This window comes from Phocaeicola coprocola (assembly GCF_041333015.1).
GTDB lineage: Bacteria > Bacteroidota > Bacteroidia > Bacteroidales > Bacteroidaceae > Phocaeicola > Phocaeicola coprocola.
In genome coordinates this window covers 461,370-519,040 of the sequence record NZ_JBGKGM010000004.1, presented here as the reverse complement: position 1 = coordinate 519,040, position 57,671 = coordinate 461,370, and the positions used below count along the sequence as shown (strand labels likewise).

The window sequence follows — 57,671 nt, the reverse complement described above, 5'->3', positions numbered from 1 at the left end:
TACCATGTCCCAGCGTGTTTCGCAGTCTTTTACATTATTTCCATCCAGACGTTTTGCATAGTTATGGTCGAAGGCTGCCTTCATAGGAACGATATTTTCCAGCTCATCTTTTACCGGATTAATATCTTTTTCTTTCAAGACTTCGCAATTTATAGCTGATTCGTAAGCGTTAGCAGGATATACATCCCATGCACCGAATACGATATCATTTAAATCTGCGATAGGTGCAATCTCATTGTAGTGAAGATATTTTTTGTTGGCTCCACGTCCGACACGTATTTTATCGTATTGAGTCATTGAACCGACAGGTTTTGCTAATCCTTTGCGGACCATCAATACACCAGTCATAAAAGTAGTTGCTACCGCACCCAAACCTACACACAGCACTCCTAGTTTGCCGTTTGCCGGTTGTACATTCATTTTTTCCATTTCTAATTTGTTTTTCTAGTTTGTCAAATAACAAAGTAATATTACATGCCGTAAAGTTATACTTTTGTTTTTAACCACAAGCATAAACTTATTTTTTTTATTTCTTGCTTGGAGAAATTGAACAATATTTCGTATAAAATGACAATAAAATCATTGTTCTAGACAGATAAAAAAAGAATTGGGACAACTTTCTTAAGTTCAAAAATGCTATCTTTGCACCCGTTTTTTATAATGAAATAGTTATTAATAATGAATGATATTTGTTGCATCGGGCATATAACATTAGATAAAATTATTACTCCTAAACAAACTATTTATATGCCGGGAGGTACTTCCTATTATTTTTCTCATGGTATTTCTCATTTGAATGATTGGAAAAATTATAAATTAGTAACTTCGCTCGCTCCTAGTGAGTATTCGTCTGTGGATGAATTGACGGGGAAAGGTCTTAATGTAGAAATAATACCTAGTAAGAAAACTGTTTATTTTGAAAATTCGTATGGGATAAATCAAAATAATCGTACTCAGCGTGTTTTAGCTAAAGCAGATCCCTTTACTGTTGAAAAAATACAACATATAGAGGCTAAAATCTTTCATCTTGGAAGTCTGCTGTCAGATGATTTCTCTTTGGATGTGATTAAATATTTATCTAAGAAAGGTATATTGTCTGTAGATGCGCAGGGATATTTACGTGAAGTGAGAGGTGAAAATGTATATCCCATTGATTGGTGTGAAAAGAAAGAAGCTTTGAAGTATGTTCATATTTTGAAAGTAAATGAGCATGAGGCAAAAGTTCTGACAGGGCTGGATGATTATCAGGCTGCAGCTCGGCAATTGGCAGAGTGGGGAGTAAAAGAAGTTTTGCTTACATTAGGTAGTGAAGGCTCTATTATTTATGCCGAAAATAGTTTCTATTATATTCCTGCCTATCCTCCAAAAGAGGTAGTTGATGCTACTGGATGTGGTGATACTTACATGTTAGGATATCTTTATATGCGTAATAAAGGTGTATCGTATGAGGAAGCTGGATGTTTTGCTGCTGCACTTTCTACTGTTAAGCTAGAAAAATCAGGACCATTTAGTGGTACAGAGGAAGATGCATGGAAAATTATAAAAGATAGTAACTTGAAGGTTATAAAAAAGTAAATCATAACATACGTAAGTTAACTTCATACATAAATGGCATGTACAAATGAATATTCCTTTTGTACATGCCATTTGATTTTTATCAGACCCTATTGGGCCTAAGGAGATAGTTCTTTATTATTCAATATATTTTGTGTAACGTTCTATGAAGCTACGGAATTTAGGTATACGCATTAATACATATTCAAAGCAACATATGCCTAATAATGCACATAGAATACCAAGTGTTACATCTATAATATAGTGATGTCCGGAATATACAGCCGTAAACCAAATACCTACCATGATGATTGCAAATATTGCTCGTAGCCAGTTGTAGCAGCGTGCCCGGAAAGAATAAAACAATGCAACAACCATGTAGGCTGAATGCAGGGACGGTACTGCTGCAAATACGTTTGCATTTCGTCCATATAATCCCTGAAAAATTGTTAGTCCCGTCATTGCATCAAATCTTCCTAATCCTGCAACGTCTCCAGGTGTATTTAAAATTGGCTCAAAGCCGTAATTCATAACATACCAGGGTGGAGCTGCCGGATGTATATAGTATCCTACAAATCCTATCAAATTGACAAAAAGGAATACAAGAGCAAATCGCAAATATATTTTGCGCTGTCGGCTAAAATACAGTCCTAATCCGAATAAAATAGGGACTGGAACCCAGCAGAGGTAAAAGATTCCTGCCATGAAATCCATGACTGCACAATGATGAATGTGGAAGAACTCATTGGGAGTAAGAACTCCTTGGGCAGTAATAATTCCAAAAAGATTTTTTTCAGCTTCATATAAACCTTTTACATCGATAGGGTTTACTTCATAGTTGGGAACAATACGCATCCAGTCATATGAAATCGCGAATATAGCGAAAGGAAGTAACGCTACAATCAGCTTTTTTGTTTCCTTGCTGATCAGAAATAACAATGCGATAAGGACTCCCATCCCTATATGCTCAGGACGTATACCGATGAAGGTTGCCGTTACACTGATCCATGCTACAAGAGAAATGACTAATATACTTATTTCTCTTGTAGAAGGTTTATCTGTCATTATCTTCATACGTGATCTATTATTTTTTCATAAGTTGTCTGCGGCTATACTCAATGCGTGCAAAAGCTGTGATATTAGCAAAAATGGCGATAAAGCCCATAGGAACAATTAAAATAAGCATTGGATCGAAAGATAAATCTGGATTTTGTGTAGCAACAATGCCGCATATCAGTAATCCTAGGCTTGTTAATACCACTCGTTCTGGACGTTGCATAAAGCCGATTTTACACTCTAAACCGAGGCCTTCAGCACGGGCACGTACATAGCTTACCATTAATGAGCCGACGAGGGCAGCAAATGTAATAATAGCTCCTAATAGGTAGTCATGTCCAATTAAGCAAAAGCAAATACCTCCCAGTGTTACTAATTCACTGTATCGGTCTAGTACAGAATCGTACATTGCTCCAAATGTTGAAGACATACCTCCGATACGAGCCACCTGACCGTCCATCATATCAAATAGTGATGACAGTAGAATAACTCCACCTGCCCATCCTATTAAACTATAATGATTCATATCTTGGTTTATACCTGCATAAACCAGAATACAAGCTCCTGCTAGGTTCCCGAGGAATCCGATTGTTGTAACCAGATTAGGAGTTATCCCGATCTTAATCATTCCATGAACCAAAGGATTAATGATTTTGTAAATTAATTGCTGAAGTGAATCACGCAATTTTTTAGCTTGTTTTTTTATTTCCATGTTGGTTTGTGATTTGTTTTATTTTATTTTTGAGTTTTTCATTGATATGTGCATCTTTAAAGACAAATGTCTTGTGTAGATTATAGTTCCATAATATCGCAACTATAATAGATACGCTGACCTTGGCGATAATGAAAGCTGTTGATTGATTTATTGAGATAAAACTATTTTGTAACGTAAGAAATTCAGTTAATAGATAAGTCCCCCATAAATTTAGTCCAATGCTTCCTATCCATACCAAAGTGTACTTTATGATGACAGGAATAGGGCTACAGTCTTCTGTCTGGAAAGTCCACTTATAATTAATAGCACAGTTAGTTAATCCTCCGCTGATAGAACCGATTAGTGTCGCATATACATAGTATACATTTGCACATTGATTCAATAAAATGCTTATCAGAAAGTCGACAAAAGTAGCAATCTGTGCAGAGAGCTGCGCTCTGATGAACATAAATAGCCCTCCCTTTTTGCAAATAGATATGAATAAATTTTTCACGCGCACACGAATCGATACAAAAGAATGACTATGCCTCCATATATTCCCGACAGGATATCATCCGCCATGATACCGTATCCGGAAGGTAATTTTTCAGCCTGTTTGATACCTAATGGTTTAAGTATATCGAAAAAACGAAACAAAATAAATGCTGCAAACATATATCCGATATAATTGTCTGCCGGTACAGCAAGTAGAGCAATCCATGTTCCAACCATTTCATCGATTACTACGCGCGATGGATCTTTGCCCCAATATTTTTCAGAAACCCCCGATGACCAGATGCCTAAAAAAGTAAATATGCAAACAAGTAAAAATGTACATTGTAATGTTTGGTAGTAATCATTAAATAAAGATGCATATCCCCACCAGATAAGTGTGGCAAGCAATGCCCCAGCTGTACCCGGTGCGATAGGACTGTACCCTGAGCCAAAGCCACTTGCTATCAGGTTATGGAATAATGGTATTTTAGACATGTTTATTAATCTTGAAAATTATACGAATCTTTTTTTGTTTGAGTGCACAAAATTACGCTTTTTCTCTGAATTGACTTTCCTAAAAATCTAAATTAATAATAGTTAATACTGCATAAAAGACGGTCTATTTATCGTTTTTGTTACTACTTGACTTGTCTAAAACAATAAAGAGCAGTAATTTCGCCTCTGTTTTTATGAATATCGAAAAAAGCGTATTGAAATTTTTTATGGTAAAACGATTACTCCTAATAATGACATTTTGCATTTGGGCTGTAGGTCTGTGTGCTCAAATTCACGGAGTTGTTATTGATTCCGATACAGGAGATCCAATTCCTTATTTGAATGTTTATTATGATGGGAAAGGTGTAGGTACAATCACAGATATCGATGGAAAATATTCGATAGATTATCATCCGGGGTGGACAAAGTTAACATTTTCGATGGTGGGATATGCTACACAAGTGATAACAGTTTCTTCTAAGACAACCGAACTGAATATAAGTATGAAGTCGGATTTGGTTCTCGATGAAGTTATTGTAAAGCCCAAGCGTGAAAAGTATTCACGTAAAAATAATCCGGCAGTAGAACTTATGAAGAAAGTAGTTGCTTCAAAAGAGAAAACAAATTTGGAGCAAAACGACTATTATCATTATAATAAGTATCAGAAGATTACTTTTGCGATGAATAATATTACCACAGATTCATTGCGAGAGTCGTGGCTGTTTAAGAAGTATCCTTTTTTTCGGGATCAGGTAGAAACTTGTGATGTAACGGGAAAAAATATCCTGCCGCTTTCTGTTGATGAAACTGTTTCGGAGAAAATCTTTAGAAAAAATCCACGTTCGGAGAAGACAATTATTCAGGGAATAAATTCAACCGGAGTCAATGAACTGTTTAGTACAGGTGATATGCTGACTACGGTTTTGAAGGATGTTTTTCAGGATATAGATATTTATGAAGATCGTTTCCGCTTTTTGCAGTATCCGTTCGATAGCCCTGTTTCGGACGCAGGTATTCGTTTTTATAAGTTCTATATAATGGATACGGTATATGTAGAGCGGGATAAATGCTTCCATTTATCTTTTGTCCCTAATAACTCTCAGGATTTTGGTTTTACTGGACATCTGTATATTTTGGCAGACTCAACTTATCGTGTAAAAGAATGTCAGTTGAACTTGCCTAAAAAAACGGATATTAATTTCGTTGATAATATGATCATCGACCAAAAATTTGGTGAACTTCCTACTGGTGAATGGGCTTTATTGGAAGATGACATGTTGTGCGAACTGTCATATCTAAAGAAAGTATTGGGCTCTTATCTTGTAAGGCGTACTACCCGCTATTTTGATTTTACTTTTGATCCTTTGCCTGATAAGCTTTTTAAGAAGAAAGGTGATGAGATAAAAGATGTCAATGCAATGATGCGTGATGACAAATATTGGAGTCAGTACAGGCAAGAAGATTTGACTCAGTCGGAAAACAGAATGAGCAGTTTTGTTGACGACTTGACCAAAATAAAAGGATTCAAGTATATCATGTTCGTATTGAAAGCTTTTATTGAAAACTTCGTGGAGACCAGTACGCCGGATAGTAAGGTAGATATAGGTCCCATCAATACCATGATTACTTCAAATTATATTGATGGACTTCGTTTGCGTGCTTCGGCCCAGACTACGGCAAACCTGAATCCGCATTTGTTTTTGAAAGGGTATTATGCATATGGTTTTAAAGACCAGAAATCCAAATATATGGGTGAGGTAGAGTATTCATTCGACAAGAAGGAATATTTGCCGCGTGAATTCCCTAAACATTCACTCACGTTTACTTATCAATATGATAATATGTTGCCTTCTGATAAGTTTATTAATACAGATAAGGATAATGTATTTACTTCATTGAAGGTTTGTACTGTCGATCAGTATAATTATGAGCGTAAGGCTACCATAAAATATGAACGTGAACGGGAGTTTGGCTTTAAAACGACTGCAATGATTCGCTATGCTAACTATGAGCCATGCGGAGAATTGTTCTATCGTACGATGGCCGGTGAAAGCTCATTGCAGACGTTTATTGCTGAACAGCAGTTGTCTGGACAAAAATGGGTACATTCTCCATTCAATACTCATGACATTACGGTAGCTGAAGCATCTGTTGCATTCCGCTATGCTCCTGGTGAAACATTTGTCAACACCAAACAGCGGCGTCTTCCTATCAATCTGGATGCTCCGGTGTTTACTTTGCAGCATACATTGGCTTTGAAAGGTGTATTGGGAGGCGATTATACGTATAATGTAACGGAAGCAAGTGTCTATAAACGTTTCTGGTTTAGTTCATGGGGAAATGTTGATGCCCGTTTGAAAGGAGGTATTCAGTGGAATAAAGTACCATTCCCGCTGTTGATTATGCCCGCTGCCAATCTTTCTTATATCATTCAGGATGAGACATTCAATTTGATTAACAATATGGAGTTCTTAAACGACCGTTATGCTTCATTGGATGTTTCATGGAATATGCAAGGTAAATTGTTCAATCGTATTCCATTGTTGAAAAAACTGAAATGGCGTGAGTTTATTGGCGTAAAATGTTTGTGGGGAACGTTGACCGATAAAAATAATCCGTTCCTGGAGCAAAACCGTAATGACGATATACTGATGAAGTTCCCGGGACATTATGATTATAATGGAGAATACCGCTATTCAAGCAATGTGATGGATCCCAAGAAGCCTTATGTGGAGATTACCGCTGGTATACATAATATCTTCAAGCTTTTGCATGTAGAGTATGTACGCCGTTTGAATTATAACAATCTTCCAACTGCAAACAAGTGGGGTATTCGCTTTATGATTCGTACCGTATTTTAAAATTTCTGCCAAAATTGCCTGATGTATTAAACTTTTTGTAATTTTGTCATATATTGAATGTAGAATATGGTAAAGTCAGAAATACAGAATATAAAGTTGCGATTTGGCATTATTGGTAATGCCGAAGGCTTAAATCGGGCTATTGACATTGCAATACAGGTTGCTCCTACAGATTTGTCTGTACTGGTAACAGGAGAAAGTGGTGTCGGTAAAGAAAGCTTTCCGCAAATTATTCACCAGTTCAGTCGCCGCAAACACGGTCCCTATATCGCAGTCAACTGTGGTGCAATACCTGAAGGAACTATTGATTCAGAGCTTTTCGGGCATGAGAAAGGGGCTTTTACCGGAGCTATCAGTGACCGTAACGGATATTTTGCTGAAGCCAATGGGGGAACGATTTTTTTGGATGAGGTGGGCGAACTACCATTATCCACACAAGCTCGTTTGTTGCGTGTCCTTGAGTCTGGCGAATATATTAAGGTAGGTTCTTCTAAAGTTCAGAAGACGGATGTGCGTATTGTTGCTGCTACAAACGTGAATTTTGCAGATGCAATAGCGGAAGGACGTTTCCGTGAAGACTTGTATTATCGTTTGAATACAGTTCCAATCAAAATACCTCCTTTGCGTGAGCGTCCGGATGATATTGCTTTGCTGTTCCGTAAGTTTGCTGCTGACTTTGCTGAAAAATATCGTATGCCTGCCATTCAGTTGACTGACGATGCCAGACATATGCTTGTATCATATTCCTGGCCTGGCAATATTCGTCAGTTGAAAAATATAACAGAACAGATTTCTATTATAGAAACCAACCGCGATATTACAGCAGACATTTTACAGGGGTATTTGCCTGCGCAACCGGTATCTCGTCTGCCGGCTTTATTGGGAGTGAAGAATACTTCCGGAGGAAAAGGCTTTGAAAGCGAGCGTGAAATTCTTTATCAGGTTTTGTTTGATATGCGTCGCGATGTAACCGAGCTGAAAAAACTGGTTCACGATATTATGTCCGAACGTGCCGGAACTCCGATAAATCATTCTACGGAAACTGCGACTGTACATTATTTACAGAATCCGGTAGGAATGGTACAAGACCCCCCAGTAGTGGTCGCTCCGGTTTCTGTGCCTGTTGTAAAGCCTTCTGTTTCGTCTGTAAATACTATATCTCCAGTAAAGGTTTCTTCGGATGAAGTAGCAGAAGTTCAAGATACAGAAGAATATGTAGAAGAAAATCTTTCTTTGGATGAAGTGGAGAAAGAAATGATTCGGAAAGCATTGGAACGCCATCACGGCAAACGCAAGAATGCGGCGAATGATTTAAAAATATCAGAGCGTACGCTCTATCGAAAAATAAAAGAATATGGGCTTGATTAAAAAATATTATAAGTTAGTTTCTGTTTTGTCTGTTGCTGTCTGTATAATGGCGGCATGTACTGTGTCATATAAGTTTAATGGTGCATCCATTAATTATGATAAGGTAAAAACAATTTCTTTCGAAAATTTCCCGAACCGTTCTGCAGCGTTTGTATGGGGACCTATGGAGTCGATGTTTAATACGGCTTTGCAGGATATATACATGCAGCAAACTCGCTTGAAACAGGTTAGACAAGGGGGAGATTTGGAATTGTCAGGTGAGATTACAAACTACGATGCTTATAATAAGGGTGTAGGTTCCGACGGTTATTCTACTATGGCTGAGTTGAGAATGACTGTTAATGTACGTTTCGTGAATAACACAAATCATGCTGAAGATTTTGAACAGCAATTTTCTGCGAGCCGTGAGTATAATGCAAGCCAGCAGTTGTCTTCTGTTCAGGAAGATCTGGTTAACCAGATGATCGATGAAATAGTGGAACAAATATTTAATGCAACAGTAGCGAACTGGTAATTCATTCAAATGATGCAGCAACGTTTATATGAGTGGATATTGCATCCGGAATATTTGAATAAGGATAGCTTGTTTGAGTTGAGAAATTTATTGGCTCGCTATCCTTATTTTCAGACAGTCCGGTTACTTTATCTGAAAAATCTCTTCTTGCTTCAGGATGCTGATTTCAAGGATGAATTAAGGAAAAGTGCATTGTATATAGCCGATTTAAGTGTTCTTTTCTATTACATCGAAGGAGAGCGTCTGGTAATAAAGAAACACCCCTCTGAAAAAAACGTATCAAGTGATTCCTCTACTGACCGGACTTTAGATTTGATAGACCGTTTCTTGTCGGATTTATCGGAGGAAACTTCTATGGAACTGCCATTGCCAGCAGAAGTTAATGTAGATTATACTTCCATTTTGATGCAGGAACCTGATGCAGAGCCTGCTTCTTCTGCCATGTTGAAAGGCCAGGATTTGATTGATAACTTTATTGAACAGTCAGCAGGTTCTGAAACCTTGGCTGTGGTGGAAGAGGATGACTTGATGCAAGAATCAGATACGACAGATGAAGTTCCGGAGGAAACAGATATACAAGAGCAAGAAGATGAGGTAGCGAGAGTAGAAGAAAGTTCGGATGAAAATTATTTTACTGAAACTTTGGCTAAGATCTATGTAAAACAGCAACGATATGACAAAGCTCTTGAAATAATTAAAAAATTAAATTTGAAATATCCAAAAAAAAATGCTTACTTTGCAGACCAAATAAGATTTTTGGAAAAATTGATTATTAACGCTAAATCAAAATAAAAGAAAATGTATTCATTGTATTTATTATTTGTAGGATTAATCGTACTTGCAGCTGTGTTGATGTGTTTTGTCGTGTTGATACAGAATTCTAAGGGAGGAGGTCTCTCTTCTAGTTTTGCTGCTTCAAACCAGATTATGGGAGTTCGCAAAACAACAGATTTTATTGAAAAACTTACTTGGGGATTGGCTATTTTTATGGTTGTAGTGAGTGTTGCTACAGCTTATGTTATTCCTACCACAAGCGAAGCTTCATCTGTTATTATGGATCAGGCAGTAAAAGAACAGAAAACTAACCCTCTGAATGCTCCTGCAGGATTTGCTGCTCCTCAGTCTGATGCAGCAACCGATCAGCCTGTTGCTGCTCCTGCAGCTAAAGATTCTGCTGCTAATTAATAAAAAAGATATATTGCAGAATGAGCGACCCTCGAAAAAGGGTCGCTTTTTTATTGTCTATAAAAACTAGCTATTCCTTGATTTGAGTTACTGCAAGGTTTATTTATTGGGTTGGAGCTAGCTAGATCAGGACTATTATTGTCTAAAGTTATTGAACGGGTGTATTTCGTGTTGGAAGAGTGATGACAAAAGAGTTATACTGATTGCTATTAATATGGTATAGTTGGGAGTAAATAAAAAAAGAGACTGCTTTGAATAAGCAGCCTCTTTCTACCTTAATTATTGGAAGGATTTATTATTTCTTGAAATATCTGTTGTACAGACCTTCGAAACCTTTACCATGACGAGCTTCGTCTTTTGCCATTTCGTGAACTGTATCGTGGATTGCATCCAAGTTCAGCTGTTTAGCACGAGTAGCGATACGTTTCTTGTCTTCGCAAGCACCGCATTCAGCGTTCATACGTTTTTCCAAGTTAGTTTTTGTATCCCATACGCAGTCACCCAGCAATTCTGCGAATTTTGCAGCGTGTTCTGCTTCTTCCCAAGCGTAACGCTTGAAAGCTTCAGCTACTTCAGGATAGCCTTCACGGTCTGCCTGACGGCTCATTGCCAAGTACATACCAACTTCTGTACATTCGCCCATGAAGTGGTTGTTCAAATCCTTAATCATTTCGTCGTCGCAACCTTTAGCTACACCGATAACGTGTTCGTCAACAAACTGCAAGCCACCTTCTGCTGTTTCTTCCATTTCTTTAAATTTAGAAGCTGGAGCTTTACACAAAGGGCATTTTTCAGGAGCTGTTTCACCTTCATAGATGTAACCACATACAGTACAGATAAATTTTTTCATAAGTCAAAAAGTTTTAGTTATTAGTAATATTTTATTTGCCATTTACAGGCATTAATTTTCATTTTTCTCGTTTAGACATTCAGGACAGATACCTTTATAATAATGATGTATTTCCTCTATTTGAAATCCATCTTTATGTAAGAGGTCTGCCTCTTCGCTTTCCGTTTTCATTGGAATGTCATATATTTTTCCGCAAGTTTTGCATTGGAAATGTGCATGCATAGAAGTATCTCCGTCAAAACATGCATTGCGTTCGTCAATAGTTAACATGCGTGCTGCACCATGCTCAATAAACAGCTTCAATGTATTGTATACAGTTGTTTTCGACAGGGTGGGTATATCTTTGCATAATGCTAAATAAATTTCATCTATACACGGGTGTGTATGATGCTTTAGCAAGTAGTCCATAATAGCAATGCGTTGTACGGATGGCTTGATGTTATAGCTAAGCAGATATTCGTAAACGTTCATGTTATTCTTTTTATTTTGTAATTGTTACAATTTTAATTCTTTGGCAAAGATATAAAGATTTTCTTAAAATCCAAAGCAAAGTTAGTTTTTTTATTTTTCTCATAGTGAACAATAAATAATTCCTATCTTTGCAGTAATGCACTATTTATATAACAATTTATATGAAATATGGTTTTGTAAAAGTGGCAGCTGCTATACCTTTAGTGAAGGTGGCCGATTGCCAGTTTAATGCTCAGCAGACAAGTAAACTGATTGTCGAAGCTGATTCGAAAGGCGTACAGGTTATTATTTTTCCGGAATTAAATCTAACTGGATATTCGTGTGGCGATTTGTTCGGGCAGACTTTATTGCTTGAGCAGGCAGAAATAGCTTTGATGCAGGTTATGAATGAAACTCGTCAGTTGGATATCATATCTATTGTGGGCATGCCTGTTGTTGTCAATTCTACCTTGATGAACTGTGCTGTGGTCTGCCAGCGTGGAAAAATATTGGGAATTGTTCCTAAAACATATTTGCCTAACTATAAAGAATTTTACGAGCAGCGTTGGTTTGCTCCATCAACGGCACATGCAGATGATGAGATGGTTCGTATATGTGGGCAGCATGTTCCTGTCAGTTCCGATTTGATATTTGAATCAACAGATTTATGTTTTGGCGTAGAAATTTGTGAAGATGTATGGGCTACCATCCCTCCAAGTTCTCATTTGGCATTGAAAGGAGCTGATGTAATATTCAATATGTCTGCTGATACCGAAAATATCAGTAAGCATCAGTATTTGCGTTCTTTGCTGGCACAGCAGTCTGCTCGTTGTCTGGCTGGATATGTTTTTGCTTCTTCTGGATTTGGAGAGTCTACTACTGATGTCGTTTTTGCAGGAAACGCTCTTATTTATGAGAACGGAACACTACTGGCTGCTTCCGAACGCTTCTCATTTGAGGAACAGTTGGTTGTCAGTGAAATTGATATCGAACGTTTGAGAGGAGAGCGAATGGTGAATACGACTTTTGCTGCTAGCGTACGGACATATAAAGACTATCCGGTAAAGCGTATTCCAATTGAAATGACTAAAGCGAATGAAGATTTTACATTGACACGTGCGGTGGAACCTCATCCTTTTGTTCCGGCAGGAGGTAAGTTGCTTGATGAACGCTGTGAGGAAATCTTTTCAATTCAGGTAGCGGGATTGGCTAAGCGTTTGGTACATACGGGATGTAAAACGGTAGTTGTCGGCATTTCCGGTGGATTGGATTCTACACTGGCTTTGCTGGTATGTGTAAAAACGTTCGATAAACTTGGATTGTCCCGAAAGGGTATTGTCGGCATTACGATGCCGGGATTTGGAACAACCGACCGTACTTATCATAATGCTTTGGATTTGATGAGTTCATTGCAGGTAACGACGAAAGAAATCAGTATACGCGATGCTTGCATCCAGCATTTTAAAGATATTGATCATGACATATCTGTTCATGATGTAACTTATGAAAATGGTCAGGCTCGTGAGCGTACTCAGATTCTGATGGACTATGCAAATAAGGTAGGAGGACTGGTAATTGGTACAGGCGATCTTTCCGAACTGGCACTGGGCTGGGCTACATACAATGGTGATCATATGTCTATGTATGGAGTAAATGCAAGTATACCGAAAACACTGGTTCGGTATTTGGTTACTTGGGTAGCAGAAACCGGAGTGGATGAAAAATCACGTGCAACGCTTCTCGATATTATCGATACCCCGATCAGTCCCGAACTGATTCCTGCAGATGAAAATGGAAATATCAAGCAGAAAACAGAAGATTTGGTCGGACCTTACGAATTGCATGATTTCTTCCTTTTCCATTTCTTGCGTTTCGGTTCTCGTCCGGCAAAGATTTTCTATTTGGCAGAGATTGCTTTCCGTGATGTGTACGATAAAGAAACAATAAAGAAGTGGCTTGTAAATTTCTGCCGTCGTTTCTTTAATCAACAGTTCAAACGCTCTTGTTTGCCTGACGGTCCTAAGGTGGGATCTGTTTCTTTAAGTCCTCGTGGTGATTGGCGTATGCCGAGCGATGCTAGTTCAGCATTGTGGTTACAGGAATGTGAACAGCTATAATGATATTGAAGAAAATGACATGCCGGAAGCAACTGTTTGGCTTTTGGCATGTCATTTTATTTTTTAGGCATCTTTCCCTGAAATCATCAGAAAAACATCAGCATCTTTTCTTGAAAACATCAGCATCTTTTTTTATTTTTTCAGCAATTTTTCATCCTTTCTTCTGCATCTTTTTAAACGTACATTCTCTGGTATGCAGATTAGTCTATAATCCAAATCTTTGAGTGTCTATTTCTTTCACTTCTTTTTTTTTGAATCCTTTGAACTTATAGCTGAAAGACAGGGTCAAACTGCGCTGGTTTCGTTTGACGCTCATGTCTGCAATTTGAACTCCGTTGCGTATGGTTGTATATGGATTCATCGAATTGAATATGTCATTTAGGCGCAGCTGTATGGAAGCTGCTTGATTAAGAAATGTATATCGGATAGCGGCATCTGTCTTTCCCATAGGCTTTATCGTATAACTTCCCTGTATTCCTTTGGTTTGTCCGAAGGCACTGAGTTCTATTTTTATATCCGGTTTTTGGGATAGTGTAAATGTGTTATTCCAAATACCTATTCCTGTCCATTGTTTTCGGTCGAAAGGAGCATCAAAATAATGGCTGGCTTTGTCGTGTTTCAGGATTGCGCTTAGCGATAGTCGGCTACTCCACCATTTCCCGATTTTAAAGGGGAGGATGGAAGAAAATGTAAGTTGATTCATATAGTCCCAGTTCTGATAATTATATATGGACTTCAGTTCGTTGGGAGGCAGGTACATCATTTGCGTAAAGTAATGAGGTCTGTGGCTGTAGCGCATCTGAAAAATATATTTGCGTTTTAATATATAGCTAAGATGGGCGGAATAATCGGTGTACGGCTTGAGGTAAGTGTTGCCTATTGTTACTTGGTAATTGTCGATATGGTTTATGGCTCCACTCATTACCCAATAGCTTGGATATGTCTTGTCGGAGTTGAATGAAAATTGTAACAAATGGAAAGGGGAAATAATGTATCCAAGTTGTAGGGTAGGGTATATGGCCCATTTTTTATAATTCATCATTGTGTAAAACTCCAGCGAAACGGATGCGCTTAAACTTAGTTTCTTGTTGAATTTATATTCGGAGCCTGCATATAAATTATAGGTGTATTCCTTTATTCGGGAGTCCAGATTCTGTTTGCTCATTGTTGGGGCATCGTATTGTTGCCGGTTACTGTTGGTTACATACGAAAAGGAAGTGCCATAGTCCAATTGCCATGCCTGATTGAGAATATGATGTTGGTCTGCGTATATTTTGCAACGGTTAATCACTTGCCTGGACGAGCTGAGAAATTTCTGCAAAGCTTCAACCGGTTGAAGTGTTTGAAAATGTTGATCCTCTATATTCCGGTAGTAAGTATAATCTGCGCCGGTTTTTAATCCGGAAGCTGAAGTCAGGTATAGTGAGAGATTGTGTACCTGGATTTGACTGTTGGAAATGTTTTCAGATGCAAACTGATTGCCGGAAGCTGTCAGGGTGTTTTGATCGTCAGGAGTAAGACTGGTTGTATAATCCAGACTTAGGCTGCTTTGAGAAGTAAATTTATAGGTGCTGCCAATTTTCAGCAGATGCGTGTTGCTTCGACCTTCTCCGGAGAAGTTTTGGCAGACATGGTGTTGGTTGCCATCGACTGTATGGAGAGTTTCCAGACTATTACCCTGACGGCTGTATTCATTAGTAAAATGATAGGTAAAATCTGCATCAAACTTTTTGGAGGTATAGGCTAGCGTAATACCACCTTCTCCGTCGCTTTGCTGCTTTTGGCTGTAGGATCCGTTGATTTCTCCTTGTAATTTGCCTTCATCTGTTTTATGCTTTGGGGTATGAATATTTATGGATGCACCACGAACATGGTATTGTGGGGGAGTGGTGTACATGATTTCGACTTTCTCCACTCGTGAGGCTGGCATGCTTTTCAGGAGTGTAAGAATTTGCTCGTAAGTCATGGAAGATACCTTGTCGTTTAATAAGATATTAACCGAACCACTTCCTGCGAGTGTCAGAGTTCCATTATATTCCATAATTCCGGGAAGGTTTTTGATAACTTCATAGGCATTGGTTACAAGCTTGGTGTTTGTCAGCTGGGTAATGTCATATATCAGTTTGCTTCCTTCCATTTTTAGCAGAGGTTTTTCTCCTTCGATTATTATTTCACGAAGCTGATTGTCTTTAGGATGCATGATGATGTGGTGTCGGATATTGTTTTCCTGAAAACATTTTCTTATTGTCTGGAATAGCAGGTGTTGTACGGTCAGACAGTAATTTTCCCGTTTTTGACGGAAATGGAAGTTTCCTTCCTTGTCGGTTATCGTTGCCTCGATAAATACAGAGTCGGCCGACTGGAGTATAACTGTTGCTCCGTCTATTCCTTGTTGTGAAGCATCTGTTACCTTACCTTCTATAACTTGTGCAGACAGGTGGGTACAAAGAGTTCCCGCACATATCACAATGCCTAATATGATCAGTCGTTTCATACGTTTGGGTTATTTGTTTGTTTTCCCTTGAAAAAATCTCTCTACGTTGAGTTCTTTTATATAGCTTTCGGCATCTTGAAGCATATTTGTATATTTCTTCGGCTTTCCGGCCTGCTCGACCGCTTTGATGAATTTTTCGTAATAGACGGCCTCTTGTTCAGGCTGTTGCAATTTGCCGTATAAGAAGGCCGTCTGGTATAGCATATGCAGCTTCTCTGGGTTTTCTTTTAAAATCTTGTCGTAGCAGGCAATGGCATCCTTGTATTGATGGAGTTGAATGTGGTTTGTTGCTGCTGTTTCATACAGAGAAATAACCAGTTGCTTGTCGGGCTGTAAGAGATCAAGTGCATCTTTTATGTCCTGCTGGCTTTCTTTTATCATGCCTATTTTACTTCCTATTACACCCAGTTGAGATAAAATGTAAGCATTTTTCCTCTCTGATAGATTATTGGCACGGACCAGACAATCGTATGCTTGGCTGAGGCTGTCTGTGTATGCATACGATAGTCCGAGATAATATTCCGTACTGGCCTGTCTGTCACCGGATTGTCTGATTTTCTGGTACAGTTTGATAGCATCTTGGTGCAATCCTGCCTGATTGTATGCGTATGCTTTCAGTCTGTTTATGTTTAAGTCGGTAGAGTCAATGGAGGTGTATCGGCATAGATATGTCAGCGCAGAATCAGGTTGCTCCATGCTTAAAAAATTTTGGGCAAGTGCGATAGTGTTATTCTGATTCTCTATATCTTGCATTGCAATTATTTTGCGGTATATAAGCGCAGAGTCTGGTTTTTCTAGTTTGTCGTAGCATTTGGCGATAGTATTCAGTTTGATTTCCGAAGAGTCTTCTTTTATAAATGTATTATATAGCTCAATACTTTGCTGGTAGTACCCCCTTTGGTAATAACAATTGGCCAGTGCATGTACGATCGTATCAGAAACATGTATGCTGAGTGCTTTTTTGTAGTTCGATAAAGATTTTTGCAGCTTCCCTTTTCGATGGTATTCTTCTCCTTGCATGTAATAGACTTTCCAGTTGGTTGAATCGCTTGGAAGTTGATAGATTGAAGTTCTTGCATAACAAAATACAGTCATCATCAGGCTGATAAAACAAATGATAGAATGCTTCATAGTGGTTATTTTTCAGGTTTAAACGAAACGGGTAGGGTGAACTCCATGTTGACTTTGGTGCCGTCTGTGAGTTCGGCAGGTGCCCATTGTGGAGATTCTTTCAGAAGACTTATTACTGCTTGTTCGAAAGCTTTCTCTTTTGGGGATTCAAGAATCTGAAATTTTTCCAGCTTGCCGGCTGTATTTACTGTAAACTTGATGACGACTTTTGCATCTTTATTTTCAAGTCCTTTGGGATATTTCAAATTTTGGGCTATCCATGAATAAAAGGCTGTAATGTCTTTATCTTTATCAAAACGAGGACGCTTGAGTATTGTCTTCTTAGGATGAATGGATACGGTTTGTAACATTTCAGTATTATCTGTTTTTTTTATTGTGCTTTTATAATATATCCATCCACTTATTCCAAGTATAGCTAATGATATGAGTGTATATAGATATATACGCTTACTATGCTGTTCGGGTTTACTCTTTCCTAAGAAATAAACTTCATTATCTTCTTTATTCATAATTATTTAATATTTTAAATGATTGATTTTTCAACTAATGATTTCAATACTTTCAGGGCTTCTTTCGAAACATGCAAAATGAACTTTGCAGAAGTTTTTGTATCAGCAAGTATAAGTTCTTGTTTGTTGATATTTATTACATATATGAAGTTGCTGTTTATCACAAGGCTTCTGCCTACTCGAATAAATATACTGGCATGGTCTTTTAATTGTTGTTCTATGATTTTTTCAAAAGCTGATAGGTTGAAGGAAAATGTATATTCTTCACCATTTATTAATTTCATAGTTGTGTAGCTGCCGTCTGAACTGATGTAGACAATTCCGGTATCTAAGACTCTTACCAATATGGTATTGTTGGAAACTGTTAGGTAATTTGGCATAACATTAAATGTATTCATTAAATGTGTTTCTATAATTGTATCAAACAAAGGAAGAAATTTTTGGTCAGATAGTGTAATTCTCATTTTGCTTTTTTGTGAAATCCCTTTTTCATTTTATGAATTTATCTAGAATCGTTTTTTGATATTCTTTTGTAGCGGTATTCTTTTATATGTTCTGATTATTTTACGAGGATTTATTTTGTACACAGTAAAATGTTCTTTGGAATGTTGATGACGAGTTGGGAGATGTACTAATAGTATTAGTTATTATGTGGTGTATTTCAGGTAAAAACATGCCGTTGTTTTGATGAAGAGAAGGCGTTGTTTTTCCATTGTGCCGCTTTTTGCGGATAATGCGGTGTGTTTTCCTTCGCGCACATGCGCCCGCCCGCGCAATAAATATTATTGTGCATGTTTTCCTCCTCCTTCTGCATATGCTGAAAAAATATGCCGCGTAACATATCTGTTTTCCAGTGTCTTACGAAAAAACTTTGGAAAACGGTCAAAAAAAAGTCGTGTAAAAGTTGGAGTTTGAAAAAAAGTGCGTAATTTTGCACCCGCTTTCGAGAGAGAAACGCGCTGAAGCATTGACAGAGTGAACGTGAGGTTTCCGGTTTTTCGGTTGTTGCCTTGTATCTTACCTTAGCGGTGCTAAGGGAGCGAGAAGGGCTTGCGGTTCCGGTTTCTGACCGCTGGAAAATTTTTTCGAAAAAAAACTTCGAAAAAATTTGGTGGTTAAGAAAAAAACTCTTACCTTTGCAAACGCTTTCGCTAACAAACGGAAGCTTAGAAATAAGAGATAGTTCTTTGAAAGACTTTAGATAAACAAACGAAATGTAGTACAAGCAGTAGTCATGTGATATATATATAATGTGTATCCGTAATGAAGTGATAAAACCGTCAATCTGATTAAATAATCAAGAAACATTCGGTCACCTGAACAGAGATAAAAAGTACTCGCAAGAGTAAAAAGATATTTTACAATGAAGAGTTTGATCCTGGCTCAGGATGAACGCTAGCTACAGGCTTAACACATGCAAGTCGAGGGGCAGCATGAACTTAGCTTGCTAAGTTTGATGGCGACCGGCGCACGGGTGAGTAACACGTATCCAACCTTCCGTTTACTCAGGGATAGCCTTTCGAAAGAAAGATTAATACCTGATAGTATGGTGAGATTGCATGATGGCACCATTAAAGATTTATTGGTAAACGATGGGGATGCGTTCCATTAGGTAGTAGGCGGGGTAACGGCCCACCTAGCCTGCGATGGATAGGGGTTCTGAGAGGAAGGTCCCCCACATTGGAACTGAGACACGGTCCAAACTCCTACGGGAGGCAGCAGTGAGGAATATTGGTCAATGGGCGAGAGCCTGAACCAGCCAAGTAGCGTGAAGGATGAAGGTCCTACGGATTGTAAACTTCTTTTATACGGGAATAAAGTTTCCTACGTGTAGGATTTTGTATGTACCGTATGAATAAGCATCGGCTAACTCCGTGCCAGCAGCCGCGGTAATACGGAGGATGCGAGCGTTATCCGGATTTATTGGGTTTAAAGGGAGCGCAGACGGGAGATTAAGTCAGTTGTGAAAGTTTGCGGCTCAACCGTAAAATTGCAGTTGATACTGGTTTCCTTGAGTGCAGTTGAGGCAGGCGGAATTCGTGGTGTAGCGGTGAAATGCTTAGATATCACGAAGAACCCCGATTGCGAAGGCAGCTTGCTAAACTGTAACTGACGTTCATGCTCGAAAGTGTGGGTATCAAACAGGATTAGATACCCTGGTAGTCCACACGGTAAACGATGGATACTCGCTGTTGGCGATATACTGTCAGCGGCCAAGCGAAAGCATTAAGTATCCCACCTGGGGAGTACGCCGGCAACGGTGAAACTCAAAGGAATTGACGGGGGCCCGCACAAGCGGAGGAACATGTGGTTTAATTCGATGATACGCGAGGAACCTTACCCGGGCTTAAATTGCAGACGAATTACGAGGAAACTTGTAAGCCGCAAGGCGTCTGTGAAGGTGCTGCATGGTTGTCGTCAGCTCGTGCCGTGAGGTGTCGGCTTAAGTGCCATAACGAGCGCAACCCTCGTGGTCAGTTACTAACAGGTTAAGCTGAGGACTCTGGCCAGACTGCCATCGTAAGATGTGAGGAAGGTGGGGATGACGTCAAATCAGCACGGCCCTTACGTCCGGGGCTACACACGTGTTACAATGGGAGGTACAGAAGGCTGCTACCCGGCAACGGGATGCCAATCCCCAAAACCTCTCTCAGTTCGGACTGGAGTCTGCAACCCGACTCCACGAAGCTGGATTCGCTAGTAATCGCGCATCAGCCACGGCGCGGTGAATACGTTCCCGGGCCTTGTACACACCGCCCGTCAAGCCATGAAAGCCGGGGGTACCTGAAGTGCGTAACCGCAAGGAGCGCCCTAGGGTAAAACCGGTAATTGGGGCTAAGTCGTAACAAGGTAGCCGTACCGGAAGGTGCGGCTGGAACACCTCCTTTCTGGAGCGTGACCTGAATAAGGGTTTTGTCCCTTGTGCTGCATGGGAGTTTGTTTAACGATATAGAAGAGAGAAAGATGAAGCCGAGTCGGTAACAGACTAGGTTGAACTGAATCACAAAAGCTAGTCCTATAGCTCAGTTGGTTAGAGCGCTACACTGATAATGTAGAGGTCGGCAGTTCAACTCTGCCTGGGACTACCCGAAAAAAAAAGGAAGAAAAAACTTCCTTAAAAATTTGCAGTAACGAAGGAAAACGCTTACCTTTGCAGCTGCAAAAAAACGGGGGATTAGCTCAGCTGGCTAGAGCACCTGCTTTGCACGCAGGGGGTCAACGGTTCGAATCCGTTATTCTCCACCATAAAGATAGGTCTATGACATGATGTAACAAGCAAAAAGTAATTTTAGTACGAAAGCTAAAAGTATATATCATCCCGCACTATAATATATAGTGTGCACGTGATAAGGAAAGTAGGAAAGGGCGCATGGCGGATGCCTTGGCTCTCGGAGGCGATGAAGGACGTGATAAGCTGCGATAAGTCACGGGGAGGTGCAAATAACCCTTGATCCGTGAATCTCCGAATGGGACAACCCGTTACCTTGAAGAGGTAACATCCATCAATGATGGAGGCTAACGCAGGGAACTGAAACATCTTAGTACCTGCAGGAAAAGAAAATAACAATGATTCCCCCAGTAGTGGCGAGCGAACGGGGAAGAGCCCAAACCGTTCATGTTACGGCATGGACGGGGTTGTAGGACCGCGTCGTTGCAAGAAATTTTGCGAGAAGAACGATCTGGAAAGTTCGGCCGAAGACGGTGACAGCCCGGTATTCTAAGCAAGACGAAGCATAGCGGTATCCTGAGTAGCGCGGAACACGAGGAATTCTGCGTGAATCTGCCGGGACCATCCGGTAAGGCTAAATACTCCCGAGAGACCGATAGTGGACCAGTACCGTGAGGGAAAGGTGAAAAGCACTTCGAACAGAAGAGTGAAATAGTACCTGAAACCGTGCGCCTACAAGCGGTCGGAGCACGAAAGTGTGACGGCGTGCCTTTTGCATAATGAACCTACGAGTTGCCGTCTTTGGCAAGGTTAAGGGACATGAGTCCCGCAGCCGAAGCGAAAGCGAGTCTGAACAGGGCGTCAAGTCAGCGGCGGCAGACGCGAAACCAAGTGATCTACCCTTGGCCAGGATGAAGTCTGGGTAACACCAGATGGAGGTCCGCACCAATAAGCGTTGAAAAGCTTCTGGATGAGCTGAGGGTAGGGGTGAAAGGCTAATCAAACTTGGAGATAGCTCGTACTCCCCGAAATGCATTTAGGTGCAGCCTTGCGGGTTACTGATGTGAGGTAGAGCGACTGATTGGATGCGAGGGCTTCACCGCCTATCAAGTCCTGACAAACTCCGAATGCGCATCAGTTCTACCGCAGGAGTGAGGGCATGGGTGCTAAGGTCCGTGCCCGAGAGGAGAAGAATCCGGACCACCGGCTAAGGTCCCGAAATGACAGCTAAGTTAAACTAACGAAGTCTGATTGCTAAGACAGCTAGGATGTTGGCTTGGAAGCAGCCATTCATTTAAAGAGTGCGTAACAGCTCACTAGTCGAGGAATCGGGCGTGGATAATAATCGGGTATGAAGTTGTCTACCGAAGCCGTGGGATCAGCAATGATCGGTAGGGGAGCATTCCATTCCGCGTCGAAGGCGTGGCGTGAGCCATTCTGGAGCGTATGGAAAAGCAAATGTAGGTATAAGTAACGATAAAGGGGGTGAGAAACCCCCTCGCCGAAAGACTAAGGTTTCCTGATCAACGCTAATCGGATCAGGGTCAGTCGGGTCCTAAGGCTCAGCCGAACGGCGAGGCCGATGGCAGAAACGGTTAATATTCCGTTACTACCTTTGAGGGTGACGTGGGGAAGCAGTAGTGACACTGCCGCGGGCTGACGGAATAGCCCGTTAAAGAGTGTAGGCGTTGATTTCCGCAGGCAAATCCACGGAAAGAGCCGAACTTGACAGTATGGAGCGTCCTTCGGGACAATCCAACAGCGCAGGTAATCAGACTGCCGAGAAAATCCGCTAAACATAACTTCAGAGGTACCCGTACCGCAAACGGACACACGTAGTCGGGTTGAATATACTAAGGCGCTTGGGTGAATCACGGTTAAGGAACTAGGCAAACTGACCCTGTAACTTCGGGATAAAGGGTCCCTCCTCGCAAGAGAGGGCGCAGAGAATAGGTCCAGGCAACTGTTTAACAAAAACACAGGGCTGTGCGAATATGAAAGTAGAAGTATACAGCCTGACACCTGCCCGGTGCTGGAAGGTTAAGAGGAGATGTCATCGCAAGAGAAGCATTGAATTGAAGCCCCAGTAAACGGCGGCCGTAACTATAACGGTCCTAAGGTAGCGAAATTCCTTGTCGGGTAAGTTCCGACCTGCACGAATGGTGTAATGATCCGGACGCTGTCTCAACCGTGAGCCCAGTGAAATTGTAGTATCGGTGAAGATGCCGATTACCCGCGATGGGACGAAAAGACCCCGTGAACCTTTACTATAGCTTAGCATTGAATTTGGGCACGCGATGTGTAGGATAGGTCGGAGGCTTTGAAGCAGTCACGCCAGTGTTTGTGGAGCCGCTGTTGAAATACGACCCTTTGTTTGTTTGAATTCTAACTCTTGGTAAGAGGACATTGCTTGGTGGGTAGTTTGACTGGGGTGGTCGCCTCCAAAAGCGTAACGGAGGCTTCTAAAGGTGCCCTCAGGACGATCGGTAACCGTCCGCAGAGTGTAATGGCAGAAGGGCGCTTGACTGGGAGACAGACAAGTCGAGCAGGTAGGAAACTAGAGCATAGTGATCCGGTGTTTCCGTATGGAAGGGACATCGCTCAAAGGATAAAAGGTACTCCGGGGATAACAGGCTGATCCCTCCCAAGAGCTCATATCGACGGAGTGGTTTGGCACCTCGATGTCGGCTCGTCACATCCTGGGGCTGGAGAAGGTCCCAAGGGTTGGGCTGTTCGCCCATTAAAGTGGCACGCGAGCTGGGTTCAGAACGTCGTGAGACAGTTCGGTCTCTATCTATCGTGGGCGTATGAAATTTGCGTGGCTCTGACACTAGTACGAGAGGACCGTGTTGGACCGACCTCTGGTTTACCGGTTGTGCCGCCAGGTGCATCGCCGGGTATCTAAGTCGGGATCGGATAAGTGCTGAAAGCATCTAAGTACGAAGCCGGTCACAAGATTAGATTTCTCAGGGTCGTCAAAGACGATGACGTTGATAGGATGCAGGTGTAAAGGTAGAGATACCAAAGCCGAGCATTACTAATTGCCCGTATGCTTTCCTTGTCAGGAAGGATGGGTGATATATACTTTCAGCTTCTTGAGAAGTGCTTGAATTACCTGCTTGTTAGTCATGAATACATAAAGGATATTCAGGTGACTATTGCACGAAGGTTCCACCTCTTCCCATTCCGAACAGAGAAGTTAAGCTTCGTCACGCCGATGGTACTGCGCAAGTGGGAGAGTAGGTAGTCGCCGTCTTAGGAGAAGCCCTGCAGCATCACAAGTGCCGCGGGGCTTTCTTTTTTGTATGCTCGGCATGAGTATTAGCTAACGGGTGCAAGTCCCCAATGAGCCCTAATAGCGGGTCAGTAGAAATTTAGTGGGGATACGCATATAGCTTCGCAATGCGGAATAAAAAGAACTTCTTATCAGCTACTCCTCTTAGATTTGCTCTGAACAGTTTAATTTTTGCATTGAACGATTCTGCCATCGCATTTGAAGAACGATGGTTGTAGAAATTCAGTATTTCATCATAGTGCTCATAGAAAGTAGCAGCAATGACATTAAAAGAATGCATCCCTGCTTCTTCTACTTTATTATACCATCGTGCCATAGCCAGACGTGCAGCGTCCTTTATGGTGTTCTTAGAGAAAATCATCCGCAGGGAATGGCACAAACCGTATGCCTTTTTGATGTCAGGGTATTCCTCAAATAGGATTGCTGCCCTTTGCTTCTGTTTTTCCGTCCATTTATCAGCTGACTTGAAAAGCAGATACCGGGAGCGTATAAGTAATTCCCTACGGGTGTCGCCATTGGAATATCGGTATGGGACATAATCTTCGTTCTTCCGCTTAGCTTCTTCCATTTCCTCATTGGCCTGCTGTATGGCATCCCAACGGTGTTTGATGCGTAATTCCTGCACGGCATCACAAGCTAATTTCTGAATGTGAAAACGGTCTATTACACGGCTGGCTTCAGGAAATGCAGTCCGTACAATCTTGCGCATGGAGTCTGAAAGGTCAAGTGTCACTTCTTTAACGGCATAACGGCTTTCCTCGTCAATTCGTTGCAGCACAGCTATTACATCCTCTGATTTAGTTCCTGCCACGACAGCTACCAGGGAGCACTCTCTCGTACAGGCATCACGGTTGGTTACAAAGGTGTAAAGTTCACCGTTGGAGAGTGAGGTCTCGTCAATCGCCAGATACGGTCCCATATTTTCCGGAAACAGCATCCATTCACCGGCATGGGATAACTGTTCCCAATTACGATATCCGCTGAGAACCTCCTTGTACTGTTTTTCAAATGTATGACCATCTATATGATAGAATTCCTCAAGCGTACGGCAGGTCACTGGGGATGTCTCCATACGTTTCTTTTAAAAAAGCCCCAAATTCTTTGGAGTATCTGGTTCCCTTGGCTACAACATCGAGGTCGATGGGAATACTGAAACTTTTACCTGCGCGCAAGTCCGTCCAACGACGACGTCTGATCTTGAGGATTACCTTATGGTCCCGTATGGGAAAGTCTGTCACATTAACAGCTTCCATAAAACCTTTGGATTCAAAATGTTCGTCATTGCTTAACTTGGAATTCATCTTTTCATCCAGACTAATATGAATCTCTTGAGAGGTTTGTTCAACTCCAGAGATAAGAAAGTAATCTAATATCTGAGCCGGCAACACGAGGCTGGCTAGCATGTTCAAATAATCGTTTTTCATAATGCGAAGTAAGCAATACCTTACGAGTATAAAAAATAATCCCCACGAAATTTCTACTGACCCCTAATAGCGGGAATCATACAGCCAAAAGCAAGGGTGTCCATCGCGAGTTGGAATCTGAAAGAAGCTGGCGGCAAACATCTGGTCTGACGAACAGAAACTTCATATAAGGCATATGACCGTGGGTAAGGTTGCGAAACAAACTAAAGCCCTATAGCTATTCGGGACGGTTAGTGTAAATGGAGCAGACATAAGATTGAAAGTTAATACCCTTATCCGAGGAGGTCTCACGGACATATGGTGAGGATGAATGATTCGAAGTACCATGATGGAGTAAAGCTTGCCGTGAGAAGTCAGCAGAGGTCGTAGTACCCAAGGCATGCATGCCTATAGGGAAGGACCAAACTTTATTTAAACGGCATAACTGAAAACTACCGTTTGTTGGAACGAATGCATAAAACCAAAACAGAAGTATTGGGCTACCTTTAAAGAGATAGGACGGAATCCGAAGGGTATAAAGGAGCGCAGACCTACAAATGGATGGTTGAAGAAGATGTCGTGGAAGTGTCTTTCGAAGAATACGAAAGGCATCCATAGTAAAGAACCGCCGTATGCCGAACGGCACGTACGGTGGTGTGAGAGGTCGGAAAACGAAAGTAGGAAGAAAACTACTTCGTTTTCCTCCTACTCGATTGCATGAGGGCAGAAAAAACGCCGCCGGCTCCGGGAGTACGGCGGCGGAAGCGTCTCAATGTACCAGGGTGTTCATACCTTCCACGGTCCTGCCGCAGGAGAAAACGCGGGTCAGTAGAAATTTCGTGGGGATTATTTTTTATACTCGTAAAGTATTGCTTACTTCGCATTATGAAAAACGATTATTTGAATATGCTAGCCAGCCTCGTGTTGCCGGCTCAGATATTAGATTACTTTCTTATCTCTGGAGTTGAACAAACCTCTCAAGAGATTCATATTAGTCTGGATGAAAAGATGAATTCCAAGTTAAGCAATGACGAACATTTTGAATCCAAAGGTTTTATGGAAGCTGTTAATGTGACAGACTTTCCCATACGGGACCATAAGGTAATCCTCAAGATCAGACGTCGTCGTTGGACGGACTTGCGCACAGGTAAAAGTTTCAGTATTCCCATCGACCTCGATGTTGTAGCCAAGGGAACCAGATACTCCAAAGAATTTGGGGCTTTTTAAAAGAAACGTATGGAGACATCCCCAGTGACCTGCCGTACGCTTGAGGAATTCTATCATATAGATGGTCATACATTTGAAAAACAGTACAAGGAGGTTCTCAGCGGATATCGTAATTGGGAACAGTTATCCCATGCCGGTGAATGGATGCTGTTTCCGGAAAATATGGGACCGTATCTGGCGATTGACGAGACCTCACTCTCCAACGGTGAACTTTACACCTTTGTAACCAACCGTGATGCCTGTACGAGAGAGTGCTCCCTGGTAGCTGTCGTGGCAGGAACTAAATCAGAGGATGTAATAGCTGTACTGCAACGAATTGACGAGGAAAGCCGTTATGCCGTTAAAGAAGTGACACTTGACCTTTCAGACTCCATGCGCAAGATTGTACGGACTGCATTTCCTGAAGCCAGCCGTGTGATAGATCGTTTTCACATTCAGAGATTAGCTTGTGATGCTGTGCAGGAATTACGCATCAAACACCGTTGGGATGCCATACAGCAGGCCAATGAGGAAATGGAAGAAGCTAAGCGGAAGAACGAAGATTATGTCCCATACCGATATTCCAATGGCGATACCCGTAGGGAATTACTTATACGCTCCCGGTATCTGCTTTTCAAGTCAGCTGATAAATGGACAGAAAAACAGAAGCAAAGGGCAGCAATCCTATTTGAGGAATACCCTGACATCAAAAAGGCATACGGTTTGTGCCATTCCCTGCGGATGATTTTCTCTAAGAACACCATAAAGGACGCTGCACGTCTGGCTATGGCACGATGGTATAATAAAGTAGAAGAAGCAGGGATGCATTCTTTTAATGTCATTGCTGCTACTTTCTATGAGCACTATGATGAAATACTGAATTTCTACAACCATCGTTCTTCAAATGCGATGGCAGAATCGTTCAATGCAAAAATTAAACTGTTCAGAGCAAATCTAAGAGGAGTAGCTGATAAGAAGTTCTTTTTATTCCGCATTGCGAAGCTATATGCGTATCCCCACTAAATTTCTACTGACCCGAAAACGCACCTGATGCTGATGTCCTTGTCTATGATGAGAATGTCCGCATCCTTGCCCTTCTGGAGCGTGCCCTTGGACGAGCCGATGCCGATAAGCTTTGACAATCCTTTTTCTAATTTTATGTTGAAGAACATGTTGCTTATTCGATATATTACATTCTTATTATTCTTTATTTAAAATCTTTGCTTATTGGTGGAAATATTTCTTTCGAAATAGTAGGTGATTAAGGCTTATTTAGTATATTTGACTCAGAAATTGTAATAATTACAATTGATAAAATTGTAAGTCTTATAACTAAGTTAAAGTTTAATAATCATTATGGAAAACAAGATTCAGGAGCTCACTGATAAGATTTATCGTGAAGGGGTGGAAAAGGGTAATGAAGAAGCACAACGACTTATCGATGAAGCTCAGAAAAAGGCTCAAAAGTTGATTGCAGATGCCCAGAAAGAGGCGGAAGGAATTATAGCCAATGCCCGTAAATCGGCAGATGAATTAACTGAAAATACGAAATCTGAGTTGAAGTTGTTCGCTGGACAGGCCCTGAATGCTCTGAAAACCGAAATTACTAACCTACTGACAAATGAAACAGTTTCGGATGCTGTAAAAGGATTTATCGCTGACAAGGATTTTTTCAACAAGTTTATTGTAACATTGGCTACTCAATGGTCGGCAAACGAACCGATTGTTATTTCTGTGAAGGATGCAGAGTCTCTGAAAAAATATTTTGCCTCAAATGCGAAAAATCTTTTAGATAAAGGTGTAAAGATAGAGGAAGTAAACGGAGCGAAGGCTCTTTTCTCTGTTTCACCTGCTGATGGTTCGTATAAAGTGAATTTTGGTGAAGAGGAATTTGAAAACTATTTCAAGGAATTCCTTCGTCCTCAGCTAGTCAAAATGTTGTTTTAACCAGAAACTATGAGTACGTATTATTGTCTGGTGGCCGGTTTGCCGGATATATCTTTGGATGACGGCAAATTAAGCTATTCTGTGTCTGATTTTAAGGCTGAATTGTATCCGGATTTATCTGCTCAAGATCGAAAATTAATAGATTTATTTTATCTGAAGTTTGATAATACGGCTATCTTGAAGTTACTGAAAAATAAAGATACAGTAATAGAAGATAAGGGTAATTTTTCAGCAGAAGAGTTACTTCAGTTGATTGAAGCTGTACGTGAAGGAGATACTCCGGATAAAAAATATCCTTCTTACCTGGTTAACTTTGTTTCTCAATATTTGCAACTTTCACAAGATGAATTATATCGTGCCTATGATCTGTTGGCAGCATTGTATTATTCTTATGGAATGTCATCCAATAATGCTTTTATTGCTTCTTGGTTTGAATTTAATCTGAATTTAAATAATATTCTTGCGGCTTTGGCGGCGCGTAAGTATAAACTGGAAGTCTCTAGTGTGATTGTTGGAGCAACGAGTATCTGTGAGCAGTTGCGTACCTCAAATGCACGTGATTTTGGATTGAACGAAACACTTAAATATTTTGAAGCATTACAGCGTATTGCTGATATTGAAGAACTGGTGGAACGTGAGAAGAAGGTAAATATGCTGAAATGGAAATGGTTGGAAGATGAATCCTTCTTCCACTATTTTACTATCGAGCGTATTTTTGTATTTTTAATGCAGCTGGAAATGATTGAACGTTGGATTTCATTGGATAAGGAAAAAGGTAATGAACTTTTCCGAAAGATGATTCAAGACCTGAAAAATGAAGTTCAAATACCAGAAGAATTTAGAAAATAATAAAAAAAGATAAGAATGGCAACAAAAGGAACTGTTTTGGGCGTTATCGCCAATATGGTTACGCTGACTGTTGACGGTCCTGTAGCACAAAATGAAATCTGCTACATCACTACGGGAGGGGATCGTTTGATGGCCGAAGTTATCAAAGTAGTAGGCAAGAATGTATATGTGCAGGTGTTTGAAAGTACACGTGGACTGAAAGTTGGTGCTGAAGCAGAATTTACAGGTCATATGTTGGAAGTAACCTTAGGCCCAGGTATGCTGTCGAAAAACTATGATGGTTTGCAGAATGACCTGGACAAGATGGAAGGGGTGTTCTTGAAGCGTGGTCAGTATACTTACCCGCTTGACAAGGAAAGAAAATGGCACTTTAAACCAATTGTAAAAGTTGGAGATGAAGTTGGTCCTTCTGCATGGCTGGGAGAGGTTGAAGAAAACCATCAGCCGCTGAAGATTATGGTACCCTTCCAGCTGACAGGTACATATAAGGTTAAATCAGTTGTACCTGAAGGAGATTATACTATAGAAGATACTGTAGCTGTTTTGTCAGATAAAGGAGGAGAGGATATTAAAGTTAATATGATTCAGAAGTGGCCGGTGAAAAAGGCTATGACGAATTATGTAGAGAAACCTCGTCCTTATAAATTATTAGAAACAGGAGTACGAGTTATTGATACAATGAATCCGATTGTAGAAGGTGGTACAGGATTTATTCCTGGTCCGTTCGGAACGGGTAAGACCGTACTTCAGCATGCTATTTCTAAACAGGCAGAAGCCGATATCGTTATTATTGCAGCCTGTGGTGAGCGTGCAAATGAGGTCGTTGAAATCTTTACAGAGTTCCCGGAACTGGTGGACCCTCATACAGGACGTAAATTGATGGAGCGTACCATTATTGTAGCCAATACTTCAAACATGCCGGTTGCAGCACGTGAAGCATCTGTATATACAGCAATGACAATGGCTGAATTTTATCGTGCTATGGGACTGAAGGTATTGCTGATGGCAGACTCTACTTCTCGTTGGGCACAAGCTTTGCGTGAAATGTCTAACCGTATGGAGGAACTTCCTGGTCCTGATGCATTCCCGATGGATATTTCAGCTATTATTTCTAACTTCTATGGACGCGCTGGTTTCGTACATTTGTATAATGGAGCAACAGGTTCTATTACCTTTATCGGAACAGTATCTCCGGCTGGAGGTAACTTAAAAGAACCGGTTACAGAAAATACAAAGAAAGTAGCTCGATGCTTTTATGCTCTAGAACAGGAACGTGCAGACCGTAAACGTTATCCGGCTGTGAATCCGATTGATTCTTATTCTAAATATCTGGAATATCCGGAATTTGAAGACTACATAACAGAACGTATCAATAACCAGTGGACAGGAAAAGTCAATGAATTGAAGACGAGATTGTTACGTGGTAAGGAAATTGCAGAACAGATCAATATCTTGGGTGATGACGGTGTACCAGTTGAATATCATGTGATATTCTGGAAATCGGAATTGATAGACTTTGTGATTTTACAGCAAGATGCTTTTGATGAAGTCGACTCAGTTACTCCGATGGAGCGTCAGGAAGATATCGTAAATATGGTTATTGATATTTGTCATACAAACTTCAAGTTTGAAACCTTTGTGGAAGTTATGGATTACTTCAAGAAAATGATTAATATTTGTAAGCAGATGAACTACTCTAAGTATAAATCTGAACAGTATGAAGATTTCCGTAAGCAGCTTGCTACACTGGTTGCCGAAAGAAGCGTGAAGTAATAAAATACTTATAAAGTAATCGGAAGAAAATGGCAACAAAAGCTTTTCAAAAAATATATACTAAGATTAGCCAGATAACTAAAGCTACTTGCTCGTTGAAAGCAACAGAAGTAGGTTACGATGAATTGGCTATGGTAAACGGCAAACTTGCACAGGTCGTGAAGATTGCCGGAGATGAAGTGACACTTCAGGTATTTGAAGGTACGGAAGGTATTCCTACTAATGCTGAAGTTGTATTCTTGGGAAAATCTCCTACACTGAAGGTTAGCGAACAACTTGCTGGTCGCTTCTTTAATGCCTTTGGTGATTCTATTGACGGAGGACCTGAAATAGAAGGGGTAGAAGTGGAAATTGGTGGTCCGTCTGTAAACCCTGTTCGTCGTAAGCAGCCGTCTGAACTTATTGCTACAGGTATTGCAGGTATTGACTTGAATAATACATTGGTTTCTGGACAGAAAATCCCGTTTTTTGCTGATCCTGACCAGCCTTTCAACCAGGTAATGGCGAATGTTGCGTTACGTGCGGAAACAGACAAGATTATCTTGGGTGGTATGGGTATGACAAATGATGACTACTTGTATTTTAAGAATGTGTTCTCGAATGCAGGTGCATTGGATCGTATCATCAGTTTTGTAAATACTACAGAAAACCCTCCGGTAGAACGTTTGCTTATTCCTGATATGGCACTGACTGCTGCTGAATATTTTGCAGTGGAACATAATCAGAAGGTTCTGGTTCTGTTGACTGATATGACTTCTTACGCAGATGCTCTTGCCATCGTATCTAACCGTATGGACCAGATTCCGTCTAAAGATTCTATGCCTGGATCTCTGTATTCAGATTTGGCTAAGATTTATGAAAAAGCGGTACAGTTCCCAAGTGGTGGTTCTATTACGATTATTGCCGTAACTACTTTGTCAGGTGGTGATATTACTCATGCAGTGCCCGATAATACGGGTTATATTACTGAGGGACAGTTGTTCTTACGTCGTGATAGCGATATTGGTAAAGTTATTGTAGACCCGTTCCGTTCTTTGTCACGTTTGAAACAGCTTGTTAGTGGTAAGAAGACTCGTAAAGACCATCCTCAGGTGATGAATGCAGCTGTCCGTTTGTATGCTGATGCTGCTAATGCCAAAACGAAGATGGAAAATGGTTTCGATCTGACTAATTACGATGAACGTGCATTAGCTTTTGCGAAAGATTACGCAAATCAGTTATTGGCTATTGATGTAAACTTGAATACCACAGAAATGCTTGATGTAACATGGGGATTATTCAGTAAATACTTTAAACCTGAAGAAGTAAACATCAAGAAAGAGTTTGTAGACCAGTACTGGAGAAAGTAATTTATTAATTCACAGAGAAATGGCTATAAAGTTTCAATATAATAAAACTTCGTTGCAACAGCTTGAGAAACAGCTCAAGATTCGTGTGCGCACCTTGCCTATTATAAAAAATAAGGAGAGTGCGTTGCGACTGGAAGTGAAGCGCTGTAAAACTGAAGCTGTGGAACTGGAAGGAAGTCTGGAAAAACAAATTCAGGCTTATGAAGCCATGTTCGCACTCTGGAATGAATTTGATGCTTCATTGATTAAAGTGAAGGATGTTCATTTGGGCGTACGTAAAATAGCTGGTGTACGTGTACCACTCTTAGAAGATGTTGATTTCGATGTTCGTCCGTTTAGCTTGTTTTGTAGTCCTAAATGGTATGCAGATGGAATACATCTATTAAAGAATTTAGCTCGTACCGCTATTGAAAGAGAATTTACGCTCGCTAAATTGAGCTTGTTGGAACATGCGCGTAAAAAGACCACTCAAAAGGTTAATCTTTTTGAGAAGGTGCAGATACCCGGTTATCAGGATGCTTTGAGAAAGATTAAGCGCTTTATGGAAGATGAAGAAAACTTGTCTAAATCTTCACAGAAAATCCTGAAATCGATTCAAGAAAAAAGAAAGGAGGCTGAAGTATGATTGCTAAGATGAAGAAACTTACGTTTCTAGTTTATCATAAAGAATATGATGCCTTTTTAAAGAGTATACGTGATTTAGGGGTAGTTCATGTAGCCACCAAGGCACAGGGAAGTGCTGAGGATGCAGGTTTACAAGAAAGTATTCGCTTATCTACACGCTATGCAGCAGCTATCAAATTGCTGCAAGGTATGAATGTTCAGCCTGTAGACAATCATGCGGGAAATGCTGATAGAGGAATGGATGTCCTGACAGAAATGGAAGATTTACAGCAGCAAATACAACAAGTTGCTCATAAACTCCAATCTGTTGAGAAGGAAGTTGCTCAATTGGAACCATGGGGAGATTTTGATCCTCATAGCTTGGAGCGCCTGCATGATGCGGGATATCAGATTGATTTTTATATTTGTTCTGATAAACAGTTTAAGGATGAATGGGCAGACTTGTATAATGCAACAGTCATAAATCGCGTTGGATCGAAGTTGTATTTTGTAACAGTTATTCCAAATCATGTTTGTGCTGATTTGGAAGTGGAATCTGCAAAATTACCTGAAATTTCTTTGTCAGATCTTCAGGTTAAGAGAGAAGGTTTGATAAAGCAGAATGAAACATTGCAGAAACAGATGGAGGATCTGGCTGCTTCAGCAATCCCTGATTTACAGGCTGCTCAAGCAAAAGTTCATTCTCAAATAGAATTTTCTAAGGTAGTGCTGAATACAAATTCGTTGGCAGATAATAAATTGATGTTGCTGCAAGGCTGGACACCGGTAGAACGTATAGATGAGATTAAACATTTTCTGGAAACAGAGGAGGTTTATTATGAAATATCCGATCCGTCTCCGGAAGACGATGTACCTATATTGTTGAACAATAAAGGTTTCTTCCGATTGTTTGAGCCGATTATGCGCCTGTATATGTTGCCGAAATATAATGAATTGGACTTGACTCCGTTCTTTGCTCCATTCTTTATGTTATTTTTCGGACTATGTTTGGGTGACTCCGGATATGGATTGTTTATGCTTCTTGCTGTTACGGTATATCGTCTGGTAGCGAAAAACATAGCTGCATCGATGAAGTCTATTCTTACGTTGGTACAGTTATTGGGAGCTTCTACGATGGTGTGTGGTTTGTTGACTGGTACTTGTTTTGGCTTTAATTTGTATGACATTCAAGTTCCTTTCTTCCAAAGCTTGAAAGAGGCTATATCTTTAGATAATCAGCAGATGTTCAACCTGTCTCTGATTTTAGGTGGAGTACAGATTATCTTTGGTATGATTCTCAAAGCTGTAAACCAGACCATTCAATTTGGCTTCAAATATGCAGTAGCAACAATCGGATGGATACTTGTTTTAGTCAGTTCAGCTATAGCATTCGCCGCTCCGGGTGTAATGCCAATGGGTGGAGCCGTTCATCTGGTATTTCTTGTAGCTGGTTTGTTGATGGCTTATTTATACAATAGTCCTGATAAAAATATCTTTGTAAATATAGGATTAGGACTTTGGGATAGTTATAATATGGCTACAGGATTACTGGGAGATATCCTTTCATATGTACGTTTGTTTGCGTTAGGATTATCAGGAGGTATATTGGCTAGTGTGTTTAATAGTCTGGCTGTAGGTATGAGTCCTGATAATGTGATTGCCGGTCCGATAGTTATGGTTTTGATTTTTGTAATCGGACATGCTATCAATATGTTTATGAACGTGCTGGGAGCTATGGTGCATCCTATGCGTTTGACCTTCGTAGAGTTCTTTAAGAATTCGGGATATGAAGGTGGAGGAAAGGAATATAAACCTTTTAAAAACTAATAAAATTAAAGTAAAAACTAAAAATTAAATCTTATAAAATTATGGAAATGAATCTTTTGATTGCCTACATTGGCATCGCAATTATGGTTGGTTTATCTGGAATTGGTAGTGCTTATGGTGTAACAATCGCAGGTAATGCATCAATTGGTGCTTTGAAGAAAAACGATGGTGCTTTCGGTAACTTCTTGGTTCTTACAGCGCTTCCTGGTACTCAGGGTTTGTACGGTTTTGCAGGTTACTTTATGTTCCAGAGTATTTTTAATGTACTGACTCCTGAAATTTCAGCAATTCAAGCTTGTGCTGTGTTAGGTTCAGGAATTGGTTTGGGACTGGTTGCATTATTCTCTGCTATTCGTCAGGGACAAGTTTGTGCAAACGGTATTGCAGCTATCGGACAAGGACATAATGTATTTGGTAATACTTTGATTTTAGCTGTATTCCCTGAATTGTATGCAATCGTTGCTCTTGCTGCAACATTCTTGATGGGATCTGCACTTGCTGCATAATTGTGCGAATGAAAACGGCTTAATATCAGATTATTTTAAGAGAAATTCCTGATATTTTCATAAGATACCTTGGTGTTACTGAATAATACCAAGGTATTTTTTTGTCTGTAGGATATGAAAAAGGAATAAAAAACTTTTATTTCTTCGCCCAATTAAATGTTTTTTGTAAATTCGTGCCTGATTTAGAAAATATTAAAGATGATGATGAAACAGCTATTAACACCTGATTACATTTTCGAATCGAGTTGGGAGGTGTGCAATAAAGTAGGAGGTATTTATACCGTACTTTCTACGAGGGCAAAAACCCTTCAGGGTGTATTTCCCGACCGGATTTTCTTTATTGGTCCGGATGTTTGGCTAGGGAAAGAGAATCCTTTGTTTACCGAAGATGTAAAAATGTTACAAGCATGGCGTAAGCATGCTTTAGAAAAAGATGACTTAAAAATACGTATAGGACGTTGGAATATACCGGGAAATCCTATTGCTATTTTAGTCGATTTTACTCCGTTTTATACTCAAAAGAATGATATTTATACTCAGGCATGGATTGATTTTCAAGTAGATTCGCTTCACGCTTATGGAGACTATGATGAAGCTTCCATGTTTTCTTACGCTGCAGGGAAAGTTGTAGAAAGCTATTATCGTTATAATTTGACTGCTAGTGATAAGGTCGTTTATCAAGCACATGAGTGGATGACTGGATTGGGAGCTTTGTATATACAGAAAGCCGTTCCTGAAATAGCAACAATTTTTACTACTCATGCAACTTCTATCGGACGTTCGATTGCCGGAAATAATAAACCTCTTTACGATTATTTATTTGCTTATAATGGCGATCAGATGGCTCAGGAGCTTAATATGGAGTCAAAACATTCTATTGAAAAGCAGACTGCACATCATGTGGACTGTTTTACAACAGTAAGTGAAATTACGAATCATGAATGTTGTGAATTATTGAATAAATCTGCGGATGTAGTTCTGATGAATGGCTTTGAAGATGATTTTGTTCCTAAAGGTGCAGCATTTACTCGGAAACGTAAACATGCACGTGCTGTATTATTGAATATGGCAAATAAATTAATGGGCACTCAACTTGATGATGATACGATGATTATCGGAACAAGTGGACGATATGAGTTTAAGAATAAAGGAATAAACGTTTATCTGGAGGCTCTTAACAGATTAACTCGTGATAAGAATCTGAAAAAAGACGTACTGGCTTTCATCAATGTCCCTGGATGGGTAGGTGAGGTCCGTGAGGATTTACGCGAACGTTTGGATAGTGGTAAAGATTATGATACTCCATTAGAATGTCCTTTCATTACTCATTGGTTACATAATATGAGTCATGATCAAGTTCTGGATATGTTGAAGTATCTTAATATGTCAAATTCTGTTGATACAAAGGTGAAGGTTGTATTTGTGCCTTGCTATTTGGATGGAAAAGATGGCATATTAAATGAACTTTATTATGATTTGTTGATAGGAACTGATTTAAGTGTATATCCATCATACTACGAACCATGGGGATACACTCCATTGGAGAGTATTGCATTTAAAGTACCTACGATTACGACAGATTTGGCTGGGTTTGGATTGTGGGTTAACTCTTTGACAGGTAAGAATGCCACTTTACAGGATGGAGTAAAGGTTATCCATCGTACAGATTATAATTATTCGGAAGTTGCAGATACTATAAAAGATACAATTTCTGAATTCTCATCATTGACAAGTACAGAAATCAATAAAATACGGAAGAATGCGGCAAATATTGCTGAAAAGGCACTGTGGAAACATTTTATACAGTACTATTATGAAGCTTACGACATTGCTTTGCGTAATGCCGCCAAGCGTCTTTCTTTAAATTAACTTGAATTCTTATACTAATTTTAAACAATATGAAAGTCAAAACGAATTATGCTAACGCTCCGGTGTGGAGAGAAGTAAATGTAAAATCTCGTATTCCCGAGCCATTGAAAATGCTGGGAAAAATGGCTCGTAATATTTGGTGGGCATGGAATGATGAGGCAACTGAAATGTTCAGAGAACTGGATCCTGAATTATGGCAGGTTGTTGGACAGAACCCGGTCGCTTTACTGGAACGTTTAAGCTACGAAAAATTGGAGGCTTTGTCTGCAGATAGCAATGTCCTGAAGAAAATTAATGATATTTATAGTAAGTTTGAAGCATACATGAACGAGAAGCCAGATTCTTCTCGTCCTTCTGTAGCTTATTTCTGTATGGAATATGGTCTGACTCACGTATTGAAGATCTATTCCGGAGGTTTGGGTATCTTGGCTGGTGATTATCTGAAAGAAGCATCAGATAGTAACGTAGACATGTGCGGTATCGGATTCTTGTATCGTTATGGCTATTTTAGCCAGAGTTTGTCTATGGATGGTCAGCAGATCGCTAATTATGAAGCACAAAACTTTGGTAGCTTGCCATTGGAACGTGTAACAGATGAAGATGGTCATCCTATGGTACTTGATGTTCCATACCTGAACTATTATGTACACGCTTATGTATGGAGAGTAAATGTCGGTCGTGTTCCTCTGTATTTGTTGGATACAGATAATGAAATGAATAGTGAATTTGACCGTCCTATTACTTATCAGCTTTATGGTGGGGACTGGGAAAACCGTTTGAAGCAAGAAATCTTGTTAGGTATCGGTGGCGTTTTGCTGTTGAAGAAGCTGGATATCAAAAAGGATGTATATCATTGCAATGAAGGACATGCTGCTTTGTGTAATGTTCAGCGTTTGTGTGATTATGTAGAAGGCGGAATGTCATTCAATGAAGCACTGGAAGTTGTTCGTGCATCTTCTTTGTATACAGTTCATACTCCGGTTCCTGCAGGTCACGACTATTTCGATGAAGGTCTGTTTGGTAAATATATGGGAGGTTACCCTCAACGTATGGGTATCTCTTGGGATGACTTGATGGACTTGGGACGTATTAATCCGGGTGATCACAATGAACGCTTCTGCATGTCTACATTTGCATGTAATACTTGCCAGGAAGTAAACGGTGTAAGCTGGTTGCACGGAAAAGTTTCTCAGGAAATGTTCTCTGGTATTTGGAAAGGCTATTTCCCAGAAGAAAATCATGTTGGTTATGTAACTAATGGTGTTCACTTCCCAACTTGGTGCGCTTCTGAATGGAAACAGTTGTATGCTAAATATTTTGATAAAAACTTCTTGAAGGATCAGTCAAATCCGCAAATCTGGGAGAAAATCTACAGTGTACCTGATGAAGAGGTTTGGAAAACTCGTATAGCACTGAAGAATAAACTGATCAATTATATTCGTAATCAGTTCCGTGATACATGGTTGAAGAACCAGGGTGATCCTTCTCGTGTTGTATCATTGATGGATAAGATTAATCCGAATGCATTGTTGATCGGTTTTGCTCGTCGTTTCGCAACTTATAAACGTGCACATTTGCTGTTTACTGATTTGGATCGTTTGTCTAAGATTGTCAATAATCCTGACTATCCAGTACAGTTCCTGTTTGCAGGAAAAGCTCACCCGCACGATGGCGCAGGACAAGGATTGATTAAGAAAATTGTAGAAATTTCTCAGCGTCCTGAATTCTTGGGTAAGATTATCTTCCTCGAAAATTATGATATGAAGCTGGCACGTCGCCTTGTTTCTGGTGTTGATATTTGGATGAATACTCCGACTCGTCCATTGGAAGCATCTGGTACTTCTGGTGAAAAGGCTTTGATGAATGGTGTAGTAAACTTCTCTGTTCTTGATGGATGGTGGCTTGAAGGCTATCGTGAAGGTGCTGGTTGGGCTTTGACTGAAAAACGTACTTATCAGAATCAGGAATATCAAGATAAGTTGGATGCTGCAACTATCTATAGTATCCTTGAAACAGAAATCCTGCCATTGTATTATGCTCGTAACAAGAAGGGATATTCTGAAGGTTGGGTTAAGACTATCAAGAACTCTATCGCACAGATTGCTCCTCACTATACAATGAAGCGTCAGTTGGATGACTATTTCAGCAAGTTCTATGGTAAAGAAGCTAAGCGTTTCCATGCTTTAGCTGAAAATAACTATGCTAAGGTTAAGGAAATAGCTAAATGGAAAGAAGAAGTAGCTGAAAAATGGGATTCTATCCAGATCGTATCAATGGATAAGTGTGCAGAACTTCGTCAAGGTAATGTAGAAAGCGGTAAAGATTACACTATTACATGCGTAGTTGACGAAAAGGGACTGAACGATGCTATCGGCATTGAAATGGTAGTAACTTATACAAATGTAGAAGGAAAAGAATACATTTATTGCGTTGCTCCTATGGAAATGGTTAAACGTGAAGGTGATTTATATACGTTCCAGGTAACTCATAGCTTGTCTAATGCAGGAAGCTTTAAAGTTGCTTACCGTATGTTCCCTAAACATCCAGAATTGCCATATCGTCAGGACTTCTGCTATGTTCGTTGGTTCAATGAATAAAATGACTTATTTTATTTCTTAATATGAGAGGCTGTGGAATTTTTCACAGCCTCTTAATTTTTATTAATACATGCAGTATTCTCGTGTTTTTTAATTTCTAATAATAGAAACAAAAAGATTTATCTATGAAGAAATTGAAAAAATATTGGATAGCTGCATTCTTTGTTTTTGCCGGATTGCTACAATCCTGTGATGACGATGAAGGATATTCCATTGGTGATATAGCTAATGACTGGGTAACTATACGGGTTGAAGGAGAAGGAGTATACAGTTTCACAGGTGACACTTGGGGAACAATGTATCCTGCTGCTAATGCTGTCTGGAACTATTCTCTTGTAGAAGGACAGCGTGCTTTTCTTGTTTTTAATCCGTTGTTCGATAACTATTATGGTTATGATGTCGGTATAAAACCTGAACGGATATATCCATTTCTAACAAAATCTGTTGAGGAATTAACAGATGAGAATGAAGAAGAATTTGCAGATCATCCGGCTTATTTGGAAAATATGTGGATTGCAGGAGGTTATCTGAATGTTATTTTTAACCAAAAGTTACCTACTACTCATAAACATCGAGTTAGTTTGGTAAAGAAAGCAGGAGAGCCGGATATTGCAGATGACGGATACATACATTTAGAATATCGCTATAATACCTATGGTGATACATTAGATGTTTTCAATCCTAGTGTTGGAGTTGTATGCTATAACTTGAATACTCTTCCGCTTGAAGAGGCAAAAGGCATTAAATTGAAGATTAATGAGGCATATTACGGAGAGAGAATTCTAAGTTTTGAAAATATGAATGAGCCGACTCCTGACGATGCAAAAGAATTGCATTCTATAGCCAGATTGGAAGTAGAGTAAATTATATCTCTTATAGAGGAAGCATGTTTTTATTCTGTTTTTTTATGGGATGAAGACATGCTTTTTTATTTGTCGATATTTTCAGATTTAGGTAAATGATTTACTTGCATATATCTCTTAAAGTCTTATTTTTGCCGTAAAAACTAATTATTTATGAAAATATTAATAGTAGAAGACGATAACGATTTAAGAGAAATAACAACTCATTCTCTTGAGAAAGAAAGATATGTGGTATCCCAAGCTCCTGATTACCGTACTGCATTACAGAAAATTGAGGATTATGACTACGATTGTATTTTGCTTGATATAATGCTTCCGGATGGAAACGGACTTGATTTGTTGGCAGAACTTCATGCACTAGGAAAACATACAAACGTTATCATTCTTTCAGCTAAAGACTCTTTAGAGGATAAGGTAAATGGTCTGGATTTAGGTGCAGATGATTATTTGCCCAAACCATTCCATCTGGCAGAACTTCATGCACGTATTAAGAGTTTGCTCCGTCGTAAGTTACGTGAAGGGGAACGCAAATTACAAGTAGGAAATGTTGAACTTTTCCCTGATGATTTTCGTGTTATGGTTCAAGGAAAAGAAATTGAACTAAACCGGAAAGAGTATGATATATTGAATTATTTTATGTCGCGTCCTGGCAGGTTGGTAAATAAAAATACGCTGGCCGAATCTGTGTGGGGAGATCATATCGATCAGGTTGATAATTTTGATTTTATATATGCTCAGATAAAAAATCTTCGTAAACGTTTGAAAGATGCAGGAGCTACTCCCGAGTTGAAATCAGTTTATGGTTTTGGATATAAATTTGTTGTAGAATGAAACTCTTTCATTTAGTTCTGTGGCGTATCTCTTTAGCATTGATCGTTGTTCTGACGGTATGGGCTGGATTTTTTTATATGGCAGTCGTAGAGGAAGTGAACGATGAGGTAGATGATACGCTTGAAGATTATTCGGAAGGACTTATAATTCGTGCTCTGTCTGGAGAGGATATGCCAACAGCCAGTAACGGTTCGAATAATCAATATTATTTATATGAAGTGAGCGAATCATATGCAGCTTCTCATCCTCAGATTACGTATCGTGATGAGATGGTATTTATCACAGAAAAGAGTGAAACAGAGCCGGCTCGCGTTTTGATAACAATTTTCCGAACGGAAGATGAACGCTATATGGAGTTGGTCGTTTATACGCCAACTATTGAAAAGCTTGATTTGCTTAGAGCTATCTTAGGCTGGATTATCTTTTTATATGTTTTGTTGTTGCTGATTATTCTATCAATTAATATATGGGTATTCCGTAAAAATATGAAGCCATTGTACGTATTGCTCAAATGGCTGGATACTAGTCAGCTGGGAAAGAAAAATGAGCCATTGGAGAATACTACTAAAATTACGGAGTTTCGTAAGCTGAATGCGGCAACCATGGCATTTGCCGAGCGAGGTGAGAAACTTTTTGAGCAGCAAAAGACATTTATAGGTAACGCTTCCCACGAGATGCAGACTCCTCTTGCCATTTGTCGTAATCGATTGGAAATGCTGATGGAGGATGAGACTTTGACTGAACATCAACTGAATGAATTGATAAAGACTCATCAGACACTGGAAAATCTGACTCGTATGAATCGTTCTTTGTTACTGCTGTGTAAAATAGAGAACGGGCAGTTTGCAGATACACGTTCTGTTTGTCTGAATGATATTCTTGCTCATTATTTGGACGACTATAAGGAGGTATATGCTTATCGTAACATTACGGTTACAGTAACAACAGACTCTTCATTTTGTGTTGAGATGAATGATTCATTGGTTTCTGTATTAGTGACAAATCTGCTGAAAAATTCTTTTGTACATAATATAGATGGTGGGTTTATATATATAAAAATCACTGCAAATACTTTTGAAATAAGCAATACTGGAGAAAAGCCATTGGATAGGGAGCGTATTTTTGAGCGCTTTTATCAAGGTCAGAAAAAAGAAGGATCAACAGGGCTTGGACTGGCTTTAGTGGATTCTATCTGTAAAGCGAATCATTTGAAGATTGATTATACTTATGTAGAAAACAGACATATCTTTACGATAAGTAAGCAGAATTCAGAATAAAAAGAGAAATATCCTTTTTGATTTCAATTTCTTTTCAGATTCCTTTTGCATCTTTGCAATACGATAATGAGAATTTGATAAAATAACACTAAAAAGCAGATCGATATGAAAAAGTTAGTTTTTTTACTTGTATGTCTTTTTTCTATACAGACAATGTTGTGGGCAGACAACGATAAGCCAATTCATGTAGGACAATTACCGACGAAAGCACAGACTTTAATAACCACTTATTTTAAAAACCATAAAATCGCTTTGGCTAAGATGGAGTCAGGTCTTTTAAATAAAAGTTATGACGTAATTTTTACTAATGGAGAAAAATTGGAGTTTAACAAGTCAGGTGATTGGACCGAAGTTAAATGTACGAAATCAGAAGTTCCTTCTGCCATTGTTCCAGAACCTATCCGGACTTTCTTGAAAAATAACTATCCGGATGGAAAAATAATACAGATAGAGCGAAAAGATAAAGGATATGAAGTGAAGCTTTCTACTCGCTGGGAAATAACCTTTGACAGTAAATATCAAGTTGTAGATATAGACGATTAATTTCTAAAGAAAATGCCCCCAAAAGTTTAACTTTTGGGGGCATTTTTAATATGTTCCGATTCCAGAGTTTTTGGGGCTGATATTTTATTAGAATTTATAGCTTAAGGAAATTGTTAGATTTCTATTTCTTAAAGTAGGTGTTTCATAAATGCTTGTATTATTTTTATCTGTATCGGAGGTATATTCGTCTATTAATCCCCAGTCATATCCTAAAGATACAGAATATCTTTTTTGTAGTTCTGCTCCTATTCTGAATCCTAATCCAAAGTCGAAGCGTTTTAGTCCATTACTGCCGAATACATTCTCTGTATAGTCTTCTTTTACGATATTGGGGTCACTGCCTCCATCTGCTGTAGCTGATATTTGTTCTATCTTGTGTTTGCCGAATAGGCCAATACTGAAGTATGGACCGGCTTCGGCGAATACTGAAACTTTTCTCGTGATGGAATGTCTATAGCCGAAATGAATAGGGATATCCAAATAATAAGGATTTGTTTTTATACTTCCCAAAATTCTATGATCTTGAGAACAGCCTTTTAAAGACAAAATTGTTCCTGCATTTATATATGTCTTTTCATTCATTGCGAAAATGGGAATCTCAAATCTTGCTCCGATATGAAATCCTGTACGAGAACCTAAACCTCCAAGATCAGAAACATTCAATCCCAATGTAGTTTCCCATCTAAACGGGGCACCGATACTTTGTGCTTTCATTTCCCACACCGTGGCAAATAAAGCTATGAATAAAAACAACCTTTTCATAACATGAGGAGTTTTAAGATTTTATATGAACAATTGCGTGGATGCTGTTACTACAAATATATAAAAATCTTATGGAATCTCTATATTTACTGTTAGATAAAGTATGTCGTTTTTTCTGGTTTTAGTGATGAAAAAAGGGCTGTATCATTCGATACAGCCCTGAACGTTTCTATATAACAATACTTCGGTAAATTTTTACCGAAAGATTAAAAGTTAAACAACAGAACCGGCAAAAGCTGGTTCGGAAACACTAAAGAGGTCATTGAAATGTTGTCAAAAACGAATGGTTAAGCATGAAGAAATGTGCTGAAAAAAGAGAGCTAACCTGCTGATAATAAAGGAGGAAAGTATTGCATAATTCGTTATTTCTTAGTAAATTAGAAGTCTCTGAACTCTTCTGATTATGACTAAAGAAACACTCCTTATGCAATACCAATCCGAGTGCCTGTCGGCTCTCAAATCAGTAGCGAATATACACAAACCTTTTGAAAAAGCATTCATGGACACCATGAAATTATTCATGGCCATCCCGGATCGTATAAATTTCCTTCAATTGGGCAGATATGGCTGTTTCTCAGAACAGACTTATCGCAACCTTTTTGAGCATGAAACTTTCGACTGGTTTGCGTTCAACGGATCTATCATCAGCAAGTATCTCACAGGCAAAAGAAAAGCCATCGCCATCGATCCTTCCTATATTCCCAAATCAGGCAAGAAGACACCTTGGATAGGTTACTTCTGGTCCGGTTGTGCAGGAGAATACAAGCGTGGACTGGAAATCATGGGCATCGGTGTCATTGACATCGACAACCATGAATGCATGACTTTAGGTTCCATTCAGACGCCGGATTGTAAGACCTTGGATAATATGGACAAGAACCTTGTTGACTGGTACAGCTGCTATCTTATCAGCAGAAAAGACAAGCTGCAAAGCATATCCAAAACGGTGGTTGCAGACGCATTCTTTTCCAAGGAAACTTTCGTAACACCTATGTGTGAGAACGATTTCCATGTCATCAGCCGCTTTCGGAATGACGTAATCCTGTACTATCCGACATTGGAACAGAAAACAGGAAAACGTGGCCATCCCAAGTGGTTTGACGGCAGGATTGACTTTGCCAATCTGGATTTGACCCGGTGCAAGGAATACGAGGTGAACAAGGGAAAGCTATACGGATTGAGGGTATATGCAAAAGCTCTCAAAAGGTATGTTTCCTTAGCCATCTGGTATCCGATGGACGGGAGGACAGACAAGTGGCAGCTTTACTTCTCTACAGACGATTCCATGGATGGACGTGAGGTGCTGGATTATTACAGAACCAGGTTCCAACTGGAATTTTGCTTTAGAGATGGCAAGCAGCATGCAGGAATCACCAGCTGCCAGTCTACCGACTTCAGGAAATTGGATTTTCACTTCAATGCATCGCTTGCTGCTGTCAACTTGGCCAAAGCGGCATGTAAGAGGCTCGGAATAACCTATTCCATATCCTCCTGCAAGTCTTTCATACACAATGCTTATATGCTTGAACGATTTATTTGCGTGTTTGGGATTAGCCCAGACCCGCAAGTTATTGACAAACTTTTCAAAGAACTCATTTTATTTACTGCCAGAGCCGCTTAGGCTTGGCGAATTTTTAACGAACTATTGATATAACAGTTTTGTTAAGAATTCATGCTCATAAGAAACTCTTCATTGTCTTTGGCTCTTTCCAGACGTTCCTTTACAAAATCCATAGCTTCTATTGGATTCATATCGGCAAGATATTTACGTAAAATCCACATGCGGTCTAATGTTGTCTTGTCAAGCAATAAGTCGTCACGGCGTGTACTTGATGCTGTGATGTTGACTGCTGGGAAAATACGCTTGTTGCTCAAATTGCGATCGAGCTGAAGTTCCATATTACCTGTTCCCTTGAATTCTTCAAAAATTACTTCATCCATCTTCGATCCGGTATCAATCAGAGCAGTAGCAATGATGGTCAGTGAACCGCCACCTTCGATATTGCGCGCAGCACCGAAGAAACGTTTCGGTTTATGAAGGGCATTTGCATCAACACCACCCGACAAAACTTTACCAGATGCAGGAGATACTGTATTGTAGGCACGAGCCAGACGAGTAATAGAGTCCAGGAAAATAACTACGTCATGTCCGCATTCTACCATGCGTTTTGCTTTTTCCAGTACGATACCAGCAATCTTTACGTGACGTTCTGCAGGTTCGTCGAATGTTGAGGCTATAACTTCTGCATTTACGCTACGAGCCATGTCTGTAACTTCTTCCGGACGTTCATCGATGAGCAGCATAATCATGTATACTTCCGGATGATTGGCAGCTATTGCATTGGCTATATCTTTCATCAATATAGTTTTACCCGTTTTAGGTTGTGCAACGATAAGTGCACGCTGTCCTTTTCCGATTGGAGCAAAAAGATCAACTACACGGGCTGATAAATTGTCATCATATCCTTTGCAAAGTTTGAATTTCTCATCAGGGAAGAGTGGAGTCAGATGGTCGAATGGAACACGGTCACGTACCAATCCGGGGTCCAGTCCGTTTATTTTTGAAACTTTGACCAAAGGGAAATATTTTTCTCCTTCTTTGGGTGGACGGATCGTACCTTCTACTACGTCACCAGTCTTCAGTCCGAATAATTTGATTTGCGACTGAGATACATAAACGTCATCAGGAGAAGAAAGATAATTATAGTCTGAAGAACGGAGGAAGCCATATCCATCAGGCATGATTTCCAGCACTCCGGTTCCCGATAAAATATCATCAAATTCATAAGGCTTCTCAACCGGTTTTGGCTGTTGGACAACCTGTTCTGCTACGACTGACTGTGGAGCAGGAAGATTAGCGGTTGTATTCTGAGGAGCTGGATGATTGGTATTTTGATGTTGTTGCTGTTGACGTCCTGCCTGATTGTTATTGTTGTTGCGGTTGTTATTGTTGTTATAACGCTGCTGACGGGCTTGATACTTATTGTTGTTAGGCTTGTTTTCCTTTTCAGGTTTTTCGGCAGGTACAGGTGCAGCTGTATCCATTTTTGTAGCTTCAAATTTACCCAGCAATTCAGTAGGAAGTTCTATTTTTTCTGAAGGAAGATCTTCGATTGGAATAAAATCATCACCACCTGTGAGATTTAATGCTGGAAGTTCCATATCATCGTTTTCCATAGGTACAGGAACGGGAGCTGGAACTGCCGGAGTCTGTTTTTCTGTTTCTTTAGGAGCTGATAGTTGTTCTTTTTCTAATGTCGTCTTGTTTTTGCTGCCGGGCTTACGGCCACGTTTTGCTTTAGGCTTTTCTGCAACAGTATCAGCATTTGTTGTTTCTGTTTGAACTTCTGCGGGTTGAGATATTTCGTCTTTGAATATTGGAGCAGGTGCAGGCAAAGGAGGAGTGTTTGCTTCTAGTTTTTGTGCTTTGTCTTTAGTTGCTGTGTACACTTTGTCGCCTTCTTTTTTTACGCTGATGCGTGAGCGTTTGCGCGGCTGTCCTTCTTTGCGTTCTTCGTTTGTTTTGGCAGCTGCCGCCTTTTTGGTTGCACCGACGATAGCTTGTTCGTCCAGAATGCGGTATACCAGTTCCTCCTTGCGTAACGTACTGGTTTTTTTCAGTCCCAACTCTTTGGCAATCTGCTGCAATTCAGACAAATCTTTGTCATTTAGTTGAATGATGTTATACATAAATATGTTGTAATGAATTTTGTAAGTATCTGAAAGCGCAGCACGCAGGATTGCGCACAGGCAAATAATCGGGATATGCCGTTATCTATGCGTCTATCAGTAATTACAGATTATAATGATTGTTTTTAGTTTGATGTAAGTAAAAAGAAGTTTTTACATTGACAAAATTACGTCTTTTTCTGATATTATCCAATAGACTTGCCTTTTTTTTTATTTTTTTCTTCAGTTTGTAAGAAAAGTGTTATTTTAGCGTTGAATTTGATTCATTGAGTTATTATACTAAAAACTAAACAAAACAACATGAAGAAAGTAATTTTTACAGAAAAAGCTCCTGTTGCTATCGGTCCGTATAGCCAGGCTATCGAGGCAAACGGTATGGTATTCTTGTCAGGTCAGCTTCCTGTTGATCCTGCAACTGGTGAATTTGCTCCTGGTGGGGTAGCAGAACAGACTGCTCAGTCATTCGAGAATATTAAGAATATTTTAGCAGAAGCTGGTTTGACTACTGCAAATATTGTAAAGACTACTGTTTTTTTGGCAGATATGTCATTGTTTGCAGAAATGAATGGAGTATATGCTAAATATTTTGACGGTGATTTCCCTGCTCGTTCTGCTGTTGCTGTAAAGGCTTTGCCGAAGGGAGCTTTAGTGGAAATTGAATGTATTGCTGTCAGATAATCTGAGTATTTACATTGAATGTATTGTCATTCAGGATGTTGCTGATGCTTCTCCTGGATGACATTATTTTAAATATAGTAATATGATTGGAGTAAAATTCTTTTCTCATATTGGCAACAAGTGGAAATTTTCTACCTATCTGTTGGCGGTAGTGATATTATTGGTTACGGGAATATATATTTATCGGTATGAACCATTTCGTTCTGGTTTTGAGATTTCCGACGAATTGGGAGGGAATATATTTCCTGTAACGATTTTGTCAACGGCAACAACCGATGCGAATCTCATTCTTCCGGCTGATACCAATTATTTGGGTAATCCCAAATCGTGCATCGCTGTTCGTGTGAAAAGTGCTTATACCAATAGCAAGCTAAGAATAGAGGTCGACGAAACACCTTTTTTTTCACGTTCCGTATCTGAGTTTATTTTACCCGAATCGGGAAAGGAATATTTGGTTTTCCCGGATATTGTATGGAATTATAACGCTTTGCGTGAAAACGAACAGGCTGTTCCAGTCAGTGTTTCTGTGCATTTAAAACTGAATAAACGCGAATTGGGTAGCAGGGTGCACACATTTTCGGTGCGGAGCATAAATGAATGCCTATTGGGATATATAGACAGCCGCATGAAATTTCACGATACAGGAGATTTTTTTGCCGCTTATGTGAATGAAGATAATCCTAAAATAGACCAGATTTTACGTGAAGCGTTGAACGCTCGTATCGTCAATCGTTTTTGGGGGTATCAAGGCAAGAGCGAAGAGGTTGTCGACAAGCAGGTATATGCATTGTGGTATGTTTTGCAGAAAAGAAACTTCAAATATAGCTCCATCAGTAACAGTAGTTTGTCTTCGAATGTTGTTTTTACTCAACGTGTCCGCACTTTTGATGATGCTTTGCAGTCGGCGCAAATTAATTGTGTAGATGGCAGTGTGCTTTTTGCATCTTTACTGAAAGCAATCAATATAAATCCGATACTGGTGCGTGTCCCCGGACATATGTTTGTAGGATATTATACTGATCGCATGCATAAAAATATTCATTTTCTGGAAACTTCGATGATAGGTGATGTGAACCTGGATGATTTCTTTCCGGAAGAAAAACTGGATTCCACTGTAGCCGGAAAATCGCAGGAAAGTATTTCCCGGTTTATGTTTGACAAGTCGAAGGAATATGCTACCCGTATCTATAAAGAAAATGAAGAACTGATACATTCGGGAAAGGTAAACTATATGTTTTTGGAGATAGATAAGGCTACCCGTGCATATATACAGCCTATCGGAAAGTAAATCTTTATATTTATGAAGCTTATATACTTATATCATAGTGGATTTGCCTTATTAGGTGAAGGATATACCATTATTTTCGATTACTTTGAAGATTCTGCCTCTCCGTCAAGTGGCATCGTACATAATGAATTGTTGCAGCGTCCCGGCAGATTATATGTACTTTCCAGTCACAGTCATGCGGATCATTTTAATAAAGAGGTACTAACCTTTCGTGAAAAACATCCTGATATAGTGTATATATTCTCGCAGGATATTTTGCATGAGGAGAAACTTCTTTCAACGGATGCTGTATGGTTGAAGAAGGGAGATTGCTATGCAGATGATGTGTTGCGGGTGCATGCTTTCGGGTCTACAGATGTGGGTATATCTTTTCTTGTTGAGGCGGAAGGCAAAAAAATATTTCATGCCGGTGACTTGAATAATTGGCACTGGATGGATGAAAGCAGTGAAGCTGAATGGAAAGGATATGAGCGGGATTATCTTTTTGAACTGGATTGTATCTGTAGTTATACTCGCAATATGGATGTCGTGATGTTTCCTGTTGATCCTCGTTTGGGTACAGAATATATGCGTGGTGCGCGTCAGTTTGTAGAACAGATAAAAACGTCTATCTTTGTACCGATGCATTTTGATGAAGCATACGATAAGGCAGCAGCTTTCCTGCCGATAGCTCAGAAAAACGGCGCTTCTATGCCTATGCTTCGTTCGAGAGGGCGAGAAATAGATTTATAGTTTAATAAAAAATATATACAATATGCAAGTAAAAGGAAGATTTGACCATTTTAATATCAATGTAACTGATCTGGAAAAGAGTATCAAGTTTTATGAAACAGCATTGGGATTACACGAATCACATCGTAAGGAAGCAAGTGACGGTTCATTCATTTTAGTGTACATGGCTGATGACCATTCGAACTTCTTGCTCGAGCTTACTTGGTTGCGCGACCATACAGAAGCTTATGAGTTAGGAGAAAATGAAAGCCATCTTTGCCTGCGTGTAGAAGGTGATTACGATGAAGTACGCAAATTCCATAAAGAGATGGGTTGTGTATGTTTCGAAAATGAAAAAATGGGACTTTACTTTATCAATGATCCGGATGATTATTGGATTGAAATTCTGCCGGTAAAGTAATTCCGAGATAAAACCTCACAGCGAAAATTATACGTAGTACAGTAAAAATAGCAAACAGTTATGATGAAATATATATCCCCCGGTTCATGGTTCTCATTGGAGTATCCGTCCGATTGGCGTGAGTTTGAAGACACAGAAGATAGCTTCTTGTTTTATAATCCTGATAAATGGATGGGAAATTTCCGTATATCAGCTTATCAGGGAGAAAGTCATACATATGCACAAGAGTGTATTGATTATGAAATGCAGCAAAGCCGTGGAGTGAAATTGGTCAAGGTAGGCAAATGGAGTTGTGCATATCTGACGGAAAGTTTTCAGGAGAACGGTGTGTGGTATACTTCCCACATTTGGGTGACGGGTAAAGAAAATATTTCGATTGAATGTTCGTTTACTGTGCCTAAAGGAGAAAATATCAAAGTCGCAGAGCAGATAATAGCTTCGCTGAATGTACGTGGTGCAAAGGATAAACCATGGAAAGAAATTATTCCGGTACGTGTACTCGAGATTAATGCGATCAATGAAGCATACGACTGGGCTGTATCTACCATAAAAAAACAGCTGACTAAAGATTTTACTTCCAGTGAGGCTGATATAGAAAGCATACAGAAAGTGATAGATAGCGGACGCTTTAATGCAAATCAGCGCTCGGCGTGGGAGAATTTCGGTTTTGCTTTCGGTGCTATTCTTGTGAATGAAATGGACGGAATGGACTGGGTAACTGTAATAGACGGCAAAGAAGAGTATCCGGCTTTGCGTTTTGCCCAGACTGATGTGATGGTGTATCCTTCCCGACTGATTTGGAATAAGGTGAAAAATGGTCAGCCGTGCAACCTGAAAGCTGAGTATGAACGGATTCGCTCTGAAGTAGAAGCTGTACTTTGGTAATTAAATTATACAATTAATATTTTAGAAGAAAAAGAATGATTCCATATTTACAAGTCGAAAATCTGACAAAGTCGTTTGGAGATTTGGTGTTGTTTCATGAAATATCATTTGGTATTGCACAGGGACAGCGTATCGGACTTATTGCTAAGAATGGAAGTGGAAAAACAACATTGTTGAATATTCTGGCAGGCAAGGAAGGGCACGATGAAGGGAATATTACGTTTCGTCGTGATCTTCGTGTAGGATATCTGGAGCAGAGCCCTTCTTATCCCGAAGAACTTACTGTTCTGGAGGCTTGTTTTCATCATGGCAATAGTACGGTAGAGCTGATAAAAGAATACGAAAAGTGCATGGAAACTCCCGGCAATCCGGGATTGGAGGATTTGCTGGCCCGCATGGAGCATGAAAAGGCGTGGGACTATGAGCGCCGTGCCAAGCAGATTCTCTCACAGCTGAAAATCCGTCATTTCGATCAGAAAATCAAACATCTTTCCGGAGGGCAGCTGAAACGTGTAGCTTTGGCAAATGTGCTGATAAATGAACCCGATTTGCTGATATTGGACGAGCCGACCAACCATCTTGATCTGGATATGACTGAGTGGCTGGAGGAATACCTGAATCGTGCCAACCTGAGTTTGCTGATGGTAACACACGACCGTTATTTCCTCGACCGTGTCTGTTCGGAAATCATTGAAATAGACAATAAGCAGATTTATTCATATAAGGGAAATTACAGTTATTATCTGGAAAAACGTCAGGAACGTATTGATGCTACTAATGCCGAAATAGCACGTGCCAATAATCTGTATCGTACCGAGCTGGAGTGGATGCGCCGGATGCCTCAGGCACGTGGCCATAAGGCCCGCTATCGTGAGGAAGCTTTTTATGAGCTGGAGAAGGTAGCCAAACAGCGTTCTTATGATGCGAATGTAAAGCTTGATGTGAAAGCTTCGTACATTGGTTCGAAGATTTTTGAAGCAGACCATTTGTGCAAGAGCTTTGGCGATATCAAGATTCTGGACGATTTCTCGTATATCTTTGCCCGTTATGAGAAGATGGGTATTGTGGGTAATAACGGAACAGGAAAATCTACTTTTATAAAAATCCTGATGGGACTGGAAAAGCCGGACAGTGGTACGCTCGATATTGGTGAAACCGTCCGCTTTGGTTATTATTCGCAGGAGGGACTGCAGTTTGATGAACAGATGAAGGTAATAGATGTGATAACAGATATTGCTGAGGTTATCGAACTAGGCAACGGAAAGCGTTTGACGGCATCTCAGTTCTTGCAGCATTTCCTGTTTACTCCCGAAACGCAGCATAGTTATGTTTATAAACTGAGTGGAGGAGAACGCCGCCGTTTGTATCTGTGTACTGTGCTGATGAAAAATCCTAATTTCCTGGTGCTGGACGAGCCTACCAATGACTTGGATATAGTAACGCTTCAGGTGCTGGAGGAATATTTACAAAGCTTTAAGGGCTGCGTAATTGTAGTCAGTCACGACCGCTATTTTATGGATAAGGTTGTAGACCATCTGTTAGTATTTAAGGGACAGGGAGATATACGTGATTTCCCGGGAAACTATTCAGACTATCGCGACTGGAAACTGGCTAAGGCTGAGCACGAAAAAGAAGCTGTAAAACCGAAAGAAGAAAAGACGCAGCGTGTGCGCTTGAACGACAAGCGTAGAATGACTTTTAAGGAAAGAAAAGAGTTTGAACAGCTGGAGAAAGAAATTGCCGATCTGGAAGCAGAAAAGAAACAACTGGAGGAGGCTTTATGCAGCGGTTCACTTAGTGTGGAGGAACTGACAGAAAAGTCAAAACGTCTTCCGATGCTGAATGATGAACTTGACGAGAAAACAATGCGTTGGCTTGAATTGAGTGAAATAGAGGCATAGCTTTCTATATATACTTGTAAATCAGTGAGATAATTTTGTCTTTATGCTTAGCCAAATAAAAGGTGAAAAGTAGAAAAAAATTCTCGATATTTTTCTAAAATTCGTACAAATTTTAAAAAAACATCGAGAATTTTTTTTGTAAACATGCAGACAAATTTAGTACTATCTGAAGGTATGTTTTTCGGAACTTATTTTTGCAGTGAATTATTAATAGACTCTATATAATCCAGAATTTCTTTTCGTCCGGTTTTCTTTTCCGATGAAGATATGAAATACGGTGGAAGCTCTTCCCATTGTTCTTTTAAAACCTCCATATATCGGTTGACATTGAATTTGGTTTTGCCACTGCTTTGTTTGTCGGATTTAGTAAAAATGATAGCAAAAGGTACACCGTTTTCACCCAGCCACTCCATAAATTCCAGATCGATTTTCTGAGGCTCCAGACGGCTGTCTACCAGTACAAACAGACAGGTCATCTGTTCACGTTCAAGCACATAATATTCTATAAGCTTTTGTATCTTGTCCATCATTTTTTTACCCCGCTGTGCGTAGCCGTATCCTGGGAGGTCTACCAAATACCATTCCTTATTGACTAAAAAATGGTTGATGAGCAATGTCTTTCCGGGTGTTGCAGATGTCATAGCCAATTTTGGCTGTTTGGTCAGCATGTTGATGAGGCTGGACTTTCCTACGTTAGAGCGTCCTATAAAGGCATATTCCGGCAGATTAGTCTGAGGGCACATGTCTGCTCTTGAATTACTGACTACAAATTCGGCACTGGTTATTTCCATATTAATTTGTTTTTTTACTCTCTGCAAAGATAGAATAAAAAGAAGCAAAATGAAAATATAGATGTATTTAGTCGTCTTTTCAGTGAAATATGCCGCATTCTCCGTATATTTGTACAATGAAATATATTTATGTTGCCATTGGTTCCATATCTTTAGTGCTGGGAGTTATAGGAATATTTCTTCCAATACTGCCTACTACGCCTTTCTTGCTGCTTTCTGCCGCATTGTTTTTCAGAGGCTCGCCACGTTTATACACCTGGCTGCTGGAACATAAGTATTTGGGACCGTATATCCGCAGTTTTCGTGAGGACAGAGCCATTCCGCTCCGGGCTAAAATTATCTCTGTTTCATTACTTTGGATTACAGCTATTCACTGTGTGCTTTTTTTATTTCCATATTGGTGGCTCAAAGGAATAATGGCCGTAGTGACTATTGGTGTTACTATTTATATTTTGTCTTTTAAAACCCGTTCTCCCCGATGAACAAATTAACTTTTTGTAACCGCAATGAGGCTATAGCCCGCATGAACCGGTTGGGAAAGGAAAGAACCCGATTTTTCTTTCTGATTAATTTTGATGAAACGGAATGTCTGGTCTCAAAACTGGATGATATCCCTGCCGGGCAACTGGCTTTTATTTTTCCTGAGGTAGCGAATGTATGTTCTGTATCAGAATTGAAACCTGAAAATATTTTATGGAAAGCTTATCCGCAATCGTATGAAGAATACTTGCGTTCATTTGATATTGTACATCGTAATTTGTATGCGGGAAATTCATTTCTGACAAATTTAACGTGTGCCACTCCGGTTGAAACGAATCTTTCTTTATATCAAGTATTTCTTCACGCTACGGCACGATATAAGCTTTGGTATGATGATCGCTTTGTTGTGTTTTCACCTGAAACTTTTGTCCGTATAAAAGAGGGCTATATTTATTCGTTCCCGATGAAAGGAACAATTGACGCTTCGTTGCCCGATGCGAAGGAAGTATTGCTGAGGGATGAAAAAGAAGCGGCAGAGCATGCTACGATTACAGATCTGATACGAAACGATTTGAGCCGGGTGGCTAGTGAAGTGACGGTTACGCGCTACCGCTATCTGGACGAACTGCATACTCATTGTGGAAGGTTGCTTCAGATGAGTTCTGAAATCAGAGGGCGTTTACCTGAAAACTATCACGAAAAGTTGGGGTCGTTGTTCTTCGAACTCCTTCCTGCCGGTTCTATTACCGGTGCTCCCAAGAAGAAAACGGTGGAGATAATCCGTGAGGCAGAAACATACGACAGAGGTTTTTATACCGGAGTCATGGGATATTTTGATGGTAAGAATCTGGATAGTGCTGTCATGATCCGTTTTCTGGAACACACAGATGGTGGATTCGTGTATAAAAGTGGGGGAGGAATTACATTCCGCAGTACGGCCCGAAGTGAATATGAAGAAATGATACAGAAAATATATGTGCCGATTTATTGAAACAATTCGTATAGAAGGTGGAAAGGTGTGGAATCTGTCCTATCATAATGCCCGTATGAATACAACCCGAAAAAGGGTGTGGGGCAATTGTCCCGCACTTTCTTTGGAGGATATTCTGAAGCCAGAACCTTGGCAGGAACGGACACGCTGCCGGGTAGTATATGGAGAGAACATAGAGGAGGTCGTATATATTCCATATACGATAAGGCAGGTTTCTAGCTTGAAACTGGTACCTTGTGATGACATCGCATACGAACTGAAAAGTGCAGACCGTAGCATGCTGGACAAACTTTTTGCCTTGCGTGGGGAGAAAGATGATATACTGATTGTGAAGAATGGCAGGATTACCGATACATCGATTGCCAATGTCGCCCTTTGGAACGGAACAGAATGGCATACTCCTTCTTTTCCGTTGCTGAAAGGAACGCAGCGTCAGTTTTTACTTGACAGAAAGCAGATAATAGAAACAGACATATCCGTAGAAAACCTTTCTTCGTATTCCCGGATATGTCTGTTTAACGCCATGATTCCCTTTGGAGAGATAACGCTCGGTTGTGAGGAGTTGGACTATTAGATAGGCCAACCTTCTTCTTTCAGCGCTTCTTTCAGTTGTAAAAATCTTTCGGCTTCCACATCGTTGTCGATAAATTTATCGAAGTTTGCGATGTTCATAGCAGCCCAAGTCTTGCCTTTTTCCACTTCTGTGTCTGGAGCAAACGAAAGATATAATTTCATCGCTTTCTGATAGTTACCTTCCAGCATCCAGTAATGTGCCCGGTAACTGATAACGGCAGGCAGCTTCTTAAACTGTTCGGGCAGACATTTATAAATCATATCGGCAGCTTCCGACTGCGAAGCCAGTACGGCATAATACATACCGTCTATTTGTGTATCAATTCCCTTGCGTGTCGTGACAAAAGCATCATAAATCTGAATGCTTAATATCTGGTTGATAATAAATATCCGTGGAACGGGAGTGTGTGCGCACATGGCCATGATGTGGTCAGTATCTATTTCACCATCGAACATATCACGGAATATTTTTTCATAAGGCAGTCTGACACTGGATATGCCTTGCGGTTGGAAGCAAATCCAGTATAAATTGCGTTCTGAGATTCGTCCGTTTTTGTCCCGATATGTGATGTGAATAGGGTGATAGCAGCAAATAGCCATAAGCAATGCTTCTGCAACTTCTTCTCCATTACCTTCTTCCGAGAAATCGCATGTCATGACGTCTGTAGCGAAAGGTGTTTCCAGACCTTCTATTTTTGCTATCTCGTTGTATGGGATAAAGTGATTTTCTTCTAGCACCACTTCTTTCCCTTCTACTCCCCAGATGAACAACTCTGCTTTTAATTGCAGCGTACGTGATTCGTAAATATACTGACAACCG

50 protein-coding genes, 2 tRNA genes, 3 rRNA genes and 2 pseudogenes (2 of these 57 cut by a window edge) are annotated in these 57,671 nt (G+C 40.0%); 37 read left to right on the top strand and 20 right to left on the bottom strand.

The window, feature by feature from the left end:
- Positions 1–429, bottom strand: partial view of an inositol-3-phosphate synthase gene (locus tag ACDG22_RS12925; protein ID WP_270230421.1) — the 5' portion only. Its footprint begins 879 nt before the window's first position; the window shows 429 of its 1,308 coding nt (coding positions 1–429); its start codon is at positions 427–429; its stop codon lies beyond the left edge, outside the window.
- 249 nt (positions 430–678) lie between these two features.
- On the opposite strand from ACDG22_RS12925, the gene ACDG22_RS12920 reads away from it, so the two are divergent.
- On the top strand, positions 679–1,575 hold the full coding sequence (locus ACDG22_RS12920) for a PfkB family carbohydrate kinase (protein ID WP_007567685.1): 897 nt from the start codon (positions 679–681) through the stop codon (positions 1,573–1,575).
- Positions 1,576–1,692: 117 nt separating this feature from the next.
- Here the strand turns inward: ACDG22_RS12920 and ACDG22_RS12915 are convergent, their stop codons facing one another.
- Genes ACDG22_RS12915 through ACDG22_RS12900 form a run of 4 tightly spaced genes read right to left on the bottom strand, consistent with a single transcriptional unit; the run spans position 1,693 to position 4,294 of the window.
- Positions 1,693–2,628: a phosphatase PAP2 family protein gene (locus ACDG22_RS12915; RefSeq protein WP_370858912.1), complete on the bottom strand. Its 936-nt coding sequence runs from the start codon at positions 2,626–2,628 to the stop codon at positions 1,693–1,695.
- A 10-nt stretch (positions 2,629–2,638) separates the two neighbouring features.
- The gene (locus ACDG22_RS12910; protein WP_007567681.1) at positions 2,639–3,322 is read right to left on the bottom strand and encodes a CDP-alcohol phosphatidyltransferase family protein; all 684 of its coding nucleotides are present in this window, start codon (positions 3,320–3,322) and stop codon (positions 2,639–2,641) included.
- Positions 3,300–3,773: a GtrA family protein gene (locus ACDG22_RS12905; RefSeq protein ID WP_085960423.1), complete on the bottom strand. Its 474-nt coding sequence runs from the start codon at positions 3,771–3,773 to the stop codon at positions 3,300–3,302. The genes ACDG22_RS12910 and ACDG22_RS12905 overlap by 23 nt, the downstream gene beginning before the upstream one ends.
- Positions 3,774–3,814: 41 nt before the next feature.
- On the bottom strand, positions 3,815–4,294 hold the full coding sequence (locus ACDG22_RS12900) for a phosphatidylglycerophosphatase A family protein (protein ID WP_007567677.1): 480 nt from the start codon (positions 4,292–4,294) through the stop codon (positions 3,815–3,817).
- 227 nt (positions 4,295–4,521) lie between these two features.
- Here ACDG22_RS12900 and ACDG22_RS12895 point away from each other — a divergent pair, with 227 nt between their 5' ends.
- From ACDG22_RS12895 to secG, 5 genes are all read left to right on the top strand, one after another.
- Complete coding sequence (locus ACDG22_RS12895; protein WP_227994624.1) at positions 4,522–7,155, top strand: DUF5686 and carboxypeptidase-like regulatory domain-containing protein; 2,634 nt, start codon at positions 4,522–4,524, stop codon at positions 7,153–7,155.
- 66 nt (positions 7,156–7,221) lie between these two features.
- Positions 7,222–8,523, top strand: coding sequence for a sigma-54 interaction domain-containing protein (locus ACDG22_RS12890; RefSeq protein ID WP_007567674.1), 1,302 nt, complete (start codon positions 7,222–7,224; stop codon positions 8,521–8,523).
- Positions 8,510–9,037: an LptE family protein gene (locus tag ACDG22_RS12885; RefSeq protein ID WP_007567673.1), complete on the top strand. Its 528-nt coding sequence runs from the start codon at positions 8,510–8,512 to the stop codon at positions 9,035–9,037. Before ACDG22_RS12890 ends, ACDG22_RS12885 begins: the two co-directional genes overlap by 14 nt.
- A 9-nt stretch (positions 9,038–9,046) precedes the next feature.
- Complete coding sequence (locus ACDG22_RS12880; RefSeq protein WP_007567670.1) at positions 9,047–9,829, top strand: hypothetical protein; 783 nt, start codon at positions 9,047–9,049, stop codon at positions 9,827–9,829.
- Positions 9,830–9,844: 15 nt separating this feature from the next.
- Positions 9,845–10,222 (top strand): preprotein translocase subunit SecG, encoded by a 378-nt coding sequence (gene secG, locus ACDG22_RS12875; RefSeq protein WP_040311912.1) that lies wholly within the window; start codon positions 9,845–9,847, stop codon positions 10,220–10,222.
- 295 nt (positions 10,223–10,517) lie between these two features.
- Here secG and ACDG22_RS12870 read toward each other — a convergent pair whose 3' ends face one another.
- Together ACDG22_RS12870 and ACDG22_RS12865 are read right to left on the bottom strand one after the other, a co-directional pair.
- Complete coding sequence (locus ACDG22_RS12870; RefSeq protein WP_007567666.1) at positions 10,518–11,072, bottom strand: NADH peroxidase; 555 nt, start codon at positions 11,070–11,072, stop codon at positions 10,518–10,520.
- 51 nt (positions 11,073–11,123) lie between these two features.
- Positions 11,124–11,543 (bottom strand): Fur family transcriptional regulator, encoded by a 420-nt coding sequence (locus ACDG22_RS12865; protein ID WP_007567665.1) that lies wholly within the window; start codon positions 11,541–11,543, stop codon positions 11,124–11,126.
- A 161-nt stretch (positions 11,544–11,704) separates the two neighbouring features.
- On the opposite strand from ACDG22_RS12865, the gene ACDG22_RS12860 reads away from it, so the two are divergent.
- On the top strand, positions 11,705–13,639 hold the full coding sequence (locus ACDG22_RS12860) for an NAD(+) synthase (RefSeq protein ID WP_007567663.1): 1,935 nt from the start codon (positions 11,705–11,707) through the stop codon (positions 13,637–13,639).
- Positions 13,640–13,844: 205 nt separating this feature from the next.
- Here ACDG22_RS12860 and ACDG22_RS12855 read toward each other — a convergent pair whose 3' ends face one another.
- From ACDG22_RS12855 to ACDG22_RS12835, 5 genes are all read right to left on the bottom strand, one after another.
- Positions 13,845–16,133, bottom strand: coding sequence for an outer membrane beta-barrel family protein (locus ACDG22_RS12855; protein ID WP_270230422.1), 2,289 nt, complete (start codon positions 16,131–16,133; stop codon positions 13,845–13,847).
- Positions 16,134–16,142: 9 nt separating this feature from the next.
- Positions 16,143–17,264 carry a tetratricopeptide repeat protein gene (locus ACDG22_RS12850; protein WP_270230423.1) on the bottom strand — a complete coding sequence of 374 codons (1,122 nt, stop codon included), beginning with the start codon at positions 17,262–17,264 and terminating at the stop codon, positions 16,143–16,145.
- A gap of 5 nt (positions 17,265–17,269) precedes the next feature.
- Complete coding sequence (locus ACDG22_RS12845; RefSeq protein WP_270230424.1) at positions 17,270–17,773, bottom strand: TonB family protein; 504 nt, start codon at positions 17,771–17,773, stop codon at positions 17,270–17,272.
- A gap of 14 nt (positions 17,774–17,787) precedes the next feature.
- On the bottom strand, positions 17,788–18,237 hold the full coding sequence (locus tag ACDG22_RS12840) for a LytTR family DNA-binding domain-containing protein (RefSeq protein ID WP_007567653.1): 450 nt from the start codon (positions 18,235–18,237) through the stop codon (positions 17,788–17,790).
- A 197-nt stretch (positions 18,238–18,434) separates the two neighbouring features.
- Positions 18,435–18,614 carry a hypothetical protein gene (locus ACDG22_RS12835; RefSeq protein ID WP_370858911.1) on the bottom strand — a complete coding sequence of 60 codons (180 nt, stop codon included), beginning with the start codon at positions 18,612–18,614 and terminating at the stop codon, positions 18,435–18,437.
- A gap of 519 nt (positions 18,615–19,133) precedes the next feature.
- Here ACDG22_RS12835 and ACDG22_RS12830 point away from each other — a divergent pair.
- The 5 genes from ACDG22_RS12830 (at position 19,134) to rrf (ending at position 24,198) form a co-directional block, all read left to right on the top strand.
- Positions 19,134–20,661, top strand: a 16S ribosomal RNA gene (locus ACDG22_RS12830).
- A gap of 124 nt (positions 20,662–20,785) precedes the next feature.
- Positions 20,786–20,859: transfer RNA gene (locus ACDG22_RS12825), tRNA-Ile, on the top strand.
- Positions 20,860–20,942: 83 nt separating this feature from the next.
- Positions 20,943–21,019: transfer RNA gene (locus ACDG22_RS12820), tRNA-Ala, on the top strand.
- Between the two features lie 104 nt (positions 21,020–21,123).
- Positions 21,124–24,003, top strand: a 23S ribosomal RNA gene (locus tag ACDG22_RS12815).
- An 86-nt stretch (positions 24,004–24,089) separates the two neighbouring features.
- A 5S ribosomal RNA gene (rrf, locus tag ACDG22_RS12810) occupies positions 24,090–24,198 on the top strand.
- Together the 16S, 23S and 5S rRNA genes with 2 tRNA genes alongside form the textbook arrangement of a ribosomal RNA operon.
- A 118-nt stretch (positions 24,199–24,316) precedes the next feature.
- On the opposite strand, the gene ACDG22_RS12805 is transcribed toward rrf, so the two are convergent.
- The 3 genes from ACDG22_RS12805 to ACDG22_RS12795 all read right to left on the bottom strand — a co-directional run bounded on the left by ACDG22_RS12805 (position 24,317) and on the right by ACDG22_RS12795 (position 26,367).
- Complete coding sequence (locus tag ACDG22_RS12805) at positions 24,317–25,309, bottom strand: ISAon1 family transposase (RefSeq protein WP_185150252.1); 993 nt, start codon at positions 25,307–25,309, stop codon at positions 24,317–24,319.
- Positions 25,275–25,661 (bottom strand): ISAon1 family transposase N-terminal region protein, encoded by a 387-nt coding sequence (locus ACDG22_RS12800; RefSeq protein WP_040312234.1) that lies wholly within the window; start codon positions 25,659–25,661, stop codon positions 25,275–25,277. Before ACDG22_RS12800 ends, ACDG22_RS12805 begins: the two co-directional genes overlap by 35 nt.
- A 217-nt stretch (positions 25,662–25,878) precedes the next feature.
- Complete coding sequence (locus ACDG22_RS12795) at positions 25,879–26,367, bottom strand: hypothetical protein (RefSeq protein ID WP_370859002.1); 489 nt, start codon at positions 26,365–26,367, stop codon at positions 25,879–25,881.
- Between the two features lie 158 nt (positions 26,368–26,525).
- Here ACDG22_RS12795 and ACDG22_RS12790 point away from each other — a divergent pair.
- Together ACDG22_RS12790 and ACDG22_RS12785 are read left to right on the top strand one after the other, a co-directional pair.
- A pseudogene (locus ACDG22_RS12790) lies at positions 26,526–26,911 on the top strand (ISAon1 family transposase N-terminal region protein).
- Entirely contained in the window at positions 26,877–27,869 is a 993-nt protein-coding gene (locus ACDG22_RS12785) for an ISAon1 family transposase (protein WP_155162804.1), read from the top strand. Before ACDG22_RS12790 ends, ACDG22_RS12785 begins: the two are co-directional and overlap by 35 nt.
- On the opposite strand, the pseudogene ACDG22_RS12780 reads toward ACDG22_RS12785, so the two are convergent.
- Positions 27,866–27,985: pseudogene (locus ACDG22_RS12780) on the bottom strand (N-acetylglucosamine-6-phosphate deacetylase); the annotation flags it as partial. The gene ACDG22_RS12785 and the pseudogene ACDG22_RS12780 sit on opposite strands and share 4 nt — an antisense overlap.
- A 217-nt stretch (positions 27,986–28,202) precedes the next feature.
- Between ACDG22_RS12780 and ACDG22_RS12775 the strand changes: the two are divergent.
- From ACDG22_RS12775 to ACDG22_RS12715, 13 genes are all read left to right on the top strand, one after another.
- Complete coding sequence (locus tag ACDG22_RS12775; RefSeq protein WP_178601505.1) at positions 28,203–28,793, top strand: hypothetical protein; 591 nt, start codon at positions 28,203–28,205, stop codon at positions 28,791–28,793.
- 9 nt (positions 28,794–28,802) lie between these two features.
- A complete protein-coding gene (locus ACDG22_RS12770) occupies positions 28,803–29,642 on the top strand; it encodes a DUF2764 family protein (protein ID WP_270230910.1) in 840 nt (279 codons plus the stop codon).
- 15 nt (positions 29,643–29,657) lie between these two features.
- Entirely contained in the window at positions 29,658–31,415 is a 1,758-nt protein-coding gene (locus tag ACDG22_RS12765; RefSeq protein WP_270230911.1) for a V-type ATP synthase subunit A, read from the top strand.
- A 29-nt stretch (positions 31,416–31,444) separates the two neighbouring features.
- Positions 31,445–32,764: a V-type ATP synthase subunit B gene (locus ACDG22_RS12760; RefSeq protein WP_270230912.1), complete on the top strand. Its 1,320-nt coding sequence runs from the start codon at positions 31,445–31,447 to the stop codon at positions 32,762–32,764.
- A 19-nt stretch (positions 32,765–32,783) separates the two neighbouring features.
- On the top strand, positions 32,784–33,389 hold the full coding sequence (locus tag ACDG22_RS12755; RefSeq protein ID WP_118485169.1) for a V-type ATP synthase subunit D: 606 nt from the start codon (positions 32,784–32,786) through the stop codon (positions 33,387–33,389).
- Complete coding sequence (locus ACDG22_RS12750) at positions 33,386–35,194, top strand: V-type ATP synthase subunit I (protein WP_007571576.1); 1,809 nt, start codon at positions 33,386–33,388, stop codon at positions 35,192–35,194. Before ACDG22_RS12755 ends, ACDG22_RS12750 begins: the two co-directional genes overlap by 4 nt.
- A gap of 41 nt (positions 35,195–35,235) precedes the next feature.
- A complete protein-coding gene (locus ACDG22_RS12745; RefSeq protein WP_007571575.1) occupies positions 35,236–35,700 on the top strand; it encodes a V-type ATP synthase subunit K in 465 nt (154 codons plus the stop codon).
- A 201-nt stretch (positions 35,701–35,901) separates the two neighbouring features.
- The gene (locus ACDG22_RS12740) at positions 35,902–37,569 is read left to right on the top strand and encodes a glycosyltransferase (RefSeq protein ID WP_040312238.1); all 1,668 of its coding nucleotides are present in this window, start codon (positions 35,902–35,904) and stop codon (positions 37,567–37,569) included.
- A gap of 29 nt (positions 37,570–37,598) precedes the next feature.
- Positions 37,599–40,166, top strand: a complete 2,568-nt coding sequence (glgP, locus tag ACDG22_RS12735; RefSeq protein ID WP_270230913.1) for an alpha-glucan family phosphorylase — start codon at positions 37,599–37,601, stop codon at positions 40,164–40,166.
- 125 nt (positions 40,167–40,291) lie between these two features.
- Positions 40,292–41,029, top strand: coding sequence for a NigD1/NigD2 family lipoprotein (locus ACDG22_RS12730; protein WP_007571569.1), 738 nt, complete (start codon positions 40,292–40,294; stop codon positions 41,027–41,029).
- 153 nt (positions 41,030–41,182) lie between these two features.
- Positions 41,183–41,860 (top strand): response regulator transcription factor, encoded by a 678-nt coding sequence (locus tag ACDG22_RS12725; RefSeq protein WP_270212962.1) that lies wholly within the window; start codon positions 41,183–41,185, stop codon positions 41,858–41,860.
- Complete coding sequence (locus ACDG22_RS12720; protein ID WP_270230914.1) at positions 41,857–43,137, top strand: sensor histidine kinase; 1,281 nt, start codon at positions 41,857–41,859, stop codon at positions 43,135–43,137. The genes ACDG22_RS12725 and ACDG22_RS12720 overlap by 4 nt, the downstream gene beginning before the upstream one ends.
- A 105-nt stretch (positions 43,138–43,242) precedes the next feature.
- Positions 43,243–43,680 carry a PepSY-like domain-containing protein gene (locus tag ACDG22_RS12715; protein ID WP_007571563.1) on the top strand — a complete coding sequence of 146 codons (438 nt, stop codon included), beginning with the start codon at positions 43,243–43,245 and terminating at the stop codon, positions 43,678–43,680.
- Between the two features lie 87 nt (positions 43,681–43,767).
- On the opposite strand, the gene ACDG22_RS12710 is transcribed toward ACDG22_RS12715, so the two are convergent.
- Complete coding sequence (locus tag ACDG22_RS12710) at positions 43,768–44,442, bottom strand: porin family protein (RefSeq protein ID WP_007571561.1); 675 nt, start codon at positions 44,440–44,442, stop codon at positions 43,768–43,770.
- A gap of 403 nt (positions 44,443–44,845) precedes the next feature.
- On the opposite strand from ACDG22_RS12710, the gene ACDG22_RS12705 reads away from it, so the two are divergent.
- A complete protein-coding gene (locus ACDG22_RS12705) occupies positions 44,846–46,063 on the top strand; it encodes a transposase (RefSeq protein ID WP_007566665.1) in 1,218 nt (405 codons plus the stop codon).
- 41 nt (positions 46,064–46,104) lie between these two features.
- Here the strand turns inward: ACDG22_RS12705 and rho are convergent, their stop codons facing one another.
- Entirely contained in the window at positions 46,105–48,132 is a 2,028-nt protein-coding gene (rho, locus tag ACDG22_RS12700) for a transcription termination factor Rho (RefSeq protein WP_007570486.1), read from the bottom strand.
- Positions 48,133–48,432: 300 nt separating this feature from the next.
- On the opposite strand from rho, the gene ACDG22_RS12695 reads away from it, so the two are divergent.
- The 6 genes from ACDG22_RS12695 to abc-f all read left to right on the top strand — a co-directional run bounded on the left by ACDG22_RS12695 (position 48,433) and on the right by abc-f (position 54,016).
- Positions 48,433–48,810, top strand: a complete 378-nt coding sequence (locus ACDG22_RS12695; protein WP_007570487.1) for a RidA family protein — start codon at positions 48,433–48,435, stop codon at positions 48,808–48,810.
- An 82-nt stretch (positions 48,811–48,892) separates the two neighbouring features.
- Positions 48,893–50,098, top strand: a complete 1,206-nt coding sequence (locus tag ACDG22_RS12690; protein ID WP_007570488.1) for a hypothetical protein — start codon at positions 48,893–48,895, stop codon at positions 50,096–50,098.
- Positions 50,099–50,110: 12 nt separating this feature from the next.
- Positions 50,111–50,830 carry an MBL fold metallo-hydrolase gene (locus ACDG22_RS12685; RefSeq protein ID WP_270230730.1) on the top strand — a complete coding sequence of 240 codons (720 nt, stop codon included), beginning with the start codon at positions 50,111–50,113 and terminating at the stop codon, positions 50,828–50,830.
- A 22-nt stretch (positions 50,831–50,852) separates the two neighbouring features.
- Positions 50,853–51,230 carry a VOC family protein gene (locus tag ACDG22_RS12680; RefSeq protein ID WP_007570492.1) on the top strand — a complete coding sequence of 126 codons (378 nt, stop codon included), beginning with the start codon at positions 50,853–50,855 and terminating at the stop codon, positions 51,228–51,230.
- A 63-nt stretch (positions 51,231–51,293) separates the two neighbouring features.
- Complete coding sequence (locus ACDG22_RS12675; RefSeq protein WP_040312136.1) at positions 51,294–52,115, top strand: DUF3805 domain-containing protein; 822 nt, start codon at positions 51,294–51,296, stop codon at positions 52,113–52,115.
- A gap of 35 nt (positions 52,116–52,150) precedes the next feature.
- Positions 52,151–54,016, top strand: a complete 1,866-nt coding sequence (gene abc-f, locus ACDG22_RS12670) for a ribosomal protection-like ABC-F family protein (RefSeq protein ID WP_270230729.1) — start codon at positions 52,151–52,153, stop codon at positions 54,014–54,016.
- A gap of 188 nt (positions 54,017–54,204) precedes the next feature.
- On the opposite strand, the gene yihA is transcribed toward abc-f, so the two are convergent.
- Positions 54,205–54,807: a ribosome biogenesis GTP-binding protein YihA/YsxC gene (gene yihA / locus ACDG22_RS12665; protein WP_022125826.1), complete on the bottom strand. Its 603-nt coding sequence runs from the start codon at positions 54,805–54,807 to the stop codon at positions 54,205–54,207.
- A gap of 116 nt (positions 54,808–54,923) precedes the next feature.
- On the opposite strand from yihA, the gene ACDG22_RS12660 reads away from it, so the two are divergent.
- From ACDG22_RS12660 to ACDG22_RS12650, 3 genes are read left to right on the top strand one after another with little or no spacing between them, the layout of a single operon-like run.
- Positions 54,924–55,289, top strand: coding sequence for a YbaN family protein (locus ACDG22_RS12660; protein ID WP_007570500.1), 366 nt, complete (start codon positions 54,924–54,926; stop codon positions 55,287–55,289).
- Positions 55,286–56,278: an aminodeoxychorismate synthase component I gene (locus tag ACDG22_RS12655; RefSeq protein ID WP_007570502.1), complete on the top strand. Its 993-nt coding sequence runs from the start codon at positions 55,286–55,288 to the stop codon at positions 56,276–56,278. The genes ACDG22_RS12660 and ACDG22_RS12655 overlap by 4 nt, the downstream gene beginning before the upstream one ends.
- Positions 56,262–56,852 carry an aminotransferase class IV family protein gene (locus ACDG22_RS12650; RefSeq protein ID WP_270230728.1) on the top strand — a complete coding sequence of 197 codons (591 nt, stop codon included), beginning with the start codon at positions 56,262–56,264 and terminating at the stop codon, positions 56,850–56,852. The genes ACDG22_RS12655 and ACDG22_RS12650 overlap by 17 nt, the downstream gene beginning before the upstream one ends.
- Here the strand turns inward: ACDG22_RS12650 and ACDG22_RS12645 are convergent.
- Positions 56,849–57,671, bottom strand: partial view of a coiled-coil domain-containing protein gene (locus ACDG22_RS12645; protein ID WP_270230727.1) — the 3' end only. Its footprint extends 1,268 nt past the window's final position; only the last 823 of its 2,091 coding nucleotides appear in the window; its start codon lies beyond the right edge, outside the window; it ends in the stop codon at positions 56,849–56,851. The genes ACDG22_RS12650 and ACDG22_RS12645 overlap by 4 nt on opposite strands.

Coding starts and splice junctions, on each gene's coding strand:
- ACDG22_RS12920 (WP_007567685.1), top strand. CDS start 679: ATGAATGATATTTGTTGCATCGGGCATATAACATTAGATAAAATTATT.
- ACDG22_RS12915 (WP_370858912.1), bottom strand. CDS start 2,628: ATGAAGATAATGACAGATAAACCTTCTACAAGAGAAATAAGTATATTA.
- ACDG22_RS12910 (WP_007567681.1), bottom strand. CDS start 3,322: ATGGAAATAAAAAAACAAGCTAAAAAATTGCGTGATTCACTTCAGCAA.
- ACDG22_RS12905 (WP_085960423.1), bottom strand. CDS start 3,773: ATGTTCATCAGAGCGCAGCTCTCTGCACAGATTGCTACTTTTGTCGAC.
- ACDG22_RS12900 (WP_007567677.1), bottom strand. CDS start 4,294: ATGTCTAAAATACCATTATTCCATAACCTGATAGCAAGTGGCTTTGGC.
- ACDG22_RS12895 (WP_227994624.1), top strand. CDS start 4,522: ATGGTAAAACGATTACTCCTAATAATGACATTTTGCATTTGGGCTGTA.
- ACDG22_RS12890 (WP_007567674.1), top strand. CDS start 7,222: ATGGTAAAGTCAGAAATACAGAATATAAAGTTGCGATTTGGCATTATT.
- ACDG22_RS12885 (WP_007567673.1), top strand. CDS start 8,510: ATGGGCTTGATTAAAAAATATTATAAGTTAGTTTCTGTTTTGTCTGTT.
- ACDG22_RS12880 (WP_007567670.1), top strand. CDS start 9,047: ATGATGCAGCAACGTTTATATGAGTGGATATTGCATCCGGAATATTTG.
- ACDG22_RS12870 (WP_007567666.1), bottom strand. CDS start 11,072: ATGAAAAAATTTATCTGTACTGTATGTGGTTACATCTATGAAGGTGAA.
- ACDG22_RS12865 (WP_007567665.1), bottom strand. CDS start 11,543: ATGAACGTTTACGAATATCTGCTTAGCTATAACATCAAGCCATCCGTA.
- ACDG22_RS12860 (WP_007567663.1), top strand. CDS start 11,705: ATGAAATATGGTTTTGTAAAAGTGGCAGCTGCTATACCTTTAGTGAAG.
- ACDG22_RS12855 (WP_270230422.1), bottom strand. CDS start 16,133: ATGAAACGACTGATCATATTAGGCATTGTGATATGTGCGGGAACTCTT.
- ACDG22_RS12850 (WP_270230423.1), bottom strand. CDS start 17,264: ATGAAGCATTCTATCATTTGTTTTATCAGCCTGATGATGACTGTATTT.
- ACDG22_RS12845 (WP_270230424.1), bottom strand. CDS start 17,773: ATGAATAAAGAAGATAATGAAGTTTATTTCTTAGGAAAGAGTAAACCC.
- ACDG22_RS12840 (WP_007567653.1), bottom strand. CDS start 18,237: ATGAGAATTACACTATCTGACCAAAAATTTCTTCCTTTGTTTGATACA.
- ACDG22_RS12835 (WP_370858911.1), bottom strand. CDS start 18,614: ATGTTACGCGGCATATTTTTTCAGCATATGCAGAAGGAGGAGGAAAAC.
- ACDG22_RS12805 (WP_185150252.1), bottom strand. CDS start 25,309: ATGGAGACATCCCCAGTGACCTGCCGTACGCTTGAGGAATTCTATCAT.
- ACDG22_RS12800 (WP_040312234.1), bottom strand. CDS start 25,661: ATGAAAAACGATTATTTGAACATGCTAGCCAGCCTCGTGTTGCCGGCT.
- ACDG22_RS12785 (WP_155162804.1), top strand. CDS start 26,877: ATGGAGACATCCCCAGTGACCTGCCGTACGCTTGAGGAATTCTATCAT.
- ACDG22_RS12775 (WP_178601505.1), top strand. CDS start 28,203: ATGGAAAACAAGATTCAGGAGCTCACTGATAAGATTTATCGTGAAGGG.
- ACDG22_RS12770 (WP_270230910.1), top strand. CDS start 28,803: ATGAGTACGTATTATTGTCTGGTGGCCGGTTTGCCGGATATATCTTTG.
- ACDG22_RS12765 (WP_270230911.1), top strand. CDS start 29,658: ATGGCAACAAAAGGAACTGTTTTGGGCGTTATCGCCAATATGGTTACG.
- ACDG22_RS12760 (WP_270230912.1), top strand. CDS start 31,445: ATGGCAACAAAAGCTTTTCAAAAAATATATACTAAGATTAGCCAGATA.
- ACDG22_RS12755 (WP_118485169.1), top strand. CDS start 32,784: ATGGCTATAAAGTTTCAATATAATAAAACTTCGTTGCAACAGCTTGAG.
- ACDG22_RS12750 (WP_007571576.1), top strand. CDS start 33,386: ATGATTGCTAAGATGAAGAAACTTACGTTTCTAGTTTATCATAAAGAA.
- ACDG22_RS12745 (WP_007571575.1), top strand. CDS start 35,236: ATGGAAATGAATCTTTTGATTGCCTACATTGGCATCGCAATTATGGTT.
- ACDG22_RS12740 (WP_040312238.1), top strand. CDS start 35,902: ATGATGAAACAGCTATTAACACCTGATTACATTTTCGAATCGAGTTGG.
- glgP (WP_270230913.1), top strand. CDS start 37,599: ATGAAAGTCAAAACGAATTATGCTAACGCTCCGGTGTGGAGAGAAGTA.
- ACDG22_RS12730 (WP_007571569.1), top strand. CDS start 40,292: ATGAAGAAATTGAAAAAATATTGGATAGCTGCATTCTTTGTTTTTGCC.
- ACDG22_RS12725 (WP_270212962.1), top strand. CDS start 41,183: ATGAAAATATTAATAGTAGAAGACGATAACGATTTAAGAGAAATAACA.
- ACDG22_RS12720 (WP_270230914.1), top strand. CDS start 41,857: ATGAAACTCTTTCATTTAGTTCTGTGGCGTATCTCTTTAGCATTGATC.
- ACDG22_RS12715 (WP_007571563.1), top strand. CDS start 43,243: ATGAAAAAGTTAGTTTTTTTACTTGTATGTCTTTTTTCTATACAGACA.
- ACDG22_RS12710 (WP_007571561.1), bottom strand. CDS start 44,442: ATGAAAAGGTTGTTTTTATTCATAGCTTTATTTGCCACGGTGTGGGAA.
- ACDG22_RS12705 (WP_007566665.1), top strand. CDS start 44,846: ATGACTAAAGAAACACTCCTTATGCAATACCAATCCGAGTGCCTGTCG.
- rho (WP_007570486.1), bottom strand. CDS start 48,132: ATGTATAACATCATTCAACTAAATGACAAAGATTTGTCTGAATTGCAG.
- ACDG22_RS12695 (WP_007570487.1), top strand. CDS start 48,433: ATGAAGAAAGTAATTTTTACAGAAAAAGCTCCTGTTGCTATCGGTCCG.
- ACDG22_RS12690 (WP_007570488.1), top strand. CDS start 48,893: ATGATTGGAGTAAAATTCTTTTCTCATATTGGCAACAAGTGGAAATTT.
- ACDG22_RS12685 (WP_270230730.1), top strand. CDS start 50,111: ATGAAGCTTATATACTTATATCATAGTGGATTTGCCTTATTAGGTGAA.
- ACDG22_RS12680 (WP_007570492.1), top strand. CDS start 50,853: ATGCAAGTAAAAGGAAGATTTGACCATTTTAATATCAATGTAACTGAT.
- ACDG22_RS12675 (WP_040312136.1), top strand. CDS start 51,294: ATGAAATATATATCCCCCGGTTCATGGTTCTCATTGGAGTATCCGTCC.
- abc-f (WP_270230729.1), top strand. CDS start 52,151: ATGATTCCATATTTACAAGTCGAAAATCTGACAAAGTCGTTTGGAGAT.
- yihA (WP_022125826.1), bottom strand. CDS start 54,807: ATGGAAATAACCAGTGCCGAATTTGTAGTCAGTAATTCAAGAGCAGAC.
- ACDG22_RS12660 (WP_007570500.1), top strand. CDS start 54,924: ATGAAATATATTTATGTTGCCATTGGTTCCATATCTTTAGTGCTGGGA.
- ACDG22_RS12655 (WP_007570502.1), top strand. CDS start 55,286: ATGAACAAATTAACTTTTTGTAACCGCAATGAGGCTATAGCCCGCATG.
- ACDG22_RS12650 (WP_270230728.1), top strand. CDS start 56,262: ATGTGCCGATTTATTGAAACAATTCGTATAGAAGGTGGAAAGGTGTGG.